Genomic DNA, 56,016 nt, shown 5'->3' on the forward strand with positions numbered 1-56,016 from the left:
CTGATTGCAATGTGGATTGGACGCTTAATCGAGCAGCGTTTAATGTCTACAGATGTTATGGATATGAACGTTCGTGTTGTGCTAGTTAAGGTAATGCGTTCGCTGTTAGTTGTATTGGCGGTGCTTGCGTCTTTATCTATGGTTGGTATTGATTTAACGGTGCTGTCGGTATTTGGTGGTGCCTTAGGTGTCGGTTTGGGTTTTGGCTTACAAAAAATTGCTTCTAATTATGTTTCTGGTTTTATTATTCTGTTGGATCGCTCGATAAAATTAGGCGATTTGATTTCAGTTGATAATCGCCAAGGCATTATTAGTGGCTTAACTTCTCGCTATATTGTTTTAAAAGCGCCTGATGGCACTGAAGCTTTGGTACCAAATGACACTTTAATTTCTCAAACCGTCGTGAATCAGTCTTATAACGATCGTTCGGTCTGGGTTGGTCTGCCTATTCAGGTGGCATATAACTCAGATTTAGATCAAGTTATGCGACTCATGACAGAGATTACTCAAGATGAATCTCGTATTTTGAAAGAACCAGCTCCAGGGGCATTTGTTACAGCATTTGCCGATAGTGGTATTAACTTGACGTTAGGTTTTTGGTTGGCAGATCCAGAAAATGGACAGATGGGTTTGAAATCTGACTTAAATATGAAAATCTGGCGGGCATTTAAAGCAAATAATATTGAGATTCCTTATCCTCGGCGTGATATTACGATTTTACCTGGATCAGTTTTACCCAATTCAAATGTGTAATGCTGTTGTTTTTGAGGAATGCTGAGTAAAATCAGCGTTCGATTATTTTTAATCGCAATGGCATAAACCTTGCACAAGGAAGATGGAATGGAATGGCTTAATGGAATGGTTGTTTTACCGTGGTGGGGCTATGTATTAGTCGTCCTCACGCTAACGCATATTACGATTGCATCGGTAACGATTTACCTGCATCGGCATCAAGCGCATCGTGCGCTTGATTTACACCCATTGATAAGCCATTTTTTTCGTTTCTGGTTGTGGTTAACCACGGCGCAAGTAACTAAGGAGTGGGCAGCAATTCATCGCAAGCATCATGCCAAGTGTGAGAGTGTCGATGATCCACATATAGCCCACAGATACTGGGTATTGGTAAAGTATTTTGGCAGGGTTGGGAGTTGTATCGAGCAGAAGCAGCGAATTTAGAAACATTGCAAAAATATGGGCATGGTACTCCGGATGATTTTTTAGAGCGTAATTTGTATTCGCGCTATGCATCTTGGGGACCAACTTTAATGGCTGTTATTGATCTATTACTGTTTGGGGTAAATGGTATTTGGATTTGGGCCGTGCAAATGTTATGGATTCCTGTGACTGCTGCAGGCATTATCAATGGATTTGCGCATTACTGGGGCTATCGTAATTTTGAAACAGAAGATGCATCTACAAATTTAATCCCTTGGGGTATTTTGATTGGCGGAGAAGAATTACATAATAATCATCATACATTTGGTACCTCAGCGAAGTTATCTTATAAGTGGTTTGAATTTGATATTGGTTGGCTGTATATCCGAACGATGGCTATTTTGGGTTTAGCAAAAATTCGTAAAGTCGCACCGAAATTAAAAAGTTACCAGTATTCGCCCCGAGCTTGATGAGCATGTCTTACAAGCGATTATTGCCAATCGATATGCAATTGCCGCGCATTATGCGCGTACTTTAAAACAAACTGTTGCTGCAGAGATTGAGCATTTATCGGCAACTGCTGCCTTGCCTTCAATGAGTTTTGATATTACAAAACGCATGAAGCTTTGGTTAAAGCAAGATGCAAAAGATACCTCGGCTAGCGATAAAATCCATTTGGAATTAATTTTGACGCAAAGTAAAGTGCTGGAGCAGGTATATCAAATGCGGCAAGAATTAACGCGTATTTGGGAGCGATCAACATTAAATCGTCATGAATTAATTTTGCAATTACAAGATTGGTGCATACGCGCAGAAAATAGCGGTATTCAATCATTACGTGAATTTTCTTTGCGATTACGTGCGATTGCTTAAGAAAAAAGTTTTAAAATAGTGTCATCATTAATTGAAGGCGAACCGTAGGTTCGCCTTTTTATATTTATTTTTGGAGAATAAAACAATGTCATCTATTCAGCGTTACCATGTTGGCCCTCGTCTTTGTGAAACCGTAGTGCATAACAACACCGTTTATTTGGCAGGGCAGATTGCTGAAGATTTAGACAAAGATGCCTTAGGACAAACTGTTGAAGTTTTAGCGTGCATTGATCGCTTGTTGGCAGAAGTGGGTTCAGATAAGACAAAAATTTTGCAGGTTACAATTTTTATCACTGATATGGCTGATTTTGATGCGATGAATTTAGCGTGGGGTGAATGGGTCTCTCAAGGGCACACACCTGCCAGAGCAACCGTTCAAGCTAAATTAGCTGACCCCCGTTACAAGGTAGAAATGACGGTGATCGCCGCGTTATAAATTGGTTATTGTGCATAGAATGTAAGTTAATAATTGGGTAGTGTGATTCGGGTCTTTCATTGTCTAACGAGGTTGCAGATGTCTCGAATTATGTTGGCGTACTTAGCAAGTTGGCAGCAATGCGATATCAGTGCTTTGCCGGTAGAAAAGTTAACGCATCTTTGCTATGCCTTCGCCAAAGTGGTTGATGGCGAAGTGATTGAACAAGATGCTGGTGATCCACTGCTTAGTAATGCAGCGTATTGTCAGAAAATATGTGCGCAATTGCAGCAATTAAAACTTAGAAATCCAGCATTAAAAATCTTGATATCGATTGGCGGTTGGGGCGCAGATGGTTTTTCTGATGCGGCGTTAACCGAGACATCACGTGAGCAATTTAGCCGTTCAACACTGCGCTTTATGCAGAAATATCAATTTGATGGTGTTGATTTGGATTGGGAATATCCAAGTAATGCGATGGCAGGTATTAAGGCGCGACCAGAAGATCGGCAGAATTTTACTTTAATGCTGAGCGCATTACGGATTCATTTAGATGATGCCTCCGCGCAAATGGAACGTAGCTCCCCTTATTTGCTGACCATTGCTGCGGGAGTAGGCACATACTATTTAGAGGGCGTTGAGCTTGAGAAAGTCGCGGCGAAGTGCGACTTTATTAATTTGATGACTTACGATTTTTATAATGGTTGGGCCACTCGCGCAGGGCATCATGCTAATTTATTGACCGCCGCCCATGATCCTAGTGGTGATAGTGCTGACCGAGGTGTACAGCTTTTTCTCGATCATGGTGTTGCTGCAGAAAAAATGGTGTTGGGTTGTCCATTTTATGGCCGGAGTTTATTGGGTGTGGCGAGTCCAGGTTTAGGCGCCGAGGGTCGAGCGCAATCGAATGGTACGCATAGTTATTACAAAATTGCGAATGAGCTTATCCCTAGCGGTCATTTTACTCGGCATTGGGACGAATCAGCACAGGTGCCATGGTTGTATGATGGTGATGAGTTTATTAGTTATGAAGATGCTGAGTCGATCGCGCTGAAAGGACAATATGTGAAACAGCACGGTTTAGCTGGCGCTATGTTTTGGGAATACACTGAAGATCAAAGTAACGTCTTATTGGATGTATTGTGGCAAAACCTACAAGATTGATTGGTGGTATATATCTGTAGCCAATATCTTATAAGGGTTTGCATTATATACCTGAGGAGTGATGATTATGCTTGGCATACCGTCTGATGCCGTGATTGCGACGCCTTTTGGGCGAATTGGTTTGAGCTTGCAAGACGAATATTTAAGTGCCGTGGATTTTCTAGTTGCTGACACGCCATTACAAGCAAATCATCACCCCTTATTGCAAGAGGCGCAGCGGCAGATTTTGGCGTATTTTAATGCGCCTAAATTTGTTTTTGATTTGCCTTATCAACTCAATGGTACTCCGCATCAACTGAAAGTATGGCAAGCCATCTCCGAGATTCCTGCGGGTGAAGTGCTGACTTATGCCGAGATTGCTCGGCGTTGTACATCTAGCCCACGGGCGATTGGTGGGGCGTGCGGGCGTAACCCAATTCCATTGGTGATTCCTTGTCATCGAGTAGTGGCGATGCATGGACTTGGCGGTTTTAATGCCAACCGAAATGGACTTGATTGGTTACCTATCAAGCGCTGGCTATTACAACATGAAGGTGTTATTGATGGCCAATAAAGCGCCTTTGCCAATGATTACCGACAGCGAGATGGGGTTGATCAATCAATTTTTGGACGCTATTTGGCTCGGGGATGGTTTGGCGAGCAACACCATTGAAAGTTATCGTCGTGATTTACTGATTTGGGCTGAATGGCTCGCCAGTGAGCGTGAACAAGGTTTATTGAATGCTGATCGAGATGCGATGCAGGCATTTTTAGCTCGGCAATCTCGCGACATGAAGGCCTCGACCTTAGCTAGGCGAATGGCTAGTTTGCGTAAGTTTTATCGGCAAGCCTTGCTCAATGGGCAAATTACAGTCGACCCCACCGCTGAATTAACCTCGCCACGTCGAGTTCGACCGTTACCTAAAGCCTTACCTGAGGCGAGTATTACCGCTTTATTGGCTGCGCCAGACATCAATCTTGCCGCCGGTTTGCGTGATCGAGCCATGCTTGAGCTAATGTATGCCACTGGATTACGCGTAACTGAGCTGGTTGAGTTATCGGTAAATCATCTTTTCCTACGTGAGAAATACATTCGGGTTATGAATGGTAAAGGTGGAAAACAGCGTTTGGTGCCCATTGGCGAGTGGGCGGCACAATGGCTCAGCCGTTACCTTACAGAGGCGCGTTTACTACTGCTCAAAAATGCCGCGCAAGCCACGTTGTTTTTAAATCAACGTGGCGAGCCACTCACTCGACAAGGCTGCTGGTTTATTATTAAACAGTATGCAGTACAGGCAAATATACCGGCAGAGTTGCTCAGTCCGCATGTATTAAGACACGCATTTGCCACTCATTTACTTAACCATGGCGCTGATTTGCGGGTGGTGCAAATGTTACTGGGGCATTCTGACATAACTACAACTCAAATTTACACACAGGTTGCATCGGCCAGATTGAAAATATTGCATCAAACTAACCACCCAAGAGGGTAAATAATTTGCGCTTTTATGCTTATCGGATAATCTTTTAATATTGCCACTCAATGGCACTTACATTGGAGATTAAAATGGATACAAGCATGGTTAGCAAATATCAAGATATCATCATGGGATATGTTGCTGAGTTTGGTGTAAAAATTATCGCCGGTATTGCTTTTTGGGTTATCGGTCGTTGGCTTATTGGCATGGTGGTGCGGTTTATTCAAGCGGGTTTAGTCCGGCAGAAAGTCGATGCGACGGTTTTACGCTATGTTGGCTCTGCTGTGACTGTCTTGTTGAATGTGCTGCTAGTGATTGGCATTTTGGGTTACTTCGGCATTCAAACCACGACTTTTGCGGCTTTGCTTGCTGCTGTGGGTCTTGCTGTAGGTATGGCGTGGTCTGGGTTGTTGGCTAACTTTGCTGGCGGTGCATTTTTAATTGTATTGCGGCCTTTTAAAGTTGGAGACATGATCACTGCCGGTGGGGTAACGGGGGTAGTACATGAAGTTGGGCTATTTTCTTCAACAATTATGACGCCAGATAATGTGCTGACTTTTGTTGGTAATAATAAAATCTTTACGGATAATATTCAGAACTACACCGCAACTAAATATCGCCGAGTTGATTTAAAAGCCCAGCTTTCTGGTGCCGCTGATGCTGAAAAAGCAATTGCCTTACTGAAAGAGGCGATTGCGAAGATTCCGAATGTGATGGTTGAGCCAGGTGTTGAGGTTGAAGTGCTTGAATTTCAATTGGTTGGCCCCGTTCTTGCCGTGCGCCCATATTGCCATAATGATCATTACTGGCAAGTTTACTTCCAAGCGAATAAGGCGATTTTAGATACTTTAGCGACATTCCCAGCGCCGACGCCATCGCATTTGGTGGTGGTTCAACAAAAAGAAAATACGGCACAATAAAACATTTTGCTACGACATAATAAAAAACCCGCAGACTTTAATTCTGCGGGTTTTTTATTGCATGAGAGTAGGGTATTAAGCCGAAACCTTTTCTAGTTCTGGTAGATTGAGCAATACCTTGCCTTCATTATCAATATCGATGGTGACTTCGCCACCGCCAGCTAAACGTCCAAATAACAACTCATCTGCAAGTGCTTTGCGAATGGTATCTTGAATCAACCTAGCCATTGGGCGGGCGCCCATTTGCGGGTCAAAACCGTGTTTGGCAAGGTAGTCTTTAAGTGCATCGGTGAAATGCGCTTCGACTTTTTTCTCGTGTAATTGTGCTTCGAGTTGCATGAGGAATTTGTCGACCACTTGCAAAATAATGCTATGCGTTAATGAAGCAAAAGGAATGATGGCATCAATACGATTGCGAAACTCTGGCGTAAACAGGCGCTTTATTTCTTGCATTTCATCGCCAGCTTCTTTTTTATTGGTAAAGCCAATCGTTGATTTACCCAACATTTCTGCACCGGCATTGGTGGTCATAATAATGACGACATTCCGAAAATCGGCTTTACGACCATTATTGTCGGTGAGCGTGCCATGATCCATCACTTGCAATAAAAACGTTATAAATATCCGGATGTGCTTTTTCGATTTCATCCAGCAATAAGATCGAGTATGGATGTTTATTCACGGCCTCGGTGAGTAAACCACCTTGCTCATAGCCCACATATCCCGGTGGCGCGCCGATTAAACGGCTCACGGCGTGCCGTTCCATATATTCAGACATATCAAAACGAATCAGCTCGATGCCCATCGTATAGGCTAATTGACGGGCAACCTCCGTTTTACCAACGCCTGTTGGTCCAGAAAATAAGAATGAGCCGATGGGTTTAAGCGGATTACCTAAGCCAGCTCTGGCCATTTTGATCGATGTAGCGAGCACTTCAATCGCTTTTTCTTGGCCAAAAACGACATTACGTAAATCACGCTCGAGCGTTTTTAGCGTGTCTTTATCATTGCTTGATACTGATTTAGGCGGAATTCGGGCAATTTTAGCAATAATGTCTTCGATTTCACCTTTGCCAATGGTTTTCTTTTGTTTTGAACGCGGCAATATTTTTTGCGCAGCGCCTGCCTCATCAATCACATCAATGGCTTTATCCGGCAAATGACGATCATTGATGTATTTTGCAGACAATTCTGCCGCAGTGCTGAGCGCCGCTTGGGTGTATTTCACACCATGGTGCTGTTCAAATTTATCTTTCAAACCTTTTAAAATTTCAATGGTTTGCTCAATACTCGGTTCAACCACATCGATTTTTTGGAAGCGACGCGATAGTGCATTATCTTTTTCAAAAATACCGCGATATTCGTTGTAGGTGGTGGCGCCAATGCATTTTAAAGTACCATTGGATAACGCCGGTTTCAGTAGGTTTGAGGCGTCAAGTGTGCCACCAGAAGCCGCTCCAGCACCAACCAGCGTATGAATTTCATCAATAAATAAAATGGCATTGCGCTCGTCAGCCAATTGTTTAATCACGGCTTTGAGGCGTTGCTCAAAATCACCGCGATATTTTGTGCCGGCTAAGAGTGCCCCCATATCCAGCGTATATACAGTGGCATCAGCCAGAATATCCGGGACTTGTCCTTCGACGATACAACGCGCCAAGCCATCGGCAATAGCGGTTTTTCCTACCCCCGCTTCGCCGACTAAGAGTGGGTTATTTTTGCGGCGACGGCATAAAGTTTGAATCACGCGTTCAAGCTCAGCATCGCGGCCAATGAGCGGATCTATTTTTCCCGCCAGAGCCTGCTCATTCATATTTTGGGTGTAGCTTTCTAATGCGCCACCAGGCGTGGTCTCTGTTTCTCCATCCTCATTGGGTTCGGCGCGAGGGGTTGCCGGTTGGCTACTGGCTGATTTACTAATGCCATGGGCGATGTAATTGACCACATCAAGCCGCGTAATGCCTTGCTGATGTAAAAAATACACCGCGTGACTGTCTTTTTCGCCAAAAATAGCCACTAGCACATTTGCACCAGTGACTTCTTTTTTGCCTGAGGATTGAACGTGCAAAATAGCGCGCTGAATGACGCGTTGAAAGCCGATTGTGGGCTGGGTTTCAACTTCATTACTGCCTGAGACCACGGGCGTATGCTCAGTGACAAAATCCCCAAGCTGGCGACGGAGTTCGTCTAGGTTTGCGCCACACGCTTTAATAACATCAATGGCAGAAGGATTGTCGAGCAGAGCTAGCAATAAATGCTCCACAGTAATGTATTCGTGGCGCTTTTGTCTGGCATCCATAAACGCCATGTGCAGACTAACTTCAAGTTCTTGGGCGATCATTGACTCACCTCCATAATGCATTGCAACGGATGCTGATGCGCCCGAGCATACTGTGTAACTTCAGCTACTTTCGTTGCCGCGATATCTTGAGGATAAACCCCACAAATACCACGACCCTCAGTGTGGACTTTCAGCATAATTTGGTTGGCCTTTTCGCTTGGCATTGCAAAAAAATGCTGTAACACATCAATCACGAAGTCCATTGGAGTGTAATCGTCATTGAGTAGCACCACCTGCCACATCGGTGGTGGTGCAGTTCGAACTGCTGCGTCTTTGAGTTCGGTATCGTTCTGATGCTGGATCGCCATTGTTTTATCTTAGTCCCTATTCAATCTTTATTTTGGCGCTCACCACGATTTTTTCAAGCGTGAATGCAATACCACAGTGTGCCGCGTATCTATTATTTATGCTTGACCTTATATGTCAAAGTGGCGTAAAAAGTTATACATGTTTGTTTTGGGATGCCCACGACAAACCGGTTTACCGGTTTTGTACTTTAGTACGATCGGCAATTTATTTTATTTTTGTTATTCAGGATGTCCTCAACATGGCATTAGGTACTGTTAAGTGGTTCAATGATTCTAAAGGCTTTGGCTTTATTACTCCAGACGAAGGCGGCGAAGATCTTTTCGCTCACTTCTCTGCGATCAACATGCCAGGCTTCAAAACATTGAAAGAAGGCCAACGTGTCTCTTTCGATATCACTCAAGGTCAGAAAGGCAAGCAAGCTGGTAACATCCAAGCTGCTTAATTTTCGATTTAAGTGAAAAAAACAAAAACCCGCCTCGGCGGGTTTTTTTGTTGTGGTGATACTAAAATATGATGCATAAACGTAAAAAAACCCTGCCATTGACAGGGGTTTGAATGTCAAACACGCATTGTGTTTACATGCGAGCGATCATGGCTTTACCAAACGCTGAGCAAGATACTTCTTCTGCGTCGTCCATCAAACGAGCGAAGTCATAAGTTACTTGCTTGTCGGCAATGGCTTTGCCCATTGCTTCGATGATTTTGTCAGCAGCTTCAGTCCAGCCCATATGACGCAACATCATTTCAGCCGACAAGATGATTGAACCTGGGTTCACTTTATCTTGGCCTGCGTATTTTGGTGCCGTGCCGTGAGTGGCTTCAAAGCAAGCAATGTTGTCAGACAAGTTCGCGCCTGGTGCGATACCGATACCGCCAACTTCTGCTGCCAAGGCATCAGAAATGTAGTCGCCGTTTAGATTCAATGTGGCAATCACATCGTAATCTGCTGGACGCAACAAGGATTTGTTGCAAGAATGCATCAGCGATCACGTCTTTGATGACGATACCGTTTGGTAGTTGCATCCATGGACCACCGTCGATCTCAACCGCGCCGAATTCATTGCGCGCTAATTCATAGCCCCAAGTACGGAACATGCCTTCGGTAAACTTCATGATGTTACCTTTGTGAACCAAGGTAACACTGCGACGGTTGTTGTCGATAGCGTATTGAATGGCTTTGCGAACCAGACGCTCAGTACCTTCTTTCGATACTGGTTTGATACCGATCGATGAAGTTTCTGGGAAACGGATTTTAGTTACGCCCATTTCTTTTTGTAAGAATTCGATAACTTTTTTCGCGCCTTCAGATTCAGCATCCCATTCGATACCGGCGTAGATGTCTTCGGGTGTTTTCACGGAAGATCGTCATATCAACGCGTTCTGGGTGCTTCACTGGCGATGGTACGCCTTGGAAGTAGCGCACTGGGCGTAAGCAAACGTAAAGATCCAAATTTTGACGCAATGCCACGTTCAATGAACGGATGCCGCCGCCAACTGGTGTTGCCAATGGGCCTTTAATTGAAACCACGTATTCTTTTAATGCATCGAGGGTTTCTTGTGGCAGATATGAGCCATCAGCGTACAATTTAGAGGCTTTCTCGCCGCAATAGATTTCCATCCAGTGGATTTTACGGTCGTCGCCGTAGCACTTTTTCACAGCGGCATCGACAACATCGATCATTACTGGGGTGATATCCACGCCAATACCATCACCTTCGATAAATGGGATGATAGGATTGTTTGGCGTTGCTAGGTTAGGAACGATCTTTTCGCCCCCTTGTGGGACTTTGATTAGACTCATCGGGCACACCTGTGAATTCAGTGGTTGAAAACGTTCACCGCAAGCTTATTAAAGTTTTTGTCGCGGTAAAAACCGAACTATTATCACAGGTTTATCGCCATTCTGCCAAGATTTACTAGACAATTGTTGCCATGCCTAAATTGATTTTATTTAACAAGCCTTACGGTGTTATTTGCCAGTTTTCACCGAGCCCACCACATCAATGTTTGGCTGATTATGTTTCCGTGAAAGCTGTCTATGCTGCCGGTCGTTTAGATACCGACTCAGAAGGATTGCTGTTGCTTACGGGAGATGGTGCTTTACAGCACAAAATTACCGACCCGAAGCATAAACTCGTCAAAACCTACTGGGTGCAAGTTGAAGGCATCCCCGACGATGCTGCACTGGCGGCATTGCGCGCGGGTGGTTTGGATTTGGGAGATTTTAAAACACTTCCTGCCGAGGTACGTCTGATCGAGCAACCCGAAATCATCTGGCCGCGCGTGCCGCCGATTCGTGAGCGCGCCGCAATTCCGACGTCGTGGCTAGAAATTAAAATTTCCGAAGGAAAAAATCGCCAAGTACGGCGGATGACTGCGAAAGTAGGGTATCCAACGCTGCGTCTTATTCGTTATGCGATAGGGGCTTATACCCTCGATAATATTGAATTGGGCCAGTGGATCGAAATGAGTGTGCCAGCGGTGCATGTTCCGATACCTAAACCGGCAGGTAAACCGAAACAACGCGGCCGTCGTGGCCCGAATAAGGTACGTTAATGCTGCAGAAAAAAATCTTTCAACGCAGAGATGCAGAGACGCAGGGGGAAAGTAAGGGTGGGGAGCACCTCTGCATCGTCTCGATGATTCCTGATGAAATTAGTATTCATCTCTTTCTCCGCGCCTCTGTGCCTCTGCGTCGGATTTTAAGTATTTTATTTGCATCGGCGGTGCGCCATGGCTAAACCCATCGCGCCGATTCCGCATAAAGACGGCATCGCGCCGAGTTTTGTTGGTCTACCACAAGGTGACTGGCCGCTGGTGCTGGACTTTTTGATTGCGCGTTTTCCCCATGTTGTGGCGGAGGATATTCGTGGTCGTTTGCTACGCGGCGAAGTCGTCGATGAAGCTGGCACGCCGTATGCTGTCGACTCACCGTACCGCGCCGGTACGGTGCTGTGGTATTTACCGCCCGCAACCCGAACCGCTCACTGTGCCGTTTACTGAGACGATTTTGTATCAAGACGAGATTTTACTGGTGGTGGATAAGCCGCACTTTCTGCCCGTGACGCCGGTTGGGCGCTACGCGCTAGAAAATCTGCAAACGCGCTTGCGCCAGCGTTTGGATAATCCTGAAATTACGACGTTGCATCGGCTGGATAAAGAAACCGCTGGCGTAATTTTGTTTTGCCAACAGCCCGCGCATCGCCATGCTTATCACGCGCTATTTGAATCGCGGCAAGTGCAAAAAACCTATGAAGCCATTGCTGGATTTCGCCGTGATTTAGTTTTGCCCTACGTGCATCACAGCCGCATCGAAAATCGCGATGATGCGTTTACTGTGCAGGAAGTGGCGGGCGTGCCCAATAGTGAAACCGCGATTGAGCTGATTGAACAACGTGGCGAATATGCGCATTACTGCCTTGCACCCCACACTGGGCGCAAACATCAGCTGCGGGTGCATCTGGCGGGCTTGGGGATTCCGATTGTCAATGATGCGTGGTATCCCGAGCTGATGCCCGATAAAGGCAACGATTTCTCGTCGCCGCTGCAATTGTTGGCCAGAACGATTGAATTTATCGACCCTGTTACGGGGGAGGCGCGGCAGTTTAGTAGTCAGCGCGCCTTAGTTTGGCCCGAGCAACCACGATGAGCTAGGGCTCGATTGAGCATCCAATAGACGCTAAGGCTTTAACCGTTTTTCAAATAGCGATACAAAGTCGGTTCGGAAATTTCGAGGATATGGGCGGTTTTGGCAACAAAACCGCGAATCGAAAACAAACCTCGCTGCTCTAAATCTTTAACCACCTGTGATTTTTCTTCGGCAGACATCCTTGCTGGGGCGATTGGATATTGCTCCAGTACGCTTTGCAAAATATCTTGGCCAACATCATCGACCGACATCGAGAGTGATTCTTGATGAGTTTGTTCTGGCTCATTGGGAAGCAATTTACGGATTGATTCTTGTAAGTCGAGCAATCTTTTATCGTCGGTATTGATGCACAGCATCGCGGCGGGCTCGCCATCCTCACCCTTAATAATCAGTGTTGAAGATCGCAGTAATACGCCACGATGGGTTTTGCTACGGTAATTGAGCTTATAGCTAACGCCGTCTGATTGGCGATACTCTTGCACCATACGTAAAGCGAGATCGGTGGCGGGCGCACCGACTTGACGCCCTGAGAGGTGACCGTTGCTAATTGCAGCTAAGGAGGCGTTGATATTGGAAAGGTCATGCACGACGACCTCAGAGTCTTCACCTAAAACACCGGCAATGAAGTTAACCAGTAACTCGGCATCAATCTGTATTTTCATGGCGTAAGTGACTAAATGAAATTTATCTTGTTAAGATTCTAACAATCTTTTTAATAAAAAAACCAATCAAAACAATGTCTTTGAGTTAATTGCTCTTGGTGATTTTTGCTTTGAGTTAAGGCAAATTGCTGCTTTTTTACCTAGAAATCAATGGTTTTCCCTGCTCTATTAGTGAGATGATATCGCGATACTCAAGTCCACGACCTGATATAATAATAAATTATCGTCATGAATGTTTTTTTTCAGAAACGGACCTAGACTTGATTTGGGTCAAGTGAATTCAGTGCTAATCCCTTTATCTTGATGCTAGGGAACTGATTGGGAGCATGTAAACCACAAAATCACATGGTGCTAAAGATTGTTTGGTTGGGTAATGAAAGCCTCACAGACTCAATGCCTTGCCATAAACAACATGCTCGATTTCCGACATTCAGATAATGATGAATTAAAAAACGCTTTAATTTTTGTAAAAAAGAGGCACTAACCATGCATGACACAAGCCACGCCATATTTCATGGGGTTTTTTTTGAGAATTTCTTATCAATCACCCACTATCAAACACTGATTGCGATTGCGCTGTTGCTGGCGTCGTTCTGGGTATTAAAACAATTACAAAACAAAAAAATTGATTTCTCTAAGCGCATGTTGGTGAGTTTAGTACTGGGCTCAGGTTTGGGTTTGCTAGTGCAAGCGTCGGTTGGGTTTCCAATGCAAGCCAATACGTGGATGCAAGAAACCGCAACGTGGTATGGCTTAGCCGGTCGTGCATTTATTGCCTTCATCCGTATGCTGGTGATTCCTTTGATTTTTGTTTCCATCGTCAAAGTGATTCTAGATTTTTCGGGTAAAGAAGACTTACCAAAAATCGCTTTCCGTGGGATTTTCTGGTTGCTGTTTACTACTGCAATCGCCTGTGTTCTCGGTATCGTATTGGCCAACGCATTTGGCTTGGGTTATGGCGTGAGTGCTGCAACCGGTACCGCTGAAATCAAGCAATACACCAATTTGGTTGATACGATTGTTCGCTTGATTCCAAGCAATATCGTCGTTGCGATGCACGGTGAAAACATTGTGGGCTTAGTGATTTTCTCTGCCTTGCTGGGTATTGCTGCGACCCGGATGGAAAAGAAAAATCCAGAAGTGATTGGCGCGCGTTTAAAACCTTGATTTTCGGCCTGCATAAAATCGTGATGTCGGTTGCAATGACCGTGATTAAATTTATGCCATATGCCGTTGTTGCTTTGTTGGCCCGCACTATTGTCAGCAATGGTATTCCTGCGATTTTAGAAGTCTCTAGTTTTGTCGCTGCTATTTATATTGCAATGGCTTTGATTATGCTGCTGCATATCATCATTGTTGCGTTGCACGGTGTTTCACCGGTGATGTTTGTTAAAAAATCAATCGGTACTTGGTTGATGGCGTTCACGAGTCGTTCTTCAGTGGGTACTTTGCCGATGACGATTTCAACGTTGACTAATCGTATGGGTGTGAATAGTGGCACTTCAAACTTGGTGGGCTCATTAGGTAGTACGATTGGTATGAATGGTTGTGCCGGTTTCTTCCCGGCGATGATCGTGGTGATGGTGGCGCATATGGTGGGGATTGAAACCAATATGCAGTTTTACATTATGATGTTGATTGTGGTGACGATTGGTTCAATTGGTATCGCCGGTATTCCAGGGACGGCCACCGTAGCTGCAACGATTGCCTTATCGGGTATGGGCATGGGTGAGCATTTCGCACTGATTGGTATGGTGTTGGCGATTGATCCGGTGATCGATATGGCACGCACCTTGGCCAATGTATCTGGCACCATGACCGCTGCCGTTGCTACGGATCGCGAAATGGGCCTGATGGATATGACGGTATTTAATGATCCAAATGCGGGTCTAGATAGCGAAGAAGCTTAAGTTAAATTGAGCTAAATGGAGCGGCATGGGGGTATCGAGCATCGATGCGACTTTGCCGCTCGAATTGTTTTTAGCGCTCAATCGGTCACGCCGATGAGTGTATGAATTGAAATGAGAGCCGATGGCTCGCAATCCATGGAGTAACACAATGAATTATTTAATCTTGGGTGCGAATGCAGCAGGGATGTCGGCGGCAGTACGAATTTTAAAGTTTGATAAAACCGCCAGCATCACGGTGCCTAGAAAAGAGCGACGTGGTGTCATTTGGCGCCTGCGGGATTCCGTATTATGTTGGTGGCGAATTTAAAGACATTGAGCAAATGACGGCGCGCTCTTTGGCGGAATTCACCCAAATTGGCATTGATGTGCGCTGTTTGCATACGGTGACCGGGCTGGATGCGGCAAGTAAAACCGTTACCGCAGTTAATGCCGAGCAGCAAACGCAAACCTTTACCTACGACAAGCTGTTGATTGCAGTTGGCGCATCGCCCGTGCAGCCACCGATTCAAGGCTTAAACACACAAAACGTCTTTACCATGCACTCTAAGCGCGATGCGCAGCTGATCGTCGATCAATTAGAGCAAGTGCAAAACGTTGTCGTGATTGGCAATGGCTTTATTGGTATTGAGGCCAGCGAAGCATTGCGTGAGCAGGGAAAAAACGTCACTTTGATTGGTTTATCGGGCCGGGTGCTCGAAACGATTTTTGATGCTGAAATCAGTACGATTTTAGAAGAATCACTTCAGCGCCATGGCGTTAATCTACGCAATAGCGAAATGGTGACCGAACTCGTGAGCGAACAAGGCCGTGTGCATCAGGTGGTGAGCAATCTGGGTCAATACCCCGCCGATATGGTGATCGTCGCGGCTGGATTTAAACCCAATACTGATTTTTTAGCGAGCAGTGGTTTAACCTTGTCCGAGCAAGGCGCCATTGTGATTGATGTCCAGTGCCAAACCAATTTGCCGGATGTTTACGCCGCAGGCGATTGCGCGACAGTACCGCACCGCATCAGCGGTACGGCGTATATTCCATTGGCCACGACGGCCAATAAGTTAGGCCGTATTGTGGGTGAAGTGATGGCTGGGCAGCCAAGTCAATTTGTTGGCACTTTGGGTTCTAGCGGCATTCGCGTGTTTGATATTGAAGCAGGCCGTACTGGGATTACTGAGCTAGAAGCGCAGCAGCAAAATATTGACTATGGCACCGTTTGGATTAAAGACAAAAACCACACCGATTACGTGGCAGCGCAAAGCGAAATGTGGGTCAAACTGATTTATGAGCGCAGCACGCGCCGTTTACTCGGTGGCCAAGTTTGTGGCGCTTATCTCGGTGGTGCAGTACACCGCGTCGATGCTTTGGCAGTTGCTGTGTATAGCGGCATCACGGTTGAAGAGCTGGGCTTTATGGATTTCATTTATGCACCGCCATTTGCGAGAACGTGGAATGTTCTGAATATCGCCGGCAACGTGGCCAAGTAAATTACCGCCACTCGTTGCAATGAAAAAAACCGCACCAGTCAATAGGTGCGGTTTTTTTCATTGCTTGAGTATTGCTTGCTAGCCGATTTTAAATAAGGCCCGCAGCAATATACCTATTCTGCCATGCGGCGGAATACCCAGCGCTGTTGCTCGCTATTGCTGGCATCAAAAGCATAGCCATCCAAATCAAAGTGCTTCAGATCATTGGCATGGGTAATGGCATTGAGCGCGGCGTAGCGCACCATCAGGCCACGCGCACGTTTGGCGTAGAAGCTGATGATTTTGTATTGGCCGTTTTTAAAGTCTTCAAAAATCGGCGTAATCACCGGCGCGTTTAATTTTGCTGGGCGAATCGCTTTGAAATACTCTTCGCTGGCCAAATTAACAATCTGTTGCTGTTCAATCTCATTCACCGCGTTGGTAATGGTGTCGCCCCAGAAATCATATAAATTTTTGCCGCGCGGATTACTTAACTTGGTGCCCATTTCTAGGCGATAGGCTTGCATCAAATCATGTGGGCGCAATAACCCGTATAAACCCGACAAAATACGTAGATGTTGCGCCAGATAAGCATGTTGCTCGATCGAAAGCTGCTCGGCAGCCAGACCGGTATAGACATCGCCCATAAAAGCCAATACCGCCGCTTTGGCGTTATCCGGATTGAAGTTGGCTTGCCATGAATGATAACGGCCAAAATTGAGCGTTGCTAAGGGATCTGACAGTTTCATCAGCTGGGCAATATCGGCGGGCGTTTTTTGGCGCAAAACGTCGATCAATTGCTGCGATTGCGCTAAAAAATCGGGCGTCGTCTGCGGTAAGCCCGCTGGCGTGGGGCGAGTGTAATCCAGCGTTTTTGCTGGCGAAATAAGCATGAACACAACAAAATCCTTGGGGTATTGAGTTGTAGCCCATAATAAATATGGGCCACATGGTCATACGGTATTAATGTGGTTCTACACCAGCGTCACGCAAGCGCGCTGCGAGTTCCATTGCGGTTTTAACCTGCATTTTTTCTAAAATCCGTGCGCGATGCACTTCGACTGTTTTCATCGAAATCGACAAATCATCGGCGATTTGCTTATTTAAGCGACCCGTGAGTATCAATTTCATCACTTCGCGCTCGCGCGGCGTTAGGCAGGCCAAACGCTGATCAACTGCGGTTCGGGTTTGCCATTCTTCGCGGCTGAGCTGATCTTGCGATAAGCAGCTTTCAACTAAATCAACGATGTCGTTGTCAGAGAATGGTTTTTCGATAAAGTCGGCAGCGCCTTGTTTGAGTGCCGCCACAGCCATTGGCACATCGCCGTGACCGGTAAGGAAAATAATCGGTGGGCAATAGTTAAACGCTTGTAACTTATTGAATAGCTCCAAGCCGCCCATGCCCGGCATCCGTACATCGAGCACGAGACTACCGTAATCTTCTGGGCGGTAGCTGGCTAACAAATCTTCGGCGCTGGCAAAGGTATTGACTTGATGGTTTCGCGTTGAGAACAACCAAGAAAGCGCGTCGCGAATCGCGTCGTCATCATCCACAATGGCGATTTTTCGGGTGTTTGGGCGATCAAGGTTCATAAATTGAGTGCTCCTGCAGTGAATAGCGATGACAAATTGCTGAAAATTACGTCGCGATTAGGGCTCACCAGCCAAACTTTCTTGTGGTAAGGGCAAGGTGAAGATAAAGCGACTGCCGCCGCCTGGATTGCTCTCGACCCACAGTCGGCCTTGGTGGTGCTCGATAATTGAGCGGCAAATGTTTAAACCCATTCCCATCCCGGTATTTTTTGTTGTGTAAAAGGGCTTTAAACAATTGTTCCATTTGTTCAGGATTAATACCAGTGCCGCGATCCGCAATAATGACCGATAAAAAGTCTTTATTGCTACTAATGCTTAAATCGAGCGTCCGATTAGCAATCGGCGTGTCGTGCATGGCCTCAATCGCGTTTTTCATCAGGTTAAACATAACTTGTTCCAGCATCACCGCATCGGCATACACAATCGGTAAATCACGCACTTCGCCGATAGTGAGCTTGACTTGCTGCTTGGCCACTTCGGCGGCGAGTAATGTACGCACAGTATCAACCAAGTCAGCAATCTCACAGGGCTTGCGGTGCGGTGCGCGGCGCTGCACAAATTCACGAATCCCCGAAATAATTTTGCCGGCGCGTTTGGCTTGGCCAGCCATTTTTTCGATGGCTTGATCTAGCTGAGCAATATTGGGCTCGGCTTGCGACAGCACATTGCGGCAACCTGTGGCATAGCTGGCAATGGCAGCCAAGGGCTGATTGAGCTCGTGTGCTAAGCTGGATGCCATTTCACCCATGCTAATTAAGCGGGTGGTTTGTTGTAATTGCTCGTTTTGCTGGCGTTCGCGCTCTTGGGCATTTTTGAGCGCAGTGATGTCAGTGGCGATTTCGAGCCAAACCTCTGAACCATCGACCCAGACACTGCTGCGGCTTTTAATTTGATACCAGTGGCCACGATAGGCGTCGAACCATTCGGTTTCGACTGGCGCACCTTTGCGGCGCGGCGTGTACGGTAAGGCGCAATAACGGCCATGCCAATCGGGGATATTAAACGCCCGATCAAACTGCCGGTTGGTGAGGAGCATCTCGCAGCTGGCCGCGTCGCTCACGGAAACCGCTGCTTCTAGGCCATTGAGCACATTCACAAAACGCTCATGGGATGCCTGCAGCGCATTTCGCTCGCGCTGTAATTCGGTAATGTCGTAAATCGAGCTAATCCAGCCGGTATGCTGGCCGTCGCCATCAATCAGTTTGGCAGCGTACAGGCGCACGTCAAAGCGCTCGCCATTGGCGCGCGCATAAAGCGCATTTGATAGCCCGAGGGTTCGGCGCGACCGGATAAAATCGCTCGATACACGGCAGTACAGCGATCCAGATCTTCCGGCGGCCAATACGGCATGGTTTGGCTTTGGCCCAATAAGTCTTCTGCGCTATAGCCGACCATTTCGCAAAAGGCTCGATTGATATAAATCAGGTGGCCATCCTTATCCATCGCCCGAATGCCGGTGACTAAGGAGTTCTCCATTGCTTCACGCATGGCGGTTTCTTGGCGCAATTGTGCTTCGATATTGTGTCGCTCTTTAATGTGTCGCCGCAGTGCCCACGTGGAGGCGAGCATCAAGATAGAGAGCGCAATCACCGTGAGCGTGAGTAGGTATTGTTGCCAGCTGCGTTGCTGCTGATACACCGTCGCTTGCAACTGAAATTGATTGGGCGCCAAATCAAAGTCGATTGCTTGATGTAAGCCGGTTGGGTCTAGATTGCGGTTAAATTTGCTGGCGATGGTTGCGCCGTTTTCAGTTAAAGAAATTTGATAGCGCTGGGCAATCCACCACGGTACTTGCTGTTGCAATAGGGTGTTGAGATTGAGAATGGCAACTAAGGTGTGCCGGCCATGGTAATTGAGGCGCACTGGCGTAACAAAGGCCAGCAATGGCGTTTGGTTTTGCCCTTGTAACACCGTACTAAATTGGGGCGCATTATTGACCAACACCACACTGCGCGCTGCGACCAAATTGCGATGGTTCTGTGGGGGTAACAAATCGGGACGATTGAGTGGATGTTGCCAGCGAACTTGATTGGTTTCATCAATGTATTCCAGACTCATTACTTCGGGCGAGTCTTGCAAAATCGATAAATAGCGACCACTAAATTCGGCTGAGCTTAGACCATCAGTGACAATGACATCAGCAAGACCATCGAGTTGATACTGCAGATTTTCAAGGCGATTTTTGAGCGCTTGCTTTTGCCACAACAGATCTTGCTCGAGGGTGCTGGTGATGGCTTGGTCTTCTTTATGCGCAGTTTGAATTAAAAACAAGGCAAAGACTAAGGCAAACAAGGCGGCGGCAAACGGGGTAATGGTGAGTAGCCAGCGGGAAATCGTTGGCTCCTCGACACGGAACTGCTTTTTAGGCACTGGCTTTTACCTCGTTGCCAAGGGGACGTTGTTGGATGAAATCATCGATGCTTTGCAATACAGAATGGGCAATATTGTCGAGCGCTTCGGTGGTTAAAAAACCTTGATGCGAGGTAATCACCACATTTGGAAACGTCGTTAAGCGCGCCAAGATATCATCTTTGAGCATGCTGTCTGAGAGATCCTCAAAGAACACCCCTTCTTCATGCTCATAGACATCAAGACCAACGCCACCAACGTGACCTGACTTCAGCGATTTAATCAGTGCCAGTGTATTAATTAGGCCGCCACGACTGGTGTTGATGAGTACAACGCCCGGTTTCATTTGTGCTAGCGTGGTCGCGTTAATCATATGGTGCGTGGTTGGAAACAGCGGCGAATGTAAGGAAATAATATCGGCGCGTTTAAATACATCTTCTTGGGTCACAAACTCACAATCCACATCGCATTCTGCGGGGGGATAAGGATCATAGGCGAGAATCTGACAACCAAAGCCACGCGCAATGCGCGCGGTGGCCAGACCGATTTTGCCTGCGCCGACAATACCAAATGTGCGGCCGTGCAAGTTAAAGCCTTCTAAGCCATCAAGGGTAAAGTTGCCATCACGAATGCGGTTAAAAGCACGGTGCGTTTTGCGAACCAAAGTCAGTAGCAGTGCAAACACATGCTCGGCTACGGCTTCGGGAGAATACGCCGGCACTCGCGTGACGATGATGCCATGTGCGGCAGCCGCTTTTAAATCCACGCCATTAAAACCCGCGCAGCGCAATGTGATGAGTTTGACGCCAAGCTGGGCCAGCTGGGTAATGGTGAACGCATCGAGCTTATCATTCACAAAGGGGCAAACCACGTCAAAACCTTGCGCTAAGGGTACGGTTTTGGCGTTGAGCCTATCATCAAAAAAAACGATGTCGTGATCGAATTGGACATTGGCCGCATTGATCGCGGTCTTGTCGTATTGCTTGCTATCAAAGACGGCGATCCGCATCGGTTTAGTCCTTAAAGTTATGCGTCACGGTGGCGTTAAGGTCAAAGCCTTGGTAGTGATAGCCATTTAATTTATTGGCTAAAACATCGCCCAGTGTGCGGGGTGCCTCAGCTGGATATTGCACCAAGGCGATGACATTACGTCCTGCACCTTCGCTGGTGGTAATGTCTACTGGAGCCGGTGCGCCCAATTGCTCGACCAAGAGCGCGATAACATCTTCGCTGCGCGTGGCGGGTGGAAAGTTACCAATAACAATTTGCATAATTGAATCACCTCAATCTTAGTGGTTGGCCAGACTAACAAGGATTTGTAACAACGGTTTCGTAATGCCTATGCTGCAGCAATTAAAATCGTGCCTATCGGAGAAATGCCAAGCTGTAAAACTGTATCGACAATAGGCACGACAATTTCTATTGTGCGGCAGGCACCTTTTCTAAGCGATGACTTAATTGCGTTGGGCTGCCTTTAAAGTAATGCGCGTAATGGCTGGCATTACTGAGTACTTTTTTCACGTAATCGCGGGTTTCACCAAACGGAATGGTTTCGATGTAAATCGTCGGATCTAATTCGCGATCCGCACGCCATTTTCTGGCATTGCCTGGGCCCGCGTTATAACCCGCAGTGGCTAAAATCGCATTGCCGTTAAAGTTTTCCGCCCAGTAGGCCAGATAATAAGTGCCCATTTGCAAATTGCTGGTGACGTCCGTGATGTCAGCGGAGCTGAAGTCGCTGATTTTCATCTTACCTGCGACCCATTTGGCGGTATTGGGCATCAATTGCATTAAGCCTGCTGCGCCAGCACTGGAGCGAATATCGCTAATAAAACGACTTTCTTGGCGAATTAAGCCATAAACCCAAGCTGGATCTAAACCTTGCTCTTTGGCCGCTTGCTCGGCTTCTTCGCGATAGGGCATTGGGTAGCGCAAGGTAAAGTCATGTATTTTTTGCGTGCGCTCGGCGGTATAAATACTGCGGTCATACATTTTATTTTTACGTGCTAATTCAGCCGCAGCCAGCAATTGTGTATCGCTTAAGCCTTGCATGGCGAAATTCCATTCGCGATTGGCTTCAACCCGCCAGTTTTGCTGATTTAGGCTCAAAGCACGCACGACACCGGGCAGGGCGGCAATGGCATTGATTTCTTCGGGTTTGCTGGTGTAGGGCGCACGGGATTCTTGCAGCATGGTGCCGAGTTTTTCTTGCGCTAACAGGCCGTAATAATCAAAGCCATCCGCCAATTGAAGATAAATTTCATTGGCAGCATTAGCTTTATTTTGCGTCTCATAAGCGCGAGCTAGCCAATAGCGATAGGTGTTTTTGGCCTGTGTTTCAGCAGGAAGTGCCTTAATACGAGACTCAACGGCATTCCAATCTTCGGCGCGTAGTGCGGAGCGAATAAACCAAGCTTGATCTTCTTCTTCCAAATCATTCATATCGGCTTTGCTCAGCCAAAATGAGGCATTGGGATGGTGACGCCGCGCAGCGCTTAGGCCCAGTTGTTGCCAAGCAAAACGCTGATCTGCTGCGGATAAATTTGGGCTGAGTTGTTCAATAATCAGCGCGGCTTGTTCTGGACTTTTGCGGCCAATTAACTCTAAAGCATACAGTTGCAATTCAAGATTGGCGCGGCCAGCGGCATTGAGTTGTTTAATTTGTTTGTCGGGTGCGCTATTGATTGCGGCTAGGTTTTTGGCCGAAAACTCGCTCGGGCTACCCACGCGGCTGCTGAGTTGCCGAGCAAAATCCGCGCGATTAGCCGCTAAAGCTTGGCGAATTCGCCACCAAGCATCGTTTTCGCTCAGGCTGCCATTGGCAAATAAAGTATCAAAAATCGGATTGCACGAGGCGGCGAGTGGTTTTGCGGTAAACCATAGGGCTTTATTGGCTTTGAGGGTTGAATTATCGTTACGCGCTTGCGCAGCTTGGCTTTTAAAGCATTGCAATTCAGCCGAAGGCGAATCGATCTTGGCATATTCTTGTTCGAACGATGACCAAGCTTGGCGGCGAGCTAATTCTTTAATCCAGTCATCGCGAAAACGATTAGCCAGCGGCGTATTGGCGTAGCGATTTAAAAACTGATTGGCATCGTCTGCGCTGATTTGTTTCAGTTGCAATGTGAGCCAATAGTAGTTGGGATACATTTCTAGCGGTTTGCCCTGATTGGCATCGCTGATTTGGGCCAGTCGCGGTAAATCACGCGCGCGAACAGCTTGGCGCAGTTCATCTAAGTCGATGTTGGCAAAAGCGCTGGCGCTGAGTAATAAATGGCTACTGAGAAGTAGGGTAACTGAGAGTGCGCGCATAGAAAATTAAGCCGTGAAGGTGGCGAGATGGACGCCAAAAAGCTTAAGCATAACAAGAACGCCGACTTTCTGGCGCGCTTATCCATAATATTTCTGAGTAAAGGCGTAAGAAAGCTATTTTTGCTGGGTGACGCCGTGATTTTTTAGCCCATTTGCAGCGCGCAGCGGCGCAGTTGTCACGCTAAGGCGCGGTGAAATTGCCACGCCGCGACGCTCATTGCGAGCGAGCTGCCACGATGGCGGCAAAAACAGGTAGAATTCATTGATTAAAGAACTGTGCCGTGCGCCAAGAATCCTATGCTGACTTTTCAGGAAATCCTTCTCAAGCTCCAAACCTACTGGGCTGGGCACGGCTGTGCCTTGCTGCAGCCTTATGATATCGAAGTAGGTGCAGGAACCTTTCATACTGCCACCTTTTTGCGCTCAATTGGCCCAGAGCCTTGGAATGCCGCTTATGTGCAACCTTGCCGCCGTCCAAAAGATGGCCGCTATGGCGAAAACCCAAATCGTTGCCAGCATTATTATCAATACCAAGTGGTACTTAAGCCTTCGCCTGACAATATCCAAGAATTGTATCTAGGGTCATTGCAAGAGCTGGGTATCGACACCTCGGTGCACGATGTGCGCTTTGTTGAAGACGACTGGGAAAGCCCAACTTTGGGCGCTTGGGGTCTGGGTTGGGAAGTTTGGCTCAACGGCATGGAAGTGACGCAGTTTACTTACTTCCAGCAAGTCGGCGGTCTAGATTGCAAGCCGGTATTGGGCGAGATCACTTATGGTGTCGAGCGTCTAGCGATGTACCTGCAGGGGGTAGATAGTATCTACGACATCGTTTGGACGGTGTACCCGAATGGTCAAAAAGTCACTTATGGCGATATTTATCATCAAAACGAAGTCGAGCAATCGATTTATAACTTCGAGCAATCGAATGTGCCGTTTTTGTTTGATCAATTCAATCATTTTGAATCTGAAGCCAAACGCTTAATCGACGGCGGCTTGGCCTTACCTGGTTTTGAAATGGTGATGAAATGCTCGCATATGTTCAATTTACTCGATGCGCGTGGTGCGATTTCAGTGACTGAGCGTGCCGCTTATATTGGCCGAGTTCGCAATCTAGCGCGTCTGGTGGCGCAAGCGTATCACGACAGCCGCGAAGCCCTGGGCTTCCCAATGTGCCAATTGCCGGAATAATCCACAGGGGCTCGCCATGTTGCTTCGTTGCAGTTTACTCAGCGCAGTATTGCTATTGAGTGCTTGCGATAAGAAATTCAATGAAGGCGTGAAGGGCCCTGTTGCCGTGCCTTATGCCAAGGCGGAATGGCGTAGTTATGGCAAAACTGCGGATTTTGAAATGCTGGTGGATGCCAATTCAGTTCAGCATGATCCGCAATATTCAGAAGCCAACTACACCTTTGTTTGGATGTTACAGCGATTTAATACCGATCAAACTGACGAAGTCGGCAAAGGCCAATATCGGCTGAAGTACACACGCTCAGCGATTCATTGTGACTCTGGCCGTATGGCTGGCGTGGCCGTGGCCTTGCACGATAGCGAAGACGAAGAAGTGGCCCGTTATGATGTACCGGGGTTTCAGTGGGAATTCACCGACCCGGCCAAAGACAGCTATGGCGCTGATTTTATTCGACAAGTCTGCAAAATCATGAGCGACAAAGACGCCGCACAACAAGATGACGCTTAGGTCAACGACCCGCTGGGCAATGAACTTAAAAAAAAGAGAAACAGCATGAACCCAACACTGCTTATTGAATTATTAACGGAAGAACTCCCCCCAAGGCGCTGCCTAAATTGGGCGCGGTATTTGCCGATACGATTTTTGCTGAATTACAAAAACTGGGCTTTGTCCCTGCTTATGCGCAATACACCACGTTTGCGAGCCCACGTCGTTTGGCAGTGAGCATTGCTAATGTGGCCGCAGTTCAGCCTGAGCAAGCCATTGAAAAGCGCGGTCCAGCGGTCGCAGCTGGGTTTAAAGACGGTCAGCCCACCCCGGCTTTACTCGGTTTTGCTCGCTCTTGCGGCTTGGCGGCTGACGCAGTCAATAGCTTAGAAAAACTGCACGACGGCAAGCAAGAAGTGTTTGTTTTCCGCATGACCAAAGCTGGTCAAGCACTAGACGAAGTCCTTGCTGGCATTGTCGCTGCGGCATTAAAAAAACTGCCTGCGCCAAAATTAATGCGCTGGGGTGATCGTGACGGCCAATTTATTCGTCCGGTACATGGTTTGATGATGTTGCACGGCGATGATTTGATTGCTGGGCAAATTTTGCATCTGAATTCACGCCGCAGCACATTGGGGCATCGCTTTTTATCTAGCGGTGAGCTGGTGCTGTCTAACGCCGATGATTACGCGCGTTTACTCAATGAGCAAGGCCGCGTTATTGCCAGCTTTACCGAGCGCCGTGCATTAATCGGTGAACAACTGCAAGCGGCCGCCGCGGCATTGAATGCCACGATTGCTGCTGATGATGCTTTGTTTGACGAAGTGACTGCCTTGGTGGAATGGCCAGTGGTGTTGAAAGGGGAGTTTGAAGCTGAATTTCTCGATGTGCCACAAGAGTGCTTGATTTTGACCATGCAGCAAAATCAAAAATATTTCCCGTTGCTTGATGCCAATGGCAAATTGATGAATCAATTTTTGCTGGTATCGAATCTGCAAACTGCCGATCCTAGCCACATTATCAATGGCAATGAGCGCGTATTGCGCGCACGTTTATCTGATGCACAATTCTTTTTTGAGCAAGATAAAAAAGCCAAACTCGATACCCGCGTCGGCAAATTAGCCAATGTGGTTTACCACAATAAAATTGGCTCGCAATTGGAGCGCGTGCAGCGTTTGGAAAGCATTGCCGGTGAAATCGCCAAATTACTCGGCGCTGATGTTGGTAAAGCCACGCGTGCGGCTTACTTGGCCAAAGCCGATTTGTCGACCGATATGGTCGGTGAATTTCCTGAGTTGCAAGGGATTATGGGGCAATATTATGCCGAGCATGATGCCGAAGATACGGATGTAGCGTATGCGATTGCAGCCCATTACAAGCCTAAGTTTGCGGGTGATACCCTACCAGAGGGCGCGACAGCACAAGCGGTGTCTTTGGCCGACAAATTAGAAACCTTAGTCGGTATTTACGGTATCGGCTTGATTCCAACGGGCGATAAAGATCCATTTGCATTGCGCCGCGCAGCGCTGGGCGTATTGCGGATTTTGCTCGAGCAGCCACTCGATTTGAAAGCGTTGCTCAATATTGCTGAAGCCAGCTTCCCAGCGGGCTTGATTAAAGCCGGCACGGTGGATGGTTTGTATGGCTTTATGTTGGAGCGCTTGAAAAACTTATTGGCGGCTGAATATCCAGCTGCGGATATTGATGCGGTGTTGGCTAAATCACTAACGTGCTTTGACGACCTGACAGTGCGTTTGGCGGCAGTCGCTGAATTTAAAGCTTTACCAGAAAGCGCGGCGCTCGCAGCGGCAAATAAACGCATTCGCAATATTCTGAAAAAAGTCGAAGGCGATTTGCCGGCATTAAATGCCGCTTTAATTGGCGCTGGTGCTGAACAAGCCTTGTTTGCTCAATTGCAAGCGTTGCAACCGGCGGTAGAAAGCGCTTTGGCGGTGAACGACTTTACCAGCGCACTCAAACAATTGGCGGCATTTAAAGCACCGGTTGATGCCTTCTTTGATTCTGTGATGGTGATGAGCGACGATTTGGCCGAGCGTGGCAATCGTTTAGCACTGTTGTCGCAACTGGCTGATTTGATGAATCGCGTTGCCGAATTGTCATTATTAGCTGATTAAATTGGCTGAGGGCGGATTGATCGTGCAACTCCATGCGCGGTTGATCCGCTGATTTTATTGATTGGTCTTATTCGTCGCTGAGGACGAAAATCTCGCTCGATATTCAAGGTTAAGGATGCAAAAAATGAAACTCTTAATTTTGGATCGGGATGGCGTCATCAATGAAGACAGTCCTGATTATATTAAGTCGCCTGAAGAGTGGCTGCCGATTGCGGGTAGTTTAAATGCGATTGGTGAATTAACCCGAGCAGGCTGGACTTTGGTGGTCGCAACCAATCAAAGTGCGATTGGGCGCGGCATGATTGATGTGGCCACACTCAATCAGATTCATAGCAAGATGCATAAAGCGGTGCATCATATGGGTGGACATTTGGACGCGGTTTTTTTTCTGTCCGCATGCGCCAGATAGTGGCTGCACTTGTCGTAAACCGGCTCCCGGCCTGATTTTAGATATTGCCAAACGTTTTCGTGTTGATGTCAAAGATTGCTATATGGTCGGTGATTCACTACGTGATTTACAAGCAATTGCGACTGCTGGCGGGCGCGCTATTTTAGTTAGAACCGGCAATGGCATGAAAACCGAAGTCCGCGGCAACTTACCCAACGGCACGTTGATTTTTGATGATTTGGCTGCTGCCGCTAATTGGTTAATGTATTCGGCAGATTAAGCTGCTGCCGCTCAAGCCATCTGCTGCGGATGGTTTGAGTTTTCGCTTATTTTTACTAGCGCTGTCGTTGTTAGTTTTCCCATTCTGCTTTTTTTCGCGAGTCTACGTTACATGATCTGGTTGCGCTCTATTTTGTATTGGTTGCTACTCATTATCATTACGCCGGTATTTACCTTGATTGCCATTGTGATTTTGCCGTTGCCTGCGGTGATGCGAAATCGAATTATTCGCTGGTGGTCAGTGATTTTACTTAAGTGGTTATACCTGACTTGCGGCCTTAAATTTCGGGTTGAAGGCGCAGAAAATATTCCCGAAGGGCCAATGATGATTATGTGTAAACATCAATCGGCGTGGGAAACGATGGCGCTGCAGTTGATTTTTCCACCGCAAGTGTGGGTGATGAAACGCGAATTACTCAAAATGCCATTTTTTGGTTGGGCTTTGGCAACCACGTCGCCGATCGCGATTGATCGCGGCCAGCGCGCTGCCGCACAGCGGCAATTGATGGAGCAAGGTAAAGATCGTTTAGCCAAAGGTTTATGGATTGTGATCTTCCCAGAAGGGACGCGGATTAAGCCCGGTGAGCGTGGCCAATATAAACAAGGTGGCGCGCGCTTGGCGCTGGATTTGAATGTACCGATTGTGCCGGTGGCGATGAATTCGGGTGAGTTTTGGCCGAAAAAATTCTTTCTTAAAATGGCCGGGAGAAATCACCGTGCGCGTGGGGCCGCCGATTGCTTCGGAAGGTAAAAAATCATTAGAACTGATTAAAGAAGTCGAAAACTGGATCGAAGGGCAGATGGACGAAATCAGTGGCCGTGGTCCGTGTTTTGAGCAGAAAAAAACATAGGTATTCACTTGCAGTCTTTATTTAAAAATAGCTCTGGCGATATACCTTATCAAATTAAACGCAGCCCACGGCGGCGCAGCATTGGCTTAAAAATTGACGCTCAGGGTTTAACGGTGATTTTGCCGTCAGGCGCTGCCGAGCGTGAAGCCGAGCGGGTTATTCAACTCAAGTTAGCTTGGGTGCGCGCTAAATTGGCCGAGCGCCGCGATGCGCCAGCACTCGTGCCGCCGAGCTTGTGCTGGGGGGCGAGTGCCTTGTATCTGGGCGAGTCTTTTATTTTGCAACCGGCGTTACGCAGCCAATTGGGCGCAGGGGTGTTGTCGCTCTGTGCGGCCCATGAAGCCAAAATTGCACCAGCTTTAATTCGTTTTTATCAACGCGCAGCCCAAGTGTATTTGGCTGAGCGCTTGGCATTGTGGTCGGAACGCATGGCGCTGCAACCCAGAAAGTGGCAGTTGTCGTCGGCCAAAACCCGCTGGGGTAGTTGCACTGCGGCGGGTGACATTCGCTTGAATTGGCGCTTAATGCAAGCGCCAGCCAGCGTGATTGATTATGTGGTGATTCACGAATTGGCGCATTTGGCACAAATGAATCATTCGGCCCGTTTTTGGGCGATTGTTGCCAAAGCCTGTCCACACTGGCAAGCCGAGCGGGCTTGGCTTAAGCAGCACGCTGTGGCGTTGCTGGCTTGGGGCTAATGGCTTTGTGGTTTAATTAAGACTTATCGTCATCACTCAGTAGCGGATTTCTGCGCGGGGTTTAGCATCCAACCCGCACTAACCTTTCCATCATCCTGCATTTCATTGTTGTAAATTGAGTTTCGAAGTCGCCGCAGCTCGCCGCAAAATCAATGAAGCCAGACGTCATTGATTGACTATTGATCTACAAGTGGCACGACTTCGACGCTGGCTTGCGGTGTAGGACTTGGGGTATTGCTCGCAGGCTTAGATGCGCTCATCGCATCGATTGCCATACCCCCGGCAGCAACCGTTCCTGTTGCTACCAATTTGGTGGCGTCATAAGCTAGGCCAACAGCACTGGTGGTGACGCCAACGGCAACTGAACCCACTAAGGCCGCGGTTGTCACAACGGCGCAACCATTAAGTAATAAGGTCAAGCAGAGCACAGCAGGTAATTTAAGCACTCGATATTTCACTGTCGGTAGAAAGGCATGGATTGTCGGCGACTTTCGTGCGATTCGTCGAGATAAAAAACACTCAGTTAAAATCTGTAAGGGAGTAGATATTACTGAGTAGATCTGGTTTAATCCATTGCGATTGATTTTAATGCGCGCTGGTCTAATGATTGGCGACGATACCTTGTTAAATAATTATGAATTTTTATTTAGCGACTTAATCGAATTTATTCAGATTCCCCATTTTTGTTTTCATCGAATTAAGCATTTAGGTAAGAATGAAAAAAATTCTGATTGCAAAACTCACCTCACTAGGTGATATTTTATTCGTCATGCCAATGATTAGTGATATTCAATATCATTTCCCTGACGCACAGATTGATTGGTTGGTGGATGCGCAATTTGCTGAGTTGCCAGCAATGCATCCGGCGATTAATCGAGTGATAGCCGTGCCTTTGCGCGGTTATAGGCGTAAATCAACTCGGCAGAATTGGCAAGGTATTCGATCGGCAATTCAGCAATTGCGCCGTGAACATTATGATGTCATTTTAGATTGTCATGGGATGATTAAATCGGCGTTATTTAGCCAAGTTGCTAAAGCCAAATTAATTATTGGGCCGCCCGATTATCGTTTAGGTGAAAACGCCGCACGCTGGGCTTATCATCGGCAAGTGGTGCCCGATGCCAATTTGCCCGCAGTCGCTTGGTATCGCAGTTATGCCGCATTAGCATTAAATTACTCAATTGAAAGTGAAATTAATTTTGGACTGCAAGCCGATGAATGCTTGCCGGCATGGATGCCAGCCAATCGTCCGTTTGTGATGTGTTTTCATGCTGCATCCAAGGCCGAAAAAACCTGGCCAGTGGCGCAATGGCTAGAGGTATTGCAGCCCCTAGAGCAGCAGGGCGTGATGGCAATTTTGCCATGGGGCACCGAGGGCGAATATGCAGTGGCGCAGCAAATAAGAGCGGGATTAACGTTGGCAATGGTGCCGCCAAAACTCACCATTGCTCAGATTGCCAGCTTGATTCGCCATGCCGATTGGTCGATTGGGTGTGGATACCGGCATGACGCATTTGGCAGAAAACATGGGCCGCGCCACGATTGCGCTGTATACGCAAACCGATTCGGCCAGCTATCACCCGGTGTGGAATACCCAAGCTTATGCTTTGGGTGGGCAAGGGGTGGTTCCAGAAGCGAAGCAAGTGTTAGATATAATGGGTATTGCTGCCTAAGCATTATATTTAAATAGCTAGGTGGCTATACCTATCGTCCCATTCCCCCAACTTGCTGCGCTAAATAGGTGGCATAGTTATCGGTCATGCCGCCGATAAAATCGAGCACTCGGCGGTAGGCTTCGATTAAGGGCCATTCTTTTTTCGGTGCGTTGTAATCCATTAAATCGAGCACTCGGCGCATACGAAAGGGCATTTCTGCACTGATATGCTGTTCGTAGGCCGCGGTGCAAAAGGCGCTGAGTAAGATTTCTAAGCAGGTAAATGAACCGACTTCAATTTCAATTTTGCGCCGTTCGTTAAAAATCCTCTCGCGCGCCAGTTGCTTGGCTTCAGCCAAGCCCAATCGCATGCTCGGTGGGCAATTGTTGAGTAAATCGCCTTGGTAGGTGCCGGCCATAATGCGCTCATAGTGCGTCATAAAGGTGGCGGCCACATCGCGGATGCTGCGATCTATCGCTTTGCCACGCAGTAGCGAGATTTTGCGCCGGGTGGAGGGGGCTGCGGCGACTTCGAGTTGCAACAGACTGGTTTCGCCGCCGCAAATTTTCATCAGTAAAGGTTCTACTGTTTCATACGGTAGCGTGCCGATTTCAATCCCGTCTTCTAAATCCAAAATGGCGTAGCAAATATCATCGGCCGCTTCCATTAAATACGACAACGGATGGCGGGCCCATTTATTGGTTTCAAGTAGCGGCAGGCCGAGTTCTTCGGCGACATTTTCTAAGATATTAAGCTCGGATTGATAGCAGCTAAATTTGCCTTTTTTGCCGGCAAATTCACTGCTCCACGGGTATTTGAGCGTGGTGCCTAGCGTGGCATAGGTGAGGCGCAAACCGCCATCAAAACGATGGTTTTCAAGCTGGGTGATGATACGAAAACCTTGCGCATTGCCTTCATACGTCATTAGATCACGGCGCTCAGCAGCGGTCAGCGTTTGCATTAAATATGCTTGTTCGGGACGGCGAAACCAGTCGCGAATGGCGTATTCGCCAGCGTGACCAAATGGCGGGTTACCGATGTCGTGCGCCAAACAAGCGGCTTGCACGATGCCGCCTAAATCAAATGGACTGATGTGCGCGGGCAGTTGGCCTTTGAGTTGTTCGCCAATCAGCACGCCTAAGCTGCGACCAACGCAAGCGACTTCGATGCTGTGGGTGAGGCGGGTATGGACATGATCGTTTTCGGTCATCGGATGCACTTGGGTTTTGCGGCCCATGCGGCGAAACGGCGAGCAAAAAACGATGCGGTCGTGATCTTTGTGGTAATTGCTGCGTCCAGCTTCAAAATCGGGAAGGCTGCCATCATCGACACCAAGGCGGTTGGCCGAGAGGAGTTGTTGCCAGTTCATCATGCGGCTTGCTCCATATGTTGGAAGTAGGCTTTAAAGTCCGCCAGTGAGACGGGGCGGCTGTAGTAAAAGCCTTGTATTGTGTCGCATTGATGCTGCTGTAAAAATGTGGCGCTGGCGGCGTCTTCAACGCCTTCGGCGACCACGCTGAGCTGCAGACGATGGGCCAGTTCGATAATACTTTGCACAATGGCGGCGCGTCTTTGTCGGAGCTGCCCATCGATTGAATAAAACTGCGATCAATTTTAAGCTCATCAATAGGGAGCCGCTTTAAATAGGACAAAGAGGAATAACCAGTGCCAAAATCGTCCAAAGACAGCAGGCAGCCCATTTGTTTGAGTTGCTCTAATTGTTTCAGGGCGGCTTCAATATCGGCAATAAGTGCCGATTCGGTTATTTCTAGTACGAGGGTATTGGCTGGAATATCCCATACTTCAAGCGCGTTAGCGATATACATCGCTAAATTTTTAATCTGCTAAATTACTTGGGCACAGATTGATACTCATTGTGCCGCGATAGCCTTCGCTGCGTAGCAAGGCAAATTGCCGCAAACCCGATTGAATGACCCAGCGGGTGAGCGTGTCCATCAGCCCCAGATGTTCGGCAACTTCAACGATTTGATCGGGCGGCACTTGCCCTAGGACCGCATCTTCCCAGCGTAATAGAATTTCAGCGCCAATGACCTGCTGATTTTGGGTATTGATTTGCGCTTGAAAGGCTAAATGAAAGCGGTTTTGCGCCAACGCTTCGCGTAATGGTGCTTCGAGCCGTGCCAGTTGTTGGCCGAGCCAATCGCGGCTTGGGTCATAAACGCCAATTTGATCTTGTGCAAAATCACGCGCCGCGATCCGCGCAGAGTTGAGTAAATCTGGCATGTTTTCGCCATGCTCTGGGTAAATGGCAATGCCAATATGCGGATGTAAATGTTGTGGTGTTTCTGGGGCTTCGCATAATAAATATTGCGCGCGATTGGCAGCCAGTAAGGCATGACTAATGCCGGCAATATTCGGAATTAATAAGCCCAGTGTTTGGTGATCAATATGAAATAATTGATCGTTTTCGCGTAATAAGCAGCGTAAAGCCTCGGCCATTTGTGCGACAACGGCGCTTTGTTTGGGGCGATGCGGCCGATGGCGAACTTCAATATGCAATATGCCGCAATAGCGGCCACTGTGCGTGTGCGAGAGGGCCGTCGTTAAGCGTTCAATATGGCGGAATTCGATCTCGTTCAGATCGTGAGCAAAGGCAGTCGCGGGCATCGGGATCAATGGTTATTCCAAAAAAAACTCACGAGGATCAATTTGATGCGCGCCGCGTGGTAACTCTCGACGAATATTGATCGGTAAACCACTCGGTAAGCTGGGGTTGGTAATGAGATCAAGCGTATGCGGTTTGGCGTAGGGGTGTTTATCTGGACCTAAAATAATCAGCAATTTGGGTTTGAGACGACGCACCCGGTTTTGGCCAATGACAATACCCACTTCGCCGGTGGAGAGTTCAACGAGGGTTCCGACATGGAAAATCCCCACGCATTGTGAAAACTGCTCAATGAGTGCAGGATGGAAATACCGTTCGCTCCATTTATACATGAGTTGTAACGCTTCATGCGCTGACTTGGCATTGGAATAACTGCGATCACTAGTGAGCGCGGTAAAACAATCCACAATGCCCGCCATACTGGCAAACATCCCGATGCGCTCGGCTTTGAGTCCCAGTGGATAACCGCTGCCATCATAGCGTTCGTGGTGGCGTGCCACCATATCAACACATCAATGGGGATGCCTTCCATTTGCGACAAAATATCCAAGCTGTGATTCACGTGCGTTTTCATCAGCATGAATTCACCCGGGGTATAGCGCCCAGTGCGGGTTAATAATTCAGCTGGCAAGCGCATTTTGCCCACATCGAGCATTAAACCGGCCATGCCTAAATTTTGTAATTCGGCGCGGGGATAGCCCAAATGACGACCAAATGCGAGTAAATACACCGCCGAATCAATTGAATGGGCGTAGGTATATTGGTCGCGATCTTTTAGTTGCGTAAGCCAAAGTAGGGCACTGGGATTACGAATAATTGAGCTGACTAAATCTGAAACCACTTCATTAATTTCTTCCACCCGAGGTTGCAAGTCTTGGCGAACCGCTTCCATCAAACTCAGTACCAAACGCTGCGCGGTTTGATGTGAATTGCTGGCGGTTTTTATTTCTTGCTCAACTGCCGCGGTATCGTCATAAATGACAATGTCTGTACTAAGTGCTGATGGGGTATTGCCACTAGTTGCCGATTGCTGACGCCAATTAGAAAAAAGCTTACGCAGTTTCTCGCAATATATTCAGTCGATCATGGCGTTGCTCTACGGCGGCTTTGTCAAAAGCAGGCGGATTATGTGGCAGATATCGACTAGACTCGATTTGATCTGTCGGTGTGAGTAAAGCCGTCCATTGCGCGATTCCACCGATGGAGCGATTCAGATCGAGGGTGATATGTTCACAGTGAGAATGCAGTAATTCGATTTGCTGGCAGCTTTCAATTAAAAAGCCTTGCATTAAAAACGGAGTGTCAAGCCAAGGGCGATCGAGTTCGCTAACGAACTGGCCTAATTGTAGTTTGACAACAGGAATGCGAATTTCCACTTGCGAACCCATGCCGACAGAGATGAACTGAGCAATTATATGCGTTCTGCGTACAATTCTTGCTTGATTCCGGAGAAAACCGTGTTTTTGCTGAAATGGTGCTGCCACAATGCGACATTTGGGGAGTGTTGGGCTTTATTTCATCGATATCGGTGCAGTATTGGTCGCCCCTCTGCGCGTTATCTTGTTAAAATATAGGGCTAATTGTATAGAGGATAATCATGGCATTGCTGGAAATCCGTGATGTAGTAAAACAATTTGGTGATTTTACTGCAGTAAACCACGTGAGTTTGTCCGTTGAAGCGGGCGAGTTTTTTACACTGCTCGGCCCATCTGGCTGTGGAAAGACAACGCTATTACGGATGTTGGCGGGTTTTGAACAACCTGATTCCGGTGAAATTATTTTGGATGGCGTGAATGTGGCAGGTGTTCCGCCCGAGAAACGCCCGGTACATACCGTATTCCAAAATTACGCTTTATTTCCACATATGACCGTGGCGCAAAATATTGCTTTTCCACTCAAAATGGCCAATGTGCCCAGTGAAGAGTTAAAACAGCGCGTCGCGGAAGTCTTAGAAGATGTGCAATTAACGCCGTTTGCCCAGCGCTTTCCGCATGAAATGTCGGGTGGCCAACGCCAACGCGTTGCTATTGCGCGCGCCTTGGTAAATCGTCCGCGCTTATTATTACTCGATGAGCCATTGTCTGCGCTGGATGCTAAATTACGCGAAGAAATGCAAATTGAATTAATTAATTTGCAAAAAGAAGTCGGCATTACCTTTGTGTATGTTACCCATGATCAAGGTGAAGCATTGGCCTTATCGCACCGAATTGCGGTGATGAATAAAGGGCAGGTTGCACAGCTTGATGTGCCTGAAGTGATTTATAGTCATCCAAAAAGTCGCTTTGTGGCTGATTTTATTGGGCAATGTAATTTGCTTGATGGCACGATTGTTGCCATTGGCCATGATCGAATGCAAGTTGAAATTGCCGGTGTTGGCATTGCCGAAACTTTATTACTTCCCGACGTTAAAGTTGGCCAAAAAGGCACGCTCACGCTTCGCCCTGAAAAAATCAAACTCGCCGCAAACTTGCCATTGGATGTGGCCGATGAAGTTCATTTCAAAGGCAAAGTACACGATTGCTTATATTTGGGTGATGTGACGATTTATGTCATTGAACTAGAAAATGGCGTGTTGGTCGAAACCATGTTGCCGAATTCTGCGCCAGGACGGGCAAAATTCTTTGATGATAATGACTTGGTCGAATTGGCATGGCGTTATGACGCTGGCCATTTTATTTTGAGTTAAACCATGGCAAAAAATAAATCATTAGGCCGTTGGTTAATTTCTGGCCCACCGTTATTGTATCTATTGATATTTTTTGCGATTCCAACATTGATTATGGCTTTGGCCGCTTTCCGTTTTCCGGGGGATTACGGTGGTTTATTGCCTTTAATTGATATCAATCCAGATACTGGGAAAAATGAGCTGCTAATCCATGCTGGGAATTGGCAGGAATATCTTACGTTTGAAAATTTTTCACGTTTTTTTGAAGATTCAATCTACGTTGAATTATTTATTAAATCATTCTGGTATGCAGGCATAACTACGTTGGTTTGTTTGCTTATGGCGTACCCGCTAGCATGGTTAATTGCGCGTAGCCCTAAAAAATACCGTGATTTATTAATTTTGCTAGTTATTTTGCCATTTTGGAGTAATTTTCTAATTCGAGTTTATGCTTGGATGATTATTCTTGGTCCGCAAGGTTATTTTGCGATGACGATTAATCAAGGATTGGCGTGGCTAGGTATTGCGCCAATTCAGCTGATGTATAGTCATTTTGCGGTTATCGTGGTGCTGGTTTATGTGCACTTACCATTTATGGTCTTGCCTTTATATGCCAACCTTGAAAAGCACGATGTCGCTTTACTTGATGCAGCCCAAGACTTAGGGGCATCTGGCTGGCAGCGTTTCTCTGGAAATAACTTGGCCGCTATCCCTGCCTGGGGTATGGGCAGGTTCAGCCTTGGTATTTATTCCTGCGCTTGGCATGTTTGCAGTACCCGATTTACTTGGCGGTACCGATGGCATGATGATTGGTAATTTAATTAAACAACAATTTTTAGATAGTCGTGATTGGCCTTTCGGCTCAGTACTTTCCATTATGCTAACTTTAGCGGTACTGATGATGGCAGGTCTAGGAATGTTGATTGGTCGGGGGAAGCAGCGTAATGCACTCTAAACAATCTAAATGGCTTTGGGCTGCGGCAATTTTTGTATATGGCTTTTTTATATGTGCCGTTGATTATTGTTGTTGCCTATTCATTTAATGATTCAAAACTCAATGCAGAGTGGGTAGGTTTTACATTTAAATGGTATGGCTTATTAATTCACAATGAGCAAATGCTCGTGGCGGCGCGTAATTCCTTGATTATTGCCGTAGTAACCAGCTGCTGTGCGACGGTATTGGGTACTTTAGCTGGTTTAGCAATGCATAAATACAAGCTGCGCGTGTTGCCGATTTTAGTTTTGACCCCGATTGCGATCCCTGAAATTTTGATGGGTGTTGCTTTATTGATCTTTTTTGTGATGCTCAATATGACATTGGGGATGGTCTCGGTTACTTTGGCGCATATTGCGTTTTGCATTGGTTTTGTTGCCATTGTTGTTCGTTCGCGTTTACAAGGCATGGATGAGGCTTTGGTTGAGGCTGCACGTGATTTAGGTGCTAGCCCAATTCAAGCATTTAGACTGGTGACAATGCCGTTAATTATGCCCGGTATTATTGCTGGTGCGCTCATGGCATTTACTTTATCGATCGATGATTTTGTGATTACATTCTTTACTGCGGGGGCTGGCGCTTCCACTTTGCCATTGCAAATTTATTCGATGATTCGGATTGCAGTGACGCCAGAAGTGAATGCCATTTCTACTTTATTGATGCTACTGACACTGACTTTGATTTTGATTGCCAGTAAAGTCGCACCAAGTGCATTGCGGGCTAAATAATTAGATTTAAACGTCATATTAATGATTGACTTATATTTAAATACCACTGAATTTGGAGTTTTCACCAATGAAAAAACTTTTTCTGGCATTCATGTTGGCTGCAGGTGTCGCACAAGCTGAAGATGTATTGCATATTTATAACTGGAATAACTACCTTGCACCAGAAACGGTGAAACGTTTTGAGGCCAGCTGTAAATGTCGCGTGGTTCAAGATTATTATGGCGCAATGGAAGAAATGTTGGCGAAGTTATCCGCTGGCGCAAAAGGTTACGATATTGTGGTGCCAACCGGATTTGCTATTCCACCCTTGTCGAAACAAAATTTATTGCAGGGCTTAGATTTGGCTAAATTGCCAAATGCAAAAAATATTAATCCTGCATTTATGAATAGTAAATTTGATCCAGGTAATAAATATTCATTACCTTATTCATTTACAACCACTCTCTTGGGTTATAACCAGAATAAACTCAAAGAATTGGGCATCAGTGCTGATTCATGGTCATTGATTTTTGATCCAGTTATCTTGGCTAAAATCAAAGGTAAAGTAACGGTATTGGATGATAGTCGTGAGGTTTTTGCTGCGGCGTTAATGTATAACGGTTTCTCTGCGAATTCAACGAACCCAGATGAATTAAAAAAAGCGCAAGAAACCATTATTAAAGCCAAACCATATTGGGCGGCATTCAATGGCCAAAGTTATATCAAGGAGCTGACTGTAGGCAATATCTGGGTGGCTCATGGCTATTCTAGCGATATGTTTCAAGCGGTCGCAGATGCAAAAGCTGCCAAACGGTCATTTACTGTGAATTATGGCTTACAAAAAGAAGGTAATACCATGTCGGTCGATAGCATGGTGGTCCTTAAAAATGCGCCACGCCCTGATTTAGCATATAAGTTTATGAACTTTATTCTAGAAGGTAAGAATGCCGCAGACTTAACCAATTTGATTGGTGTAGGCAATCCTAATTTGGCTGCGGTGCCTTTTGTGAAGGCTGACATCAAGTCAATTCCATCAGTATTCCCTGATGCACAAGCGATGAAGAAATTGCAGCAACTTAATGCCTTAGAAGGAAAACAACTGCGAGAACTCAATAAATTGTGGACCAAAGTGAAAACTTCTAAATAAGTGCCATCAATATACCGGCTGGCTCGAGTTAGCCGGTATATTGACTCTCTATGCCATCTATTTTTTCTATTCGTTACTTAGCAAAAAAAAACCAAACCCACGATGGTTTCGCCATTTTTGTTTGCTGTTTCATTGCTCCTCATTTTGATTGTCAGTTTGTATCCATTTAGTGGTTGGCGTTTTACTGGTGAGCCGATTACTGCGTTTTATTCCTATCCATTACCCTACTATTTTACCGTCTTTGATAACGCGATTAATATCTTGGCTTATATTCCATTGGGATTAAGTGCGGTACTTTTTTTGCGTCGATATCGTTTGGCTTTTTTGTATGCAACGTGTATTTGTCTTTTGGTCTCAATGAATATTGAATTTGTGCAGCAGTTTTTGCCAAGTCGTGTTGCCTCAAATATGGATATGATCAGCAATGTATTGGGTGGAGCGATCGGTGCGATAGCAGGTGTTGTATTAAGTCATCGCTATTTTTTGCAGTATTGGCTGCATTTTCGCCATGATTATTTGGCTCCCAGTGCCGTTGTTGAGTGGGGATTTATTTGGTTAGCATTGTGGTTTGTTACTCAATTTGATCCGAGTTTGCCATTTTTGGGCGTTGTGGTGATGCCGCAAGGTTTACCGCAACCTTTTGTTTCGCCAATTCAAAGTCCTGCTTTATTTCTAAGGTTATTAGAGGGCGGCGGCATGATGCTGCATGCATCTATTGGCTGTGGCTTTATTTGTTTCGTTATTGGTTCGATATCATCGCTATGCTCCGCGAGCAATTGCTAGCGTATTAATGTGCGCTTTATTGGTTAAAATGGGTTTTGCTGGGATGTTATTGCAGCCTGAGCAATTCTTTGCCTGGATTAATTTGAATATTGCTTTGGGTGGTCTCGCGGGGGGGGTATTATTGGCTTTTTTTCTGCGCTTAAATCGTCGTTTACGCGCATGGGCTGGTTTTTTTTTCTTTATGCCTAATTAATATTATTACTTATTTATGGCCGTTATCGCCAAATAGCAGCAATAATTTAGATGGTTATAAGTGGAGCTATGGTCACTTGCAGCATTTTAATGGCATGTCGAGTGCAATCGGCGATATTTGGCCGATAGGCGCAATGCTATTTCTATTTTATTTTATGCTGTTTTTTCCTGAAGATAATGAGTGAGAAAGAATGTTAATTTAATGTATTTCTCATTCTAATCGGGCATAAAAGTAATTAACCGCACATCTTTTACTTTTATGCCTGATGATGCGCCCTTGCCTGTGTGCTCATTTAATCTGTTGCGGTATTACAGGATTCTGAAATTGAGCGCCTGCCAATAGTTTTTCATACATCTGCGGATCGTGCCATTCTCTCTGGCATTGTGCAGAAAAAATCACCTCACTGAGCTTAATTTCACCCATCCGTGGATTGTAGGCGTCATGTCGAAAGGCTTGTGCGTAACCGGTTTCAGTTTCGTGCGCAATGATTGAGTGTAGTCGCACGTCACTTTCGCCGTTGGCCATCATGGTTTGCTGCAAAAGTTGATCGATGATGACAAAAAATACGCGGGCAAATTGTTCAGCAGATGGTGATACCGGCAGAGAAATCCAGCGTGCCGAAAAGGTTTGGCAAAGCCGAATATATTCCGCCTCATCTTTGTCCCAAAAACAAATGGCATGATCAAATGCATCAATGACATCACGGATCGTGCCTTTCATTAGACCAAAGTCATAAATCATTTGCCCATTATCCAAAGCATCTGCTTCTAGCAATACCTCCACTTTATAGCTGTGACCATGAATCGAAGTACGGCATCGCTCAGATGAGCAGTTGCGAACAATGTGTGCATTTTCAAATTTGAATAATTTCCGAATCAACATAATCAGTGACCAATGAGTGAGCTTTATTTTATATCTAGATGATATCGCATTTGAGCAATACTCGATCTAGCTTTTGATAATGATACTCAACTTGATACCTATTTGGTTCAATATGTAAGCATCTACAAAGACAGCTTTTAATGGGTTTTTTGCAAGTATTTTGAAAGCAATTAAATTGTAGCGATTGTGAAGGTTTTTTGAATCTATAAAATCTGTCTGCAATATGCCGCAGGTGTAATGAAGTATTTTGTGATTTTTATCGCCAAATTTGCTTGTATGAGTTACATCAGTTATTTCTTATTTTGCGTTGAGAACATGCGGCTATTGATTTAAGTTGTTATTTATCAACGGCTTGATTTTGGCTTGTTGTGCTGCGGTATTTTTTTTTCGTCCTTGTTATGTAGTTTTATTGATGGTGAATGGCTTGGGTTGTTACCAATGCGGTTTTGCCATTGTTTGTCATATTGACAATAGAATTCGCTTCAGTATTAATCAGTAATGCCAAAGTTGACCCAATCATTGCAGGCTCACTTAGCAAGGGTAAATATCATGATTCTTACAAATTGATAACAGCCCCGTGTGATTGATAGGACCATTTTTTCTATCGCATGAATGCCAATTAATAATATAGGAGGAGACATCAATGTCCCATATCAATCGTATTGCTCTTGCCGCATTACCTGCCGCGATTGCAATGATTTCAGTGAATGCAATGGCTGCATCTGCATGGAATAGCGCTAGTGTTTATGTTGCTGGCGATGTTGTTAGCTATGCAAATAAAGATTACAAAGCCAAATGGTGGACTCAGGGTAATGTGCCTGGTGCCGATCAATGGGGTCCTTGGGAGCTACAAGCGACAGGTCCAACTGTTGCGCCAACCAGCACACCGAGTACCGCGCCTACCGCTACGCCAAGTACGGCACCTACAGCATCACCTACAGCAGTGCCATCGGCTGCACCGGGTAGTTGCACTTATGCCGCATGGAATAGTGCAACTGCTTATAATGGCGGCGCATTGGTTAGTTCAAAAGGCCGTAACTATAAAGCGCAGTGGTGGACGCAAGGTAATGAGCCTTCGGTGAATGTGGGTTCTGGTAAACCTTGGTTAGATTTAGGTCCATGTGCTGGCTCGACCGCGACGCCAACAGCGACGCCAACCGCGACCCCGACCGCGACGCCGACAGCGACGCCAACAGCGACACCAACAGCGACACCAACAGCGACACCAACAGCGACACCAACAGCGACGCCGACAGCGACGCCAACCGCGACGCCGACCGCGACGCCAACCGCGACGCCGACCGCGACGCCAACCGCGACGCCGACCGCGACGCCAACCGCGACCCCGACAGCAGCAACACCATCGGCAACGCCAATTCCTCCTGGTTCGCAAGATCAATGTCGTCCAGCTGGTTTGGTTTCTGAAGTTGCGAACGTGCCATATTGCGATGTTTACGGTGCTGACGGGCGTGAAAAACTCGCTAACAATATGAAGCGCCGTAGCATCGGCTACTTCACGAACTGGCGTACCGGTAAAAACGGTCAACCTTCATACCTTGGTGCAGACGTGCCTTGGAATGACATCACGCACGTGAACTACGCATTTGCACACGTGAACGATCAATGGAAAGTATCGATTGGTGATGTAAACAATCCAAATAACTCTTCAGTGGGCATGGAATGGCCAGAGAAAGGCGCGAAATACGCGCTCAATCCAAATCTGCCATACAAAGGTCACTTCAATATGTTGAAGACCAACAACAAAAACGGCGTGAAATTGCTGCTTTCTGTTGGAGGTTGGGCTGAGACTGGCGGCTTCTTTAATGATGCTGATGGTCGTACCGTAAGGTGGTTTCTATGCCTTGACGACTGATCCAGCGACTGGTGCCGTTCGCCAAGATCGTATCGATACATTTGCGAAGTCTGCAGCTGCATTCGTTAAACAATACGGCTTTGACGGTATCGATATCGATTACGAATATCCAACGTCAATGTCTGACGCGGGTAATCCAGAAGACTGGAAGATCGGCAATGCCAAACGGGGTGATTTGTGGAAAGGCTACATGGCTTTGACCAAAACATTGCGCGCTGAGTTGGACAAACAAGCCGTAGCAGATAAGAAATACTATATGTTGACGATTGCATCACCATCGTCAGGTTACTTGCTACGTGGTATGGAAGACTTTGAAGCGGTTAAATACCTCGATTTTGTTAATATGATGACCTACGATTTGCACGGCGCATGGAACCACTTTGTGGGTCACAATGCCGCTTTGTATGACACAGGTAAAGATAATGAAATCGCCGATGCCAAAATCTATCAAGGCGGTGATGCGCATTACTACAATTCGCAAGGTTACTTGAACATTGACTGGTCATATAAATACTTCCGTACGGCACTTGCCGGTGGTCGTATCAATATCGGTCTACCGTATTACACTCGTGGTTCACAAAACGTAACCGGTGGCACCAATGGTCTGTGGGGTATTTCTGCTCTAGCTGATCAGAAGAAATGTTACCTCGGCACAGGTGGCAACTTAGGCCCAGATGCATTGAGCCCGAAAGCGGGTGCTCCATGCGGCTTTGGCGCACAAGGGATTGATAACTTGTGGTTCGACCGTGATGCGGCTGGTAATGAAATGTTTGCTGGTGTGAATCCATTGTGGCACGTGAATAACTTACGTGATGGCTTGCCAGTGCCATATGTTGCTCAATATGGCCATGACACTACTAAACCAGCTAACCAAGTAACGGGTAACTACATCGAGTACTACGATGATGTGGCGAAATCGTCTTGGTTGTGGAATCCGCTGAAGAAAGTGTTCTTGTCGACTGAAAATGAGAAATCATTTGCAGCCAAAGTACAGTACGCAATCGATCAAGGCGCTGGCGGTATCATGTTCTGGGAAATGGCCGGTGACTACAGCACGCCGGCGCAAAATGGTACTGCTTCATACGGTATGGGTAGCCACCTAACAGCATTGGCGGCGACGAAATTACGCGCAGCAGCACCGTATGGTGTGAAAGCGGGTGATGAAAAATTCGTTCAGCCAGCAGAAGTGTTGGACGTGACGATTGACTTGGTTGGTTTCAAACCTAAAGGCGATGATAACTATCCACTTGCCATTGGTGTGAAACTGAAAAACAACTCAAATGTTGACCTGACTGGCGCGAAAGTGTCGTTCAACGTCGCGCCATCTACGCCATTGGTACCATCTGAAGTTCAATACCTGAAACCAAGCGATCCACCAGCTGGTAACGGTGTAGAAAACCTCGTGGATATCTACAGCGGTGGTACTTGGACTGCTGTGCCAGCATCAAGCACTGTAGGCAACGTTGGCGGCTTGCCAAATGGCTTCCACCGTCTGTCGTACGAGTTGAAATCATCTGGTTGGGGCGTGTCTGACTTTAGCGCAGGCAAAACCATCACCATCGGCATGCGCGTGTTTATGCCTTTGACGATACCAACAGGTGTTACGCTCACTCTGCCAAATGGTAAAGTGTATGGCATTAAGTAATAAGTAGATGTGGCGCACTCAGTGGTTTTGAGTGCGATGAAAAACGCCGCGAAGCATATCGCGGCGTTTTTTATTTTCATTAACCAATGCAAGACTTAATTTGATAGATCATTCACTTTGCTGGAAATATCTTGTGATGCTGCCGCTTGTTCTTCAGCTGCGCTGGCAATTTGCGTAATGTAATCATTCATACTATGGACTTCATTGAGGATACGTTCTAAGGCCTCAACGGCTTGTTTGCAATCATCAACTGAGGTATGTACTGCGGTTTGTCCAAGATGAATTGCTTCTACACTACGTTTAACTTCATGTTGAATGTCTTTGACCATGCTGTAGATTTCGCTGGTGGATTTGGTCGTGCGCTCCGCCAATTTGCGAACTTCATCGGCAACCACTGCGAAGCCTCGACCCTGTTCGCCCGCACGAGCCGCTTCGATGGCGGCATTGAGTGCCAATAGGTTGGTTTGATCTGCAACATCACGAATGACCGCCACAATCATGCCAATAGATTCGGAGCGCTGCCCCAGTTCTAGCAAGCTGGCGGCAGTTAAATCAATAGTTCGCGCCACTTCTTCGATACTCACATTGGTGTCTTTGACGATTTCAACACCACGCTTACTTTCATTGAGCATGACTTCAGAAGATTGCGACGCGGAAGAGGATTGAACGGCGACACTTTCGACACTGACCGCCATCGCGCCTAAATTATCGGCGAGTTCGGCGATTCGTTCTTCTAAAAATAACTGCCGCTGCCGGTTGTGCTCGACTAATTCTTGGGCTTTTCTTTCAGAAGAAATATTTTTGAACTGGGCCATAAAACAAATGAGTTTATTGTTTTCACCCCAGATTGGGCTCACTTTGGTTTGGAATAAAATATCGCCAACAGGAATATCAGCCAAATGCTCTTTGACTTGGCCATTGGCTAGATTTTGTAATAAGGCTTTTACTCGAGAGGGGTCGCGATGAAATTGATGGATAGAATTATTCATTGCAGATCCAACATCCGCACCGGCGATCAAAGATTGATTCATTACTGCGCGATTATTATTCATGAATGTTCGCGCGGTGCGATTCATGTAAAAAATCTTATTTTCTGGAGAGGTATCGGCCAACATAATGACGGCATCAATTTCATCTAAAGCGGCGGTATACATCGCCAGATCATTGATGAGTGGTGCTGATTTTTGCTCGGTCTGAAAAGTAAAGCCAAACATTGGTTCTCTCCAAAATAAATGATAAATGCAGAATACTGGCAATGTTGTTGGCGCAAGTTGCAAACAACTTTCATATAGCTTAGTCAAAACCTAGTGTTTTTCTGTCTTTTTGAATTGTGAATTTATTGTTTTCATATGACGTGCGGATGAATGAGTGATCGGCGAGAATGGCACTAAGCGCTGCTTGGTAGCGATAGACTATCGAATGGATGACACTAGCAGTTGCTGTGAGTCGATTTAACGGATATGCAGCCAATCAATGAGCGGCAGCCATTCTTTACGATCCCGTTCGGTGCGTGAGTAGGGCAAGTCAAACAAGGTCATGCCGCGTTGTATGGTTTGATTGTAAAGCTGAGTATCTCGTAAACAAGTTAATAACGGTAAATCATAACGGCTTAAAAACGCGGGCAACTGCTGCGCTGATTGGGTTCGTGAATTAACCCGCATACCAATAATGCCGACTTTGACTTCATCATGGCGAACTGCTTTTAGCTCAGCCAGATCAGCGAAAAAATCGGCACAAGCCCAAAGATCAAAGGCCGATGGCAATACCGGAACGATGATGTGATCGACAAGGTGAATGGCGTGCTTGAGTTTTTTGCCGCTAAAGCACGCTGGCGTATCGAGGATGGCAACTTGACAGCCTTTGGGAGGGCGAGCGATATGATCTGTGCCGATATCCCAGCGCTGTATGCTGGGTAAGGATTTGGGTCGAAGATTAAGCCAGTGATGACTTGAATGCTGTTTATCTAGATCTCCAAGCATCACGGCATCGTCTTGCCATGCAAACCATGACGCTAAATGTGTGGCTAGTGTGGATTTGCCACTGCCTCCTTTGGGGTTGGCAATGAGGATTTTTCGCATTTGGTTTCCTTTGCTTAAATAGACATAAGCAACGGCTTTTTTGTTGCCTTAGACTGGTGTATGTAAGAATAACATAAATAATTGTGTGCAATTTGTCAGTATCGATAAAGGCTTTATATGTGTTGCATGAATTTAATGAATAAAAAAGCCCAAGTTTTTAACTTGGGCTTTTTTATTCAAGTGCGGGTTTATTTTGTAAGTTCAAGCAGCTTCACAAAGGCTTCGTCAAATTGCTTCAAACCTTCTTGTTGTAACTGTTCACCTGCGAGGTTGTAGTTAATGCCAAGTTGGCGAACAGCCACTAAATTTGCCACTGCGGCATCAATATGGGTATCGAGTGTATTGGCTGCTTTACCATGATCACGGAATAGCGCGAGGGTTGCATCAGGTACGGTGTTAACAGTTTCTGGTCCGATCAATTCTTCAACATACATCACATCGCTATACGCTTTGTTTTTAGTACCGGTTGAAGCCCACAGCAGACGTTGTGGGTGTGCACCCAATGCTTTAAGTGCGGCAAAACGATTACCATGAAACAGTTTTTTGTAGTGCTGATACGATACTTTTACAAAAGACAGCGCAACTTTGCCGCGCAACGCGAGTGCTTCTGGTGTGCCAATCGCTTCTAATTGTGGGTCAATCAAGCTATCAACACGTGACAAGAATACCGATGCAACGGCGTGTACGTGATCAACTGGCAAGCCAGCAGCAGCACGTGCTTCAAGACCGCGGATATAGGCAGTCAAAATATTGTCAACGTGAGTTAAGTTAAACATCAAGGTTACATTAACGTTAATCCCTGACGTAATCAGCTCTTCAAATGCAATCACGCCGGCTGGTGTCGCTGGCACTTTGATCATCACGTTCGGGCGGTTAATTTCAGCCCAAAGACGTTTGGCATTATCAATGGTGCCTTGTGCGTCGTTGGCGAGTGTCGGTGACACTTCCAAGCTCACATAACCATCAACACCTTTGGTTTCGTCGTAAATCGAGCGAGTTAAGTCGCAAGTGGCTTGAATGTCCGGCACCACCAACGCTTCGTAACGTTGTTCGGCAGTCAAATCTTGTTTTTTCAATTCAGCTAAATCACCGGTGTACAGCGGGTCAGAAGAGATTGATTTGTAAAAAATAGCCGGATTAGAAGTCACGCCAGCAATTGCGTCTTCTTTGAGAATTTTCGCCAATTCACCTGAGGCGATGAGACCACGCGAAAGATTGTCCAACCAGATACTTTGACCGAAAGGTTTAATTGCCGCAATTTTGCTCATAGTTACATACGCCTGTGTGAGTGGGTAATAATCATCTTGGGGCATTATCTAGTAACATCAAGAGGCTGGGTTTGTGTTTGCACAAACTGTCATGCTTTCTTGCGTTGTTTTTGTTTTATGTTACTGATACTTACTCCAAAACCCGTTGCGTTGGAAATTTTACCGCAAACTCACTACCTTCTCCGAGTCGCGACTCGACAGCCATTACCGCTTGGTGGCGATGCAAAATATGTTTCACAATGGCTAAACCTAAGCCAGTGCCACCGGTATTGCGTGAGCGGCCACGATCAACCCGATAAAACCGTTCAGTCAATCGCGGAACATGCTCTGGCGCAATGCCAATTCCGGTGTCTTTGACGACAAAGCACGCCTCATCACCGCGCATTTGCCAAGACAGCATGATCTTGCCGCCTGCCGGCGTATAGCGCACCGCATTGGACACGAGATTACCTAATGCCGAATGCAGCTCATCATGATTACCAATTAAGCGTTGGCGTGCGATGGATTCGATGCTGATGGTGTGGCGGCCTTGCGATAAACCTTCAGCCTCAATGCGGAGTAGCTGGAGTAGCTGAGGGATATCAACTTCTTCTCTTCTTTGAGCTGCTGACCATTTTCCAGCTTGGATAGCGTGAGCAAATCATCGACTAAACGCTGCATTCTTTGCGTTTGCTCGTACATTAACTGCATGTGCTGTTCACGCGTTGGTGCATCGATATGCGGCATATCAATCATGGTTTCAATGAAACCACCAACGACCGTGAGTGGGGTACGTAATTCATGCGAAACATTGGCAACAAAATCTCTATGTACAGTTTGTACGCGATCAAGCTGGGTAATGTCACGACTGAGTAAGAGCTTGCGCGTTGAATCAAAAGGAATCATCTGCACCGAGAGTACTTGCTCTTGAGGGCGCATGGTGCGCAAGGTGACGGGATGACTAAAATCTTGTTCTTTTAAATATTCACGCAATGCAGGGTGACGCAGTAAATTGGTAATTTGCTGACCAGAGTCGGTTTTTCGATTTAGGCCTAAGTGAATCTGGCTGGCTGGATTACACCATTCAATACGATCATATTCATCCAAAATGACCACGCCATCGGGCAAGGCTTCGGCTGCCGATAGAAAGCGATCGAGCGTATTGGCTAAGCGATCTTTGGATTTTTTTTGCGAACGTACTTGTTCATACAGTTGGTCAAATACATCTTGCCACAGCATCATGCTGCCCGGAACGGTATCCACATCAGGGTGTTTTAGCCATTGGTTGAGGCGATTAAGATTAATCAGGTGATAACAAATCGTGATACTGAGCATCACGAGTGCAAACATAAAGCCCCAGATAATATTGGTAATGGCGCTGATGGCAAAAGCGATAACAGCAATAAAAAAATACAAAAAAATCGAGCGCAGCCAGAACATGAAACGGCCTTTGGTAGTGCAAAAAAATGTTTGGCGACGTCAAAAATCATCAATGCGACGTGGTATTGATGATTTTTGCGGGCTTAGTTCACAGAGAGTCGATAGCCTGAACCACGAATCGTTTGAATTAAATTATCGTGCCCGGTCCCCTCTAACGACGATCTTAAGCGACGAATATGCACATCCACCGTCCGTTCTTCAACAAATACATGATCACCCCACACTTGATCGAGCAAATGAGCGCGCGAGTGCACACGTTCAGGATGCGTCATAAAAAAGTGTAATAAGCGAAACTCTGTGGGTCCTAAATCGAGCGGTTGAGCATTGCCAAACACCCGATGGGTAATCGGATCTAAACGTAGACCTTTGATTTCCACTGGGTCATCGGTGACTTGTGGTGCTCGGCGGCGCAAGACGGCTTTGATGCGCGCTTGCAATTCGCGTGGGCTAAATGGCTTGGTAATGTAATCATCCGCGCCGGTTTCTAAGCCAATGATTTTATCTTGTTCATCGGAGCGGGCAGTGAGCATGATCAATGGAATCGATCGAGTACGCTCATCAGCACGTAATTTTTTAGCAAAATCGATCCCTGTCATCCCCGGCAGCATCCAATCTAATAAAATAAGATCGGGCAGTGCGTTGCGAACTACGCTGCTAGCGGCCTCTGCAGAGTCTGCACGAATAATGTGATGACCGACTTGGGAAAGATTAAAAGCAATTAACTCTTGAATTGCTGGTTCGTCTTCAACCAGTAAAATTGTAGCGGCCATAGAGTGCTCCTCGCGGAAAAAGTTCAATTTGTTTGTTGCGAGAATAAGGCTTTTATATGAATAGAATATTACAAGTCGACGACTTGCCGATATATATTTTCAATCTATGTAAAGAAATGCACGGGGTATTTTTTGGATTTCCCCCCGACGCGGCGTTACAAAATGCTGACTTAGCACGTTGGTGATGCCCGCTATCGGCAGTGTGCGGTGTTTTTTGTCCTAGCGCCAAATCTATAAAATGCCGCTGTTAAATCAATCGTTGACCGCCTCTAGGCTGCGAAGCAAGTGAAAAAGCAGGGTATTATGGCGACTCCATTCGAGAGAGAGTGATTTTTATGGCTGGTTTATTGCCAACAACGCCGCAACCCACTGAACTGGTCTTGCATCAAGCTTCACGGGTGCTGGATATCGCCTTTGCCGATGGGGCTCGATTTCAGCTGCCGTGTGAGTTTTTGCGCGTTTCTAGTCCATCCGCCGAAGTGCGTGGCCATGGCATTGGTAACGAAGTGTTGCAAGTCGGTAAAGCCAAGGTCAATATCACCGCGATTGAGCCTGTTGGCCATTATGCGATCAAACTGGTGTTTGACGATGGCCATGATTCTGGCTTGTTCTCTTGGGAATATTTGTACGAGCTAGGGCGAGATCAAGCCGCGCTTTGGGATCAATATTTGCAAAAATTAGCGGCAGCTGGCGCGTCACGCTAGATTATTTAGATGGGTATATCTAGCTAGCCATTATTTGGTTGGCTTTTGAGTCATATACCTAAGGGTTATTAATAATGGGCTTAGGCTCAAATCAAAGAAATAGGTGCACGATGAGCGAACACGATCAAGCGACTCATTTTGGGTTTTAAAACCGTTAATGAATCAGAAAAAGCGCAGAAAGTCGCCGAGGTGTTTCACTCGGTCGCACAAAAGTACGATGTGATGAATGACTTGATGTCCGGTGGTCTGCATCGAATTTGGAAGTTTTTTACGATTGAAACCAGCGGTGTTAAAGCGGGCGATAAAGTGCTCGATATTGCTGGTGGTACGGGCGATTTATCGAAAGCTTTTGCCAAAAAAGTTGGTAAAACAGGTCAAGTGTGGCTGACAGATATTAATAGCTCCATGCTCGGTGTTGGCCGTGATCGTTTGATGGATCAAGGATTTGCACTGCCTGTTGCCCAGTGCGATGCGGAAAAACTGCCGTTTCCAGACAATTACTTTGATTTGGTATCAGTGGCGTTTGGTCTACGCAATATGACGCATAAAGATGCGGCATTAAAAGAAATGCATCGGGTGTTAAAACCAGGTGGTCGTTTGCTGGTGCTGGAGTTTTCTAAAGTGTGGGCGCCTTTAAAACCCGCTTATGATATTTACTCCTTTAAATTGTTGCCATTTATGGGCAAATTAGTCGCCAATGATGCCGATTCTTATCAGTATTTAGCCGAGTCAATTCGGATGCATCCTGATCAAGAAACGCTGAAGCAAATGATGCTCGATGCTGGGTTTGGTCGTGCAGATTTTCATAATTTGACGGGCGGTGTCGTGGCTTTGCATAAAGGCATTAAATTTTAACTTTGGGTATTGCGCTGCCACCCTTATTGATTAATGCCTGGCAGGAAATACCTGGGGTTTGGTGACATAACTTGCTTGCGGGCAAAGCCAATGTCAAAGACGCTAATGATGAAGAGTGCTGCGTGATGTTGCTAGCTGGAATTTTGAATCACCTATTCGCTCAAGCGCCGATGTTCGCCGCTGAGTTAGCGCCATTACAGGGCCGTACCTTTCGGGTGCAATTGCCCTTTGCTGCGGCAACGGTGGTGGTCACTGAGGCGGGTTTACTCGCCGATTCGCAGGCGGATGCTGAGGCGATCTTAACGCTGCCGGCGCGATTTTTTATTACGCGCTGGCGAGATCGGCCGGCGGCATCTCGGCTGGTGCAAATCAGCGGCGATGCTGAACTTGCCGGCAAGGTGGGGAATGTACTCGCGGCTTTGCAATGGGACGCGAGCGAGGATTTATCCTTATTGCTGGGCGATGTGCTGGCCGAACGTGTGCGCCGTGTCGCGGTCAGCATGGTGCGTACGCCGCAAGCGATGGGGGAGCGGATGGCGCAAACCTTGGTTGAATATTGTCGCGATGAACAAAAAATGTTGCCGCAAGCGTATGCAGTGACCCAGTTTTGTGATCAAGTTGACCATTTGCGCGATGATGTTGCTCGGCTCGAATTACGCTTACGCCGTCTTGAACGTTCTTAATTAGTCTCAGCCAGTTGGGCGTAGTGCGCTGCGTAATTGGCTTCACGGAAATCTCGGATGTCTTTGTTTCGCTTTATTAAAATCGCTCGTGTCGTTGTTCAATTTGGCCTAGATGAATTTTTACTTGGTCACGAGCGAGTACGTGGTTTGGGGCAAATCGTTAATCGCGCTTTATTTTGGCGTCGCCTCGATCAGCCGCGTGCGGTGCGCTTACGTTTGGCGTTGGAGTCATTAGGGCCGATTTTCGTTAAGTTTGGTCAGGTGCTGTCGACTCGACGTGATTTAATGCCGCTGGACATTGCCAATGAATTGGCCCAATTGCAAGACAATGTGCCGCCATTTGCTTCTGCAGTGGCGATTGAGCAGATTGAGCGCAGTGCCGGACGATCGATTGCCGAGTTATTTCTTGAGTTTGATCCACAGCCAGTTGCCTCAGCTTCGGTGGCGCAAGTGCATCGGGCGCGCTTGCATAATGGGCAGGCGGTTGCCGTTAAAGTCTTACGTCCGGGCATTTTGCCGGTGATCGAAAGCGATTTGGCCTTATTGAAAACGCTGGCGGTGTTAGTTGAAAAACTATTTGCTGACGGCAAGCGTTTAAGACCGCGTGAAGTGGTTGCTGAGTTTGATCGCTATTTGCACGATGAACTGGATTTAATGCATGAGGCGGCCAATGCCAGCCAACTGCGGCGTAATTTTCTCCATTCCGATCAATTAATTGTGCCAGAAGTGTTTTATGACTTTTGTTCACGAGAAGTTTTGGTTTTGGAATGGATGGACGGTATTCCGATTGGCCGCATTGATGAATTAAAAGCGGCGGGTATGGATTTGAAAAAACTCAGTCGATTTGGCGTAGAGATTTTCTTTAGCCAAGTCTTTCGCCATGGTTTTTTTCATGCCGATATGCATCCGGGTAATATTTTTGTCGCGCCTGATAACAGGTATATCGCGCTAGACTTTGGTATTGTTGGTACTCTGAGTGATACCGATAAGCAGTATCTGGCGATTAATTTCTTGGCCTTTTTTAACCGCGATTATCATCGCGTTGCCACGGCGCATATTGAATGCGGTTGGGTGCCAGCAGATACCCGAGTTGAAGCGCTTGAATCAGCGATTCGCACCGTGTGTGAGCCGTTTTTCAATAAGCCATTAAGCCAAATATCGTTTGGTTTTGTATTGCTGCGTTTATTTGAAACCTCACGCCGGTTTAATGTCGAAATCCAACCACAACTGGTGCTATTACAAAAAACCTTGCTCAATATTGAAGGCCTCGGTCGTCAGCTCGATCCGGATTTGGATTTATGGCAAACCGCTAAGCCATTTTTAGAGCGCTGGATGAATGAGCAAATGGGTTGGCGGGGTTTGATTTTGACCTTAAAAAAAAGAAGCGCCACAATGGGCGACATTACTGCCAACCTTACCGCGTAAGCTTAATGAAGTACTGAATCAAAACCACACCGAATTATTGCTTACCGGCTATCGTGGGCTGATGTGGGAGCAAAAAAAGCGCAATGCGATTCTGGCGGTGATTGCCGGATTGCTAGCGGGTATTTTGCTATCCATATGGTGGTAAGCCACGTATAAATCATCGGCGTTGACACGGTAATCGCCACTATAAGTGATTGGCTGGTAATGACTGCGGATTATGCGTTTTGATTCTACGGATGAAACAGATCATTCTCGTCAGCGGATTGATGCGAGCAAGTCCTGTATTGTTGGCGCCAGCGATGGCTGGCCCACAAGGCGAGTCTGCCGCTGGCCAATTTTCACTCGCACCGGCACAGCAGCGTGCAACCATTCAAAAACACTTAACGCACAGCAAGGCTTTCAGACGGTTGCTGCATTATTTGATTGCCGCAGTTTGATCGTTTAGTCATTGATCGCTGTGTAACGCAACTGGCCGCGGCACCGCGACAAACTCGGTTGGCGATTAATTTATTTGGTATTTCTATCGCCGATCTTGAGTTTATGGCTTGGCTTGGCGATCGATTGAATGCCGCACCGCATTTCGCGCAGCGGCTGAGTTTTGAATTGGCAGAGCATGAAGTAATGAATCAATTGGCCGATGTGGCTGGCTTTATCGCCAAAATGACGCCATTGCAGGTGCAAGTTGGCTTAGATCATGTCGGCCGTGGCCTGAGTTCATTGGCGTATTTAAACCGGTTTAAAGTGCATTATCTCAAAATCGATGGTGCGTTTAGTCAGCACATTGATCACAACCCAGATCAGCAATTTTATATGGATGCGATGATTAAAATTGCCCATGGTTTGGATTTTTTGGTGATTGCCAAATCAGTTGAAACGGCAGCCGAGCAGGCAACGTTAGCGGCGATACGAATCGATGGTATCCAAGCCTATGCCGTCGAAGAAATCATGCGGTGGGATGTTGCTTGATAGGGTATCGACTTCTGGATTATATTCAATAAGCGGTTTGTCGATATACCTGCTGAAATGTATCTATGGCAATGTCGGTTGTTGCTGCATCGTAGTCGAACGGCCTCAGCCAATGATGCCGGCTGAGGGCTTGGGTTTAAATCACAATCACTGGCTCATTGCTCAGTTCGTTAGGATTCTCGCTATCGATTGGCAAAGGAAAGTGCAGCGCTAATAAGTCGCCCAATTGCTTGAGCGTTTGGCTTAAACCGGGCAGCACCTGATTGGCGGCCAGATCGCGCTCTAATTGCTGGCAAATGGCTTGCCACTGCGCTGGCGGTACTTTGTTGGCAATGCCACGATCAGCCACTAATTCCAATTGGCGCTCAGCCAGTAACAAATACAACACGATGCCGGTATTGCCCTCGGTGTCCCAAACGCGTAGATCAGAAAACCAGCTTAGCGCTCGCTCACGCGCGGTGGTGTTTTGCCAAATTAAAGCCATCGGTAAGCGCGCTTCGATGATTAATCGAATCTCACCCCGATGCCCTTGCTCTGCGCTGGTAATGACTTGGCTGAGTGCCGCTTGGTTCGCAGCATTAAAATATTGCACCGCCTGATTGGGTTTTAAGTGCAGCCAGAGGCGTTTGAATTTTTGCATTACCATCCTCCCGAGGCACCACCGCCTCCAAATCCACCACCACCGCCGCTGAAACCGCCGCCGCCAAATCCGCCACCACCATAGCCGCCACCGCGATGATTAAAACCGCCGCCGCGTCCGCTTTGATGGCTTAAAACGAGACCGATGAGTTCGACAAATAAACGACTCGTAACAATACTCAGTGTCAGCGCCATCCCTAGGCCAAGTAGCAAAGCCAGCGCGATTGGTGTGCCGGTGCTGATGGCGGCAAAACCACTCACTGCCGCTACACCGCCACGCCCCAACCAGCGACCGCCGATTTGGCTCAAAATAAAGCCAGCAAATAAAATCCCCGCTAATGTCAGCGGCTCTAAGCCAAGGATTTTAAACGGCGCGGCAGCGGCCGGCGCCGTCGCTGCTGCTGGCGGCAGTGCTTCGCCGTCAATTACAGCGCTGATTTT

The 56,016-nt window shown here is 46.8% G+C and carries 61 protein-coding genes and 10 pseudogenes (2 of these 71 running past the window's edge); 41 read left to right on the forward strand and 30 right to left on the reverse strand.

Going from position 1 to position 56,016, the window contains the following annotated elements; genetic code table 11:
• The 9 genes from GKO28_RS10970 to GKO28_RS11000 all read left to right on the forward strand — a co-directional run.
• Positions 1 to 753, forward strand: partial view of a mechanosensitive ion channel family protein gene (locus GKO28_RS10970; protein ID WP_182076278.1) — the 3' portion only. Its footprint begins 552 nt before the window's first position; only the last 753 of its 1,305 coding nucleotides appear in the window; its start codon lies off the left edge, out of view; the stop codon is at positions 751 to 753.
• 87 nt (positions 754 to 840) lie between these two features.
• On the forward strand, positions 841 to 1,176 hold the full coding sequence (locus GKO28_RS19850) for a hypothetical protein (protein ID WP_247646490.1): 336 nt from the start codon (positions 841 to 843) through the stop codon (positions 1,174 to 1,176).
• Positions 1,149 to 1,625, forward strand: coding sequence for a fatty acid desaturase (locus GKO28_RS19855; RefSeq protein ID WP_247646491.1), 477 nt, complete (start codon positions 1,149 to 1,151; stop codon positions 1,623 to 1,625). Before GKO28_RS19850 ends, GKO28_RS19855 begins: the two co-directional genes overlap by 28 nt.
• Positions 1,626 to 1,647: 22 nt before the next feature.
• A complete protein-coding gene (locus GKO28_RS19860; RefSeq protein ID WP_307839099.1) occupies positions 1,648 to 2,028 on the forward strand; it encodes a transposase in 381 nt (126 codons plus the stop codon).
• 85 nt (positions 2,029 to 2,113) lie between these two features.
• On the forward strand, positions 2,114 to 2,464 hold the full coding sequence (locus GKO28_RS10980) for a RidA family protein (RefSeq protein ID WP_182077463.1): 351 nt from the start codon (positions 2,114 to 2,116) through the stop codon (positions 2,462 to 2,464).
• Positions 2,465 to 2,542: 78 nt separating this feature from the next.
• Complete coding sequence (locus GKO28_RS10985; protein WP_182076279.1) at positions 2,543 to 3,607, forward strand: glycoside hydrolase family 18 protein; 1,065 nt, start codon at positions 2,543 to 2,545, stop codon at positions 3,605 to 3,607.
• A 67-nt stretch (positions 3,608 to 3,674) separates the two neighbouring features.
• The gene (locus GKO28_RS10990; protein ID WP_182076280.1) at positions 3,675 to 4,160 is read left to right on the forward strand and encodes a methylated-DNA--[protein]-cysteine S-methyltransferase; all 486 of its coding nucleotides are present in this window, start codon (positions 3,675 to 3,677) and stop codon (positions 4,158 to 4,160) included.
• 31 nt (positions 4,161 to 4,191) lie between these two features.
• Positions 4,192 to 5,079, forward strand: a complete 888-nt coding sequence (gene xerD / locus GKO28_RS10995; RefSeq protein ID WP_203564313.1) for a site-specific tyrosine recombinase XerD — start codon at positions 4,192 to 4,194, stop codon at positions 5,077 to 5,079.
• Between the two features lie 86 nt (positions 5,080 to 5,165).
• Positions 5,166 to 5,984: a mechanosensitive ion channel family protein gene (locus GKO28_RS11000; protein WP_203564104.1), complete on the forward strand. Its 819-nt coding sequence runs from the start codon at positions 5,166 to 5,168 to the stop codon at positions 5,982 to 5,984.
• 75 nt (positions 5,985 to 6,059) lie between these two features.
• On the opposite strand, the pseudogene clpA reads toward GKO28_RS11000, so the two are convergent.
• Positions 6,060 to 8,325, reverse strand: a pseudogene (gene clpA, locus GKO28_RS11005) (ATP-dependent Clp protease ATP-binding subunit ClpA).
• The gene (clpS, locus tag GKO28_RS11010; protein ID WP_173533121.1) at positions 8,322 to 8,633 is read right to left on the reverse strand and encodes an ATP-dependent Clp protease adapter ClpS; all 312 of its coding nucleotides are present in this window, start codon (positions 8,631 to 8,633) and stop codon (positions 8,322 to 8,324) included. Before clpS ends, clpA begins: the two are co-directional and overlap by 4 nt.
• Positions 8,634 to 8,872: 239 nt before the next feature.
• On the opposite strand from clpS, the gene GKO28_RS11015 reads away from it, so the two are divergent.
• Positions 8,873 to 9,076 (forward strand): cold-shock protein, encoded by a 204-nt coding sequence (locus GKO28_RS11015; RefSeq protein ID WP_173533122.1) that lies wholly within the window; start codon positions 8,873 to 8,875, stop codon positions 9,074 to 9,076.
• A 133-nt stretch (positions 9,077 to 9,209) separates the two neighbouring features.
• Here GKO28_RS11015 and icd read toward each other — a convergent pair.
• Positions 9,210 to 10,435: pseudogene (icd, locus tag GKO28_RS11020) on the reverse strand (NADP-dependent isocitrate dehydrogenase).
• Between the two features lie 131 nt (positions 10,436 to 10,566).
• Between icd and GKO28_RS11025 the strand changes: the two are divergent.
• The 4 genes from GKO28_RS11025 to GKO28_RS11040 are packed head-to-tail and all read left to right on the forward strand — an operon-like array spanning position 10,567 to position 12,283.
• Complete coding sequence (locus GKO28_RS11025) at positions 10,567 to 11,190, forward strand: pseudouridine synthase (protein ID WP_182076282.1); 624 nt, start codon at positions 10,567 to 10,569, stop codon at positions 11,188 to 11,190.
• On the forward strand, positions 11,190 to 11,375 hold the full coding sequence (locus tag GKO28_RS11030; protein WP_182076283.1) for a hypothetical protein: 186 nt from the start codon (positions 11,190 to 11,192) through the stop codon (positions 11,373 to 11,375). Before GKO28_RS11025 ends, GKO28_RS11030 begins: the two co-directional genes overlap by 1 nt.
• Positions 11,368 to 11,637 carry a hypothetical protein gene (locus tag GKO28_RS11035; protein WP_203564105.1) on the forward strand — a complete coding sequence of 90 codons (270 nt, stop codon included), beginning with the start codon at positions 11,368 to 11,370 and terminating at the stop codon, positions 11,635 to 11,637. The genes GKO28_RS11030 and GKO28_RS11035 overlap by 8 nt, the downstream gene beginning before the upstream one ends.
• Entirely contained in the window at positions 11,552 to 12,283 is a 732-nt protein-coding gene (locus GKO28_RS11040) for a pseudouridine synthase (RefSeq protein WP_203564106.1), read from the forward strand. Before GKO28_RS11035 ends, GKO28_RS11040 begins: the two co-directional genes overlap by 86 nt.
• Positions 12,284 to 12,321: 38 nt before the next feature.
• Here GKO28_RS11040 and GKO28_RS11045 read toward each other — a convergent pair whose 3' ends face one another.
• Positions 12,322 to 12,945 carry a transcriptional regulator gene (locus GKO28_RS11045; RefSeq protein ID WP_182076284.1) on the reverse strand — a complete coding sequence of 208 codons (624 nt, stop codon included), beginning with the start codon at positions 12,943 to 12,945 and terminating at the stop codon, positions 12,322 to 12,324.
• 486 nt (positions 12,946 to 13,431) lie between these two features.
• Here GKO28_RS11045 and GKO28_RS21485 point away from each other — a divergent pair, with 486 nt between their 5' ends.
• The 3 genes from GKO28_RS21485 to GKO28_RS11060 all read left to right on the forward strand — a co-directional run bounded on the left by GKO28_RS21485 (position 13,432) and on the right by GKO28_RS11060 (position 16,336).
• Positions 13,432 to 14,112, forward strand: coding sequence for a cation:dicarboxylate symporter family transporter (locus GKO28_RS21485; RefSeq protein WP_182076285.1), 681 nt, complete (start codon positions 13,432 to 13,434; stop codon positions 14,110 to 14,112).
• Complete coding sequence (locus GKO28_RS21490; protein ID WP_182076286.1) at positions 14,109 to 14,855, forward strand: cation:dicarboxylate symporter family transporter; 747 nt, start codon at positions 14,109 to 14,111, stop codon at positions 14,853 to 14,855. The genes GKO28_RS21485 and GKO28_RS21490 overlap by 4 nt, the downstream gene beginning before the upstream one ends.
• Positions 14,856 to 15,112: 257 nt before the next feature.
• The gene (locus GKO28_RS11060; protein ID WP_203564107.1) at positions 15,113 to 16,336 is read left to right on the forward strand and encodes a CoA-disulfide reductase; all 1,224 of its coding nucleotides are present in this window, start codon (positions 15,113 to 15,115) and stop codon (positions 16,334 to 16,336) included.
• 113 nt (positions 16,337 to 16,449) lie between these two features.
• On the opposite strand, the gene yaaA is transcribed toward GKO28_RS11060, so the two are convergent.
• From yaaA to GKO28_RS11100, 9 genes and pseudogenes are all read right to left on the reverse strand, one after another.
• On the reverse strand, positions 16,450 to 17,214 hold the full coding sequence (yaaA, locus tag GKO28_RS11065) for a peroxide stress protein YaaA (RefSeq protein WP_182076287.1): 765 nt from the start codon (positions 17,212 to 17,214) through the stop codon (positions 16,450 to 16,452).
• Between the two features lie 64 nt (positions 17,215 to 17,278).
• Complete coding sequence (locus GKO28_RS11070; protein WP_173533130.1) at positions 17,279 to 17,908, reverse strand: response regulator transcription factor; 630 nt, start codon at positions 17,906 to 17,908, stop codon at positions 17,279 to 17,281.
• A gap of 57 nt (positions 17,909 to 17,965) precedes the next feature.
• Entirely contained in the window at positions 17,966 to 18,106 is a 141-nt protein-coding gene (locus GKO28_RS22835) for an ATP-binding protein (protein WP_374220726.1), read from the reverse strand.
• Positions 18,107 to 18,125: 19 nt separating this feature from the next.
• Positions 18,126 to 18,944: pseudogene (locus tag GKO28_RS11075) on the reverse strand (sensor histidine kinase); the annotation flags it as partial.
• 161 nt (positions 18,945 to 19,105) lie between these two features.
• Positions 19,106 to 20,278: a PAS domain S-box protein gene (locus GKO28_RS22290; protein WP_182076289.1), complete on the reverse strand. Its 1,173-nt coding sequence runs from the start codon at positions 20,276 to 20,278 to the stop codon at positions 19,106 to 19,108.
• Positions 20,271 to 21,266, reverse strand: a complete 996-nt coding sequence (locus GKO28_RS11085) for a 2-hydroxyacid dehydrogenase (RefSeq protein WP_182076290.1) — start codon at positions 21,264 to 21,266, stop codon at positions 20,271 to 20,273. The genes GKO28_RS22290 and GKO28_RS11085 overlap by 8 nt, the downstream gene beginning before the upstream one ends.
• 4 nt (positions 21,267 to 21,270) lie before the next feature.
• The gene (locus tag GKO28_RS11090; protein WP_182076291.1) at positions 21,271 to 21,528 is read right to left on the reverse strand and encodes a hypothetical protein; all 258 of its coding nucleotides are present in this window, start codon (positions 21,526 to 21,528) and stop codon (positions 21,271 to 21,273) included.
• A gap of 148 nt (positions 21,529 to 21,676) precedes the next feature.
• Entirely contained in the window at positions 21,677 to 23,569 is a 1,893-nt protein-coding gene (locus tag GKO28_RS11095; RefSeq protein ID WP_182076292.1) for a lytic transglycosylase domain-containing protein, read from the reverse strand.
• Between the two features lie 114 nt (positions 23,570 to 23,683).
• Positions 23,684 to 23,974, reverse strand: coding sequence for a hypothetical protein (locus tag GKO28_RS11100; RefSeq protein ID WP_203564334.1), 291 nt, complete (start codon positions 23,972 to 23,974; stop codon positions 23,684 to 23,686).
• Here GKO28_RS11100 and glyQ point away from each other — a divergent pair.
• The 7 genes and pseudogenes from glyQ (at position 23,867) to GKO28_RS11130 (ending at position 29,598) form a co-directional block, all read left to right on the forward strand.
• A complete protein-coding gene (gene glyQ, locus GKO28_RS11105) occupies positions 23,867 to 24,760 on the forward strand; it encodes a glycine--tRNA ligase subunit alpha (protein ID WP_182076293.1) in 894 nt (297 codons plus the stop codon). The two genes, GKO28_RS11100 and glyQ, sit on opposite strands and share 108 nt — an antisense overlap.
• A 16-nt stretch (positions 24,761 to 24,776) precedes the next feature.
• Positions 24,777 to 25,268 carry a surface-adhesin E family protein gene (locus GKO28_RS11110; protein WP_182076294.1) on the forward strand — a complete coding sequence of 164 codons (492 nt, stop codon included), beginning with the start codon at positions 24,777 to 24,779 and terminating at the stop codon, positions 25,266 to 25,268.
• Positions 25,269 to 25,313: 45 nt separating this feature from the next.
• A pseudogene (gene glyS / locus GKO28_RS11115) lies at positions 25,314 to 27,382 on the forward strand (glycine--tRNA ligase subunit beta).
• A gap of 124 nt (positions 27,383 to 27,506) precedes the next feature.
• Positions 27,507 to 28,050: pseudogene (gene gmhB, locus GKO28_RS11120) on the forward strand (D-glycero-beta-D-manno-heptose 1,7-bisphosphate 7-phosphatase).
• Between the two features lie 111 nt (positions 28,051 to 28,161).
• A complete protein-coding gene (locus GKO28_RS11125) occupies positions 28,162 to 28,800 on the forward strand; it encodes a lysophospholipid acyltransferase family protein (RefSeq protein WP_307838993.1) in 639 nt (212 codons plus the stop codon).
• On the forward strand, positions 28,766 to 28,900 hold the full coding sequence (locus tag GKO28_RS22295) for a hypothetical protein (RefSeq protein ID WP_307838994.1): 135 nt from the start codon (positions 28,766 to 28,768) through the stop codon (positions 28,898 to 28,900). The genes GKO28_RS11125 and GKO28_RS22295 overlap by 35 nt, the downstream gene beginning before the upstream one ends.
• An 8-nt stretch (positions 28,901 to 28,908) precedes the next feature.
• Positions 28,909 to 29,598: a M48 family metallopeptidase gene (locus GKO28_RS11130; RefSeq protein WP_182076295.1), complete on the forward strand. Its 690-nt coding sequence runs from the start codon at positions 28,909 to 28,911 to the stop codon at positions 29,596 to 29,598.
• A 176-nt stretch (positions 29,599 to 29,774) separates the two neighbouring features.
• Here GKO28_RS11130 and GKO28_RS11135 read toward each other — a convergent pair whose 3' ends face one another.
• Positions 29,775 to 29,987 (reverse strand): hypothetical protein, encoded by a 213-nt coding sequence (locus GKO28_RS11135; RefSeq protein ID WP_182076296.1) that lies wholly within the window; start codon positions 29,985 to 29,987, stop codon positions 29,775 to 29,777.
• Between the two features lie 326 nt (positions 29,988 to 30,313).
• Between GKO28_RS11135 and waaC the strand changes: the two are divergent.
• Positions 30,314 to 31,078 (forward strand): annotated as a pseudogene (gene waaC, locus GKO28_RS11140) (lipopolysaccharide heptosyltransferase I); the annotation flags it as partial.
• A gap of 46 nt (positions 31,079 to 31,124) precedes the next feature.
• Positions 31,125 to 31,271, forward strand: coding sequence for a hypothetical protein (locus GKO28_RS22840; protein WP_374220764.1), 147 nt, complete (start codon positions 31,125 to 31,127; stop codon positions 31,269 to 31,271).
• Positions 31,272 to 31,302: 31 nt separating this feature from the next.
• On the opposite strand, the gene GKO28_RS11145 is transcribed toward GKO28_RS22840, so the two are convergent.
• The 7 genes and pseudogenes from GKO28_RS11145 to GKO28_RS11165 all read right to left on the reverse strand — a co-directional run bounded on the left by GKO28_RS11145 (position 31,303) and on the right by GKO28_RS11165 (position 35,255).
• Positions 31,303 to 32,625 carry a deoxyguanosinetriphosphate triphosphohydrolase gene (locus GKO28_RS11145; protein ID WP_182076298.1) on the reverse strand — a complete coding sequence of 441 codons (1,323 nt, stop codon included), beginning with the start codon at positions 32,623 to 32,625 and terminating at the stop codon, positions 31,303 to 31,305.
• On the reverse strand, positions 32,622 to 32,810 hold the full coding sequence (locus GKO28_RS22845) for an EAL domain-containing protein (protein ID WP_374220765.1): 189 nt from the start codon (positions 32,808 to 32,810) through the stop codon (positions 32,622 to 32,624). Before GKO28_RS22845 ends, GKO28_RS11145 begins: the two co-directional genes overlap by 4 nt.
• Before the next feature lie 23 nt (positions 32,811 to 32,833).
• Positions 32,834 to 33,079 (reverse strand): annotated as a pseudogene (locus GKO28_RS22850) (EAL domain-containing protein); the annotation flags it as partial.
• A gap of 10 nt (positions 33,080 to 33,089) precedes the next feature.
• A complete protein-coding gene (locus GKO28_RS21500; RefSeq protein WP_182076300.1) occupies positions 33,090 to 33,881 on the reverse strand; it encodes a GGDEF domain-containing phosphodiesterase in 792 nt (263 codons plus the stop codon).
• 12 nt (positions 33,882 to 33,893) lie between these two features.
• Positions 33,894 to 34,382: an HD-GYP domain-containing protein gene (locus GKO28_RS11160; RefSeq protein WP_182076301.1), complete on the reverse strand. Its 489-nt coding sequence runs from the start codon at positions 34,380 to 34,382 to the stop codon at positions 33,894 to 33,896.
• 35 nt (positions 34,383 to 34,417) lie between these two features.
• Positions 34,418 to 34,771 (reverse strand): annotated as a pseudogene (locus tag GKO28_RS22855) (HD-GYP domain-containing protein); the annotation flags it as partial.
• Between the two features lie 160 nt (positions 34,772 to 34,931).
• Positions 34,932 to 35,255: a DUF3391 domain-containing protein gene (locus tag GKO28_RS11165; RefSeq protein WP_203564108.1), complete on the reverse strand. Its 324-nt coding sequence runs from the start codon at positions 35,253 to 35,255 to the stop codon at positions 34,932 to 34,934.
• Between the two features lie 221 nt (positions 35,256 to 35,476).
• Here GKO28_RS11165 and GKO28_RS11170 point away from each other — a divergent pair, with 221 nt between their 5' ends.
• The 7 genes from GKO28_RS11170 to GKO28_RS11195 all read left to right on the forward strand — a co-directional run bounded on the left by GKO28_RS11170 (position 35,477) and on the right by GKO28_RS11195 (position 40,368).
• Complete coding sequence (locus GKO28_RS11170; protein ID WP_182076303.1) at positions 35,477 to 36,565, forward strand: ABC transporter ATP-binding protein; 1,089 nt, start codon at positions 35,477 to 35,479, stop codon at positions 36,563 to 36,565.
• Positions 36,566 to 36,568: 3 nt separating this feature from the next.
• The gene (locus GKO28_RS11175; RefSeq protein WP_247646494.1) at positions 36,569 to 37,360 is read left to right on the forward strand and encodes an ABC transporter permease; all 792 of its coding nucleotides are present in this window, start codon (positions 36,569 to 36,571) and stop codon (positions 37,358 to 37,360) included.
• Positions 37,347 to 37,499: a hypothetical protein gene (locus GKO28_RS19880; protein ID WP_247646495.1), complete on the forward strand. Its 153-nt coding sequence runs from the start codon at positions 37,347 to 37,349 to the stop codon at positions 37,497 to 37,499. Before GKO28_RS11175 ends, GKO28_RS19880 begins: the two co-directional genes overlap by 14 nt.
• Before the next feature lie 38 nt (positions 37,500 to 37,537).
• Complete coding sequence (locus GKO28_RS11180) at positions 37,538 to 38,266, forward strand: ABC transporter permease (protein ID WP_247646496.1); 729 nt, start codon at positions 37,538 to 37,540, stop codon at positions 38,264 to 38,266.
• 52 nt (positions 38,267 to 38,318) lie between these two features.
• Complete coding sequence (locus GKO28_RS11185) at positions 38,319 to 39,392, forward strand: spermidine/putrescine ABC transporter substrate-binding protein (protein WP_307838995.1); 1,074 nt, start codon at positions 38,319 to 38,321, stop codon at positions 39,390 to 39,392.
• Positions 39,393 to 39,494: 102 nt separating this feature from the next.
• Positions 39,495 to 40,175 (forward strand): VanZ family protein, encoded by a 681-nt coding sequence (locus tag GKO28_RS11190; protein ID WP_182076304.1) that lies wholly within the window; start codon positions 39,495 to 39,497, stop codon positions 40,173 to 40,175.
• Positions 40,176 to 40,182: 7 nt separating this feature from the next.
• Positions 40,183 to 40,368 (forward strand): hypothetical protein, encoded by a 186-nt coding sequence (locus GKO28_RS11195; protein WP_182076305.1) that lies wholly within the window; start codon positions 40,183 to 40,185, stop codon positions 40,366 to 40,368.
• A 288-nt stretch (positions 40,369 to 40,656) separates the two neighbouring features.
• Here GKO28_RS11195 and GKO28_RS11200 read toward each other — a convergent pair whose 3' ends face one another.
• A complete protein-coding gene (locus tag GKO28_RS11200) occupies positions 40,657 to 41,250 on the reverse strand; it encodes a 6-carboxytetrahydropterin synthase (protein ID WP_182076306.1) in 594 nt (197 codons plus the stop codon).
• Between the two features lie 643 nt (positions 41,251 to 41,893).
• On the opposite strand from GKO28_RS11200, the gene GKO28_RS21505 reads away from it, so the two are divergent.
• Both GKO28_RS21505 and GKO28_RS21510 read left to right on the forward strand, forming a co-directional pair.
• The gene (locus GKO28_RS21505; RefSeq protein WP_182076307.1) at positions 41,894 to 43,123 is read left to right on the forward strand and encodes a carbohydrate-binding protein; all 1,230 of its coding nucleotides are present in this window, start codon (positions 41,894 to 41,896) and stop codon (positions 43,121 to 43,123) included.
• A complete protein-coding gene (locus GKO28_RS21510) occupies positions 43,113 to 44,768 on the forward strand; it encodes a glycosyl hydrolase family 18 protein (protein WP_182076308.1) in 1,656 nt (551 codons plus the stop codon). The genes GKO28_RS21505 and GKO28_RS21510 overlap by 11 nt, the downstream gene beginning before the upstream one ends.
• A gap of 95 nt (positions 44,769 to 44,863) precedes the next feature.
• Here GKO28_RS21510 and GKO28_RS11215 read toward each other — a convergent pair whose 3' ends face one another.
• The 6 genes from GKO28_RS11215 to phoB form a co-directional block, all read right to left on the reverse strand.
• Positions 44,864 to 45,982 carry a methyl-accepting chemotaxis protein gene (locus tag GKO28_RS11215; RefSeq protein ID WP_182076309.1) on the reverse strand — a complete coding sequence of 373 codons (1,119 nt, stop codon included), beginning with the start codon at positions 45,980 to 45,982 and terminating at the stop codon, positions 44,864 to 44,866.
• 237 nt (positions 45,983 to 46,219) lie between these two features.
• Positions 46,220 to 46,846, reverse strand: coding sequence for a ParA family protein (locus tag GKO28_RS11220; RefSeq protein WP_182076310.1), 627 nt, complete (start codon positions 46,844 to 46,846; stop codon positions 46,220 to 46,222).
• 188 nt (positions 46,847 to 47,034) lie between these two features.
• Entirely contained in the window at positions 47,035 to 48,114 is a 1,080-nt protein-coding gene (gene tal, locus GKO28_RS11225; protein WP_182077466.1) for a transaldolase, read from the reverse strand.
• Positions 48,115 to 48,244: 130 nt separating this feature from the next.
• The gene (locus tag GKO28_RS11230; protein WP_182076311.1) at positions 48,245 to 48,556 is read right to left on the reverse strand and encodes an ATP-binding protein; all 312 of its coding nucleotides are present in this window, start codon (positions 48,554 to 48,556) and stop codon (positions 48,245 to 48,247) included.
• 41 nt (positions 48,557 to 48,597) lie between these two features.
• Positions 48,598 to 49,533, reverse strand: a complete 936-nt coding sequence (locus GKO28_RS11235; RefSeq protein ID WP_182076312.1) for a phosphate regulon sensor histidine kinase PhoR — start codon at positions 49,531 to 49,533, stop codon at positions 48,598 to 48,600.
• Between the two features lie 83 nt (positions 49,534 to 49,616).
• Entirely contained in the window at positions 49,617 to 50,303 is a 687-nt protein-coding gene (gene phoB, locus GKO28_RS11240; RefSeq protein ID WP_173533157.1) for a phosphate regulon transcriptional regulator PhoB, read from the reverse strand.
• Positions 50,304 to 50,638: 335 nt separating this feature from the next.
• Between phoB and GKO28_RS11245 the strand changes: the two genes are divergently transcribed.
• From GKO28_RS11245 to GKO28_RS11270, 6 genes and pseudogenes are all read left to right on the forward strand, one after another.
• Positions 50,639 to 51,007, forward strand: a complete 369-nt coding sequence (locus tag GKO28_RS11245) for a gamma-butyrobetaine hydroxylase-like domain-containing protein (RefSeq protein ID WP_203564109.1) — start codon at positions 50,639 to 50,641, stop codon at positions 51,005 to 51,007.
• 110 nt (positions 51,008 to 51,117) lie between these two features.
• A pseudogene (gene ubiE, locus GKO28_RS11250) lies at positions 51,118 to 51,862 on the forward strand (bifunctional demethylmenaquinone methyltransferase/2-methoxy-6-polyprenyl-1,4-benzoquinol methylase UbiE).
• Between the two features lie 71 nt (positions 51,863 to 51,933).
• Positions 51,934 to 52,545, forward strand: coding sequence for an SCP2 domain-containing protein (locus tag GKO28_RS11255; protein ID WP_182076313.1), 612 nt, complete (start codon positions 51,934 to 51,936; stop codon positions 52,543 to 52,545).
• Between the two features lie 57 nt (positions 52,546 to 52,602).
• Positions 52,603 to 54,115: pseudogene (gene ubiB / locus GKO28_RS11260) on the forward strand (ubiquinone biosynthesis regulatory protein kinase UbiB).
• Positions 54,116 to 54,206: 91 nt separating this feature from the next.
• On the forward strand, positions 54,207 to 54,407 hold the full coding sequence (locus tag GKO28_RS11265; RefSeq protein WP_182076314.1) for a hypothetical protein: 201 nt from the start codon (positions 54,207 to 54,209) through the stop codon (positions 54,405 to 54,407).
• Positions 54,394 to 54,936, forward strand: coding sequence for an EAL domain-containing protein (locus GKO28_RS11270; protein ID WP_182076315.1), 543 nt, complete (start codon positions 54,394 to 54,396; stop codon positions 54,934 to 54,936). The genes GKO28_RS11265 and GKO28_RS11270 overlap by 14 nt, the downstream gene beginning before the upstream one ends.
• 136 nt (positions 54,937 to 55,072) lie before the next feature.
• Here the strand turns inward: GKO28_RS11270 and GKO28_RS11275 are convergent, their stop codons facing one another.
• Positions 55,073 to 55,576, reverse strand: coding sequence for a TPM domain-containing protein (locus GKO28_RS11275; RefSeq protein WP_182076316.1), 504 nt, complete (start codon positions 55,574 to 55,576; stop codon positions 55,073 to 55,075).
• Positions 55,576 to 56,016, reverse strand: the final stretch of a protein-coding gene (locus GKO28_RS11280) for a YgcG family protein (RefSeq protein WP_182076317.1). The gene runs 459 nt beyond the window's last position; the window shows 441 of its 900 coding nt (coding positions 460-900); its start codon lies beyond the right edge, outside the window; it ends in the stop codon at positions 55,576 to 55,578. The genes GKO28_RS11275 and GKO28_RS11280 overlap by 1 nt, the downstream gene beginning before the upstream one ends.

The organism is Deefgea sp. CFH1-16 (assembly GCF_016881365.1).
Lineage (GTDB): Bacteria > Pseudomonadota > Gammaproteobacteria > Burkholderiales > Chitinibacteraceae > Deefgea.

Bases quoted from the DNA above. Each gene is read 5' to 3' on its own strand.
- GKO28_RS11200 (WP_182076306.1), bottom strand. From the start codon at position 41,250: ATGTTGATTCGGAAATTATTCAAATTTGAAAATGCACACATTGTTCGC.
- GKO28_RS11045 (WP_182076284.1), bottom strand. From the start codon at position 12,945: ATGAAAATACAGATTGATGCCGAGTTACTGGTTAACTTCATTGCCGGT.
- GKO28_RS10980 (WP_182077463.1), top strand. From the start codon at position 2,114: ATGTCATCTATTCAGCGTTACCATGTTGGCCCTCGTCTTTGTGAAACC.
- GKO28_RS11145 (WP_182076298.1), bottom strand. From the start codon at position 32,625: ATGATGAACTGGCAACAACTCCTCTCGGCCAACCGCCTTGGTGTCGAT.
- GKO28_RS11215 (WP_182076309.1), bottom strand. From the start codon at position 45,982: ATGTTTGGCTTTACTTTTCAGACCGAGCAAAAATCAGCACCACTCATC.
- GKO28_RS11160 (WP_182076301.1), bottom strand. From the start codon at position 34,382: ATGGTGGCACGCCACCACGAACGCTATGATGGCAGCGGTTATCCACTG.
- GKO28_RS11125 (WP_307838993.1), top strand. From the start codon at position 28,162: ATGATCTGGTTGCGCTCTATTTTGTATTGGTTGCTACTCATTATCATT.
- GKO28_RS11170 (WP_182076303.1), top strand. From the start codon at position 35,477: ATGGCATTGCTGGAAATCCGTGATGTAGTAAAACAATTTGGTGATTTT.
- GKO28_RS11110 (WP_182076294.1), top strand. From the start codon at position 24,777: ATGTTGCTTCGTTGCAGTTTACTCAGCGCAGTATTGCTATTGAGTGCT.
- GKO28_RS11175 (WP_247646494.1), top strand. From the start codon at position 36,569: ATGGCAAAAAATAAATCATTAGGCCGTTGGTTAATTTCTGGCCCACCG.
- GKO28_RS11015 (WP_173533122.1), top strand. From the start codon at position 8,873: ATGGCATTAGGTACTGTTAAGTGGTTCAATGATTCTAAAGGCTTTGGC.
- GKO28_RS11040 (WP_203564106.1), top strand. From the start codon at position 11,552: ATGCTGTCGACTCACCGTACCGCGCCGGTACGGTGCTGTGGTATTTAC.
- GKO28_RS11245 (WP_203564109.1), top strand. From the start codon at position 50,639: ATGGCTGGTTTATTGCCAACAACGCCGCAACCCACTGAACTGGTCTTG.
- GKO28_RS11275 (WP_182076316.1), bottom strand. From the start codon at position 55,576: ATGCAAAAATTCAAACGCCTCTGGCTGCACTTAAAACCCAATCAGGCG.
- GKO28_RS22840 (WP_374220764.1), top strand. From the start codon at position 31,125: ATGGGCCGCGCCACGATTGCGCTGTATACGCAAACCGATTCGGCCAGC.
- GKO28_RS21505 (WP_182076307.1), top strand. From the start codon at position 41,894: ATGTCCCATATCAATCGTATTGCTCTTGCCGCATTACCTGCCGCGATT.
- GKO28_RS11220 (WP_182076310.1), bottom strand. From the start codon at position 46,846: ATGCGAAAAATCCTCATTGCCAACCCCAAAGGAGGCAGTGGCAAATCC.
- GKO28_RS11095 (WP_182076292.1), bottom strand. From the start codon at position 23,569: ATGCGCGCACTCTCAGTTACCCTACTTCTCAGTAGCCATTTATTACTC.
- GKO28_RS11190 (WP_182076304.1), top strand. From the start codon at position 39,495: ATGGTTTCGCCATTTTTGTTTGCTGTTTCATTGCTCCTCATTTTGATT.
- GKO28_RS11180 (WP_247646496.1), top strand. From the start codon at position 37,538: ATGGCTTTTTTATATGTGCCGTTGATTATTGTTGTTGCCTATTCATTT.
- GKO28_RS11000 (WP_203564104.1), top strand. From the start codon at position 5,166: ATGGTTAGCAAATATCAAGATATCATCATGGGATATGTTGCTGAGTTT.
- glyQ (WP_182076293.1), top strand. From the start codon at position 23,867: ATGCTGACTTTTCAGGAAATCCTTCTCAAGCTCCAAACCTACTGGGCT.
- clpS (WP_173533121.1), bottom strand. From the start codon at position 8,633: ATGGCGATCCAGCATCAGAACGATACCGAACTCAAAGACGCAGCAGTT.
- GKO28_RS11070 (WP_173533130.1), bottom strand. From the start codon at position 17,908: ATGAACCTTGATCGCCCAAACACCCGAAAAATCGCCATTGTGGATGAT.
- GKO28_RS22835 (WP_374220726.1), bottom strand. From the start codon at position 18,106: ATGGGAATGGGTTTAAACATTTGCCGCTCAATTATCGAGCACCACCAA.
- GKO28_RS21500 (WP_182076300.1), bottom strand. From the start codon at position 33,881: ATGCCCGCGACTGCCTTTGCTCACGATCTGAACGAGATCGAATTCCGC.
- GKO28_RS11025 (WP_182076282.1), top strand. From the start codon at position 10,567: ATGCCTAAATTGATTTTATTTAACAAGCCTTACGGTGTTATTTGCCAG.
- GKO28_RS10990 (WP_182076280.1), top strand. From the start codon at position 3,675: ATGCTTGGCATACCGTCTGATGCCGTGATTGCGACGCCTTTTGGGCGA.
- GKO28_RS11235 (WP_182076312.1), bottom strand. From the start codon at position 49,533: ATGTTCTGGCTGCGCTCGATTTTTTTGTATTTTTTTATTGCTGTTATC.
- phoB (WP_173533157.1), bottom strand. From the start codon at position 50,303: ATGGCCGCTACAATTTTACTGGTTGAAGACGAACCAGCAATTCAAGAG.
- GKO28_RS11265 (WP_182076314.1), top strand. From the start codon at position 54,207: ATGAAACAGATCATTCTCGTCAGCGGATTGATGCGAGCAAGTCCTGTA.
- GKO28_RS21485 (WP_182076285.1), top strand. From the start codon at position 13,432: ATGCATGACACAAGCCACGCCATATTTCATGGGGTTTTTTTTGAGAAT.
- xerD (WP_203564313.1), top strand. From the start codon at position 4,192: ATGGGGTTGATCAATCAATTTTTGGACGCTATTTGGCTCGGGGATGGT.
- GKO28_RS11085 (WP_182076290.1), bottom strand. From the start codon at position 21,266: ATGCGGATCGCCGTCTTTGATAGCAAGCAATACGACAAGACCGCGATC.
- GKO28_RS19880 (WP_247646495.1), top strand. From the start codon at position 37,347: ATGATGATTGGTAATTTAATTAAACAACAATTTTTAGATAGTCGTGAT.
- GKO28_RS11090 (WP_182076291.1), bottom strand. From the start codon at position 21,528: ATGCAAATTGTTATTGGTAACTTTCCACCCGCCACGCGCAGCGAAGAT.
- tal (WP_182077466.1), bottom strand. From the start codon at position 48,114: ATGAGCAAAATTGCGGCAATTAAACCTTTCGGTCAAAGTATCTGGTTG.
- GKO28_RS11035 (WP_203564105.1), top strand. From the start codon at position 11,368: ATGGCTAAACCCATCGCGCCGATTCCGCATAAAGACGGCATCGCGCCG.
- GKO28_RS19850 (WP_247646490.1), top strand. From the start codon at position 841: ATGGAATGGCTTAATGGAATGGTTGTTTTACCGTGGTGGGGCTATGTA.
- GKO28_RS11030 (WP_182076283.1), top strand. From the start codon at position 11,190: ATGCTGCAGAAAAAAATCTTTCAACGCAGAGATGCAGAGACGCAGGGG.
- GKO28_RS11195 (WP_182076305.1), top strand. From the start codon at position 40,183: ATGTGCGCTTTATTGGTTAAAATGGGTTTTGCTGGGATGTTATTGCAG.
- GKO28_RS10985 (WP_182076279.1), top strand. From the start codon at position 2,543: ATGTCTCGAATTATGTTGGCGTACTTAGCAAGTTGGCAGCAATGCGAT.
- GKO28_RS11100 (WP_203564334.1), bottom strand. From the start codon at position 23,974: ATGAAAGGTTCCTGCACCTACTTCGATATCATAAGGCTGCAGCAAGGC.